The sequence below is a fragment of the Halorubrum sp. CBA1125 genome (assembly GCF_009742825.1).
GTDB lineage: Archaea > Halobacteriota > Halobacteria > Halobacteriales > Haloferacaceae > Halorubrum.
Genome location: NZ_WPCE01000001.1, coordinates 57,672 through 102,777 on the forward strand (window position 1 = coordinate 57,672; position 45,106 = coordinate 102,777).

Annotated in this window: 42 protein-coding genes and 2 pseudogenes (1 of these 44 running past the window's edge); 5 read left to right on the forward strand and 39 right to left on the reverse strand. The window is 57.4% G+C overall.

Annotated elements, in window-relative coordinates:
- The 10 genes from GJ633_RS00290 to GJ633_RS00330 all read right to left on the reverse strand — a co-directional run.
- On the reverse strand, nucleotides 1-3,809 hold the 5' portion of the coding sequence (locus GJ633_RS00290) for a DEAD/DEAH box helicase (protein ID WP_156586206.1). 268 nt of this gene lie to the left of the window's left edge; only the first 3,809 of its 4,077 coding nucleotides appear in the window; it begins with the start codon at nucleotides 3,807-3,809; the stop codon falls past the left edge of the window.
- Nucleotides 3,810-3,867: 58 nt separating this feature from the next.
- Nucleotides 3,868-4,440 carry a hypothetical protein gene (locus GJ633_RS00295; protein ID WP_156586208.1) on the reverse strand — a complete coding sequence of 191 codons (573 nt, stop codon included), beginning with the start codon at nucleotides 4,438-4,440 and terminating at the stop codon, nucleotides 3,868-3,870.
- Between the two features lie 91 nt (nucleotides 4,441-4,531).
- Entirely contained in the window at nucleotides 4,532-6,586 is a 2,055-nt protein-coding gene (locus GJ633_RS00300) for a hypothetical protein (RefSeq protein ID WP_231741162.1), read from the reverse strand.
- A gap of 5 nt (nucleotides 6,587-6,591) precedes the next feature.
- Nucleotides 6,592-7,437 carry an ATP-binding protein gene (locus GJ633_RS17470; protein WP_231741163.1) on the reverse strand — a complete coding sequence of 282 codons (846 nt, stop codon included), beginning with the start codon at nucleotides 7,435-7,437 and terminating at the stop codon, nucleotides 6,592-6,594.
- Nucleotides 7,434-8,315: a hypothetical protein gene (locus tag GJ633_RS00305; protein ID WP_231741167.1), complete on the reverse strand. Its 882-nt coding sequence runs from the start codon at nucleotides 8,313-8,315 to the stop codon at nucleotides 7,434-7,436. The genes GJ633_RS17470 and GJ633_RS00305 overlap by 4 nt, the downstream gene beginning before the upstream one ends.
- Entirely contained in the window at nucleotides 8,251-9,165 is a 915-nt protein-coding gene (locus tag GJ633_RS00310; protein WP_156586210.1) for a hypothetical protein, read from the reverse strand. The genes GJ633_RS00305 and GJ633_RS00310 overlap by 65 nt, the downstream gene beginning before the upstream one ends.
- Nucleotides 9,162-13,808 (reverse strand): DEAD/DEAH box helicase, encoded by a 4,647-nt coding sequence (locus GJ633_RS00315; protein WP_321168838.1) that lies wholly within the window; start codon nucleotides 13,806-13,808, stop codon nucleotides 9,162-9,164. Before GJ633_RS00315 ends, GJ633_RS00310 begins: the two co-directional genes overlap by 4 nt.
- A 171-nt stretch (nucleotides 13,809-13,979) precedes the next feature.
- Nucleotides 13,980-18,371, reverse strand: a complete 4,392-nt coding sequence (locus GJ633_RS00320) for an ATP-binding protein (RefSeq protein WP_156586214.1) — start codon at nucleotides 18,369-18,371, stop codon at nucleotides 13,980-13,982.
- 70 nt (nucleotides 18,372-18,441) lie between these two features.
- Nucleotides 18,442-18,738: a hypothetical protein gene (locus GJ633_RS00325; protein WP_156586216.1), complete on the reverse strand. Its 297-nt coding sequence runs from the start codon at nucleotides 18,736-18,738 to the stop codon at nucleotides 18,442-18,444.
- Nucleotides 18,739-21,351: 2,613 nt separating this feature from the next.
- Complete coding sequence (locus GJ633_RS00330; protein WP_156586218.1) at nucleotides 21,352-21,633, reverse strand: hypothetical protein; 282 nt, start codon at nucleotides 21,631-21,633, stop codon at nucleotides 21,352-21,354.
- A 305-nt stretch (nucleotides 21,634-21,938) separates the two neighbouring features.
- Between GJ633_RS00330 and GJ633_RS00335 the strand changes: the two genes are divergently transcribed.
- Nucleotides 21,939-22,742 carry a recombinase family protein gene (locus tag GJ633_RS00335; RefSeq protein ID WP_156586220.1) on the forward strand — a complete coding sequence of 268 codons (804 nt, stop codon included), beginning with the start codon at nucleotides 21,939-21,941 and terminating at the stop codon, nucleotides 22,740-22,742.
- Nucleotides 22,743-22,752: 10 nt separating this feature from the next.
- Here the strand turns inward: GJ633_RS00335 and GJ633_RS00340 are convergent, their stop codons facing one another.
- From GJ633_RS00340 to GJ633_RS00350, 3 genes are all read right to left on the reverse strand, one after another.
- Nucleotides 22,753-23,295, reverse strand: coding sequence for a hypothetical protein (locus tag GJ633_RS00340; RefSeq protein WP_156586222.1), 543 nt, complete (start codon nucleotides 23,293-23,295; stop codon nucleotides 22,753-22,755).
- Nucleotides 23,292-23,498, reverse strand: a complete 207-nt coding sequence (locus GJ633_RS00345; RefSeq protein WP_156586224.1) for a hypothetical protein — start codon at nucleotides 23,496-23,498, stop codon at nucleotides 23,292-23,294. Before GJ633_RS00345 ends, GJ633_RS00340 begins: the two co-directional genes overlap by 4 nt.
- Before the next feature lie 377 nt (nucleotides 23,499-23,875).
- Nucleotides 23,876-25,492, reverse strand: a complete 1,617-nt coding sequence (locus tag GJ633_RS00350; RefSeq protein WP_156586226.1) for a hypothetical protein — start codon at nucleotides 25,490-25,492, stop codon at nucleotides 23,876-23,878.
- 301 nt (nucleotides 25,493-25,793) lie between these two features.
- Here GJ633_RS00350 and GJ633_RS00355 point away from each other — a divergent pair, with 301 nt between their 5' ends.
- Both GJ633_RS00355 and GJ633_RS00360 read left to right on the forward strand, forming a co-directional pair.
- A complete protein-coding gene (locus GJ633_RS00355) occupies nucleotides 25,794-27,056 on the forward strand; it encodes a PD-(D/E)XK nuclease family protein (protein ID WP_156586228.1) in 1,263 nt (420 codons plus the stop codon).
- Between the two features lie 163 nt (nucleotides 27,057-27,219).
- On the forward strand, nucleotides 27,220-28,125 hold the full coding sequence (locus GJ633_RS00360) for a hypothetical protein (RefSeq protein ID WP_156586230.1): 906 nt from the start codon (nucleotides 27,220-27,222) through the stop codon (nucleotides 28,123-28,125).
- A 510-nt stretch (nucleotides 28,126-28,635) separates the two neighbouring features.
- On the opposite strand, the gene GJ633_RS00365 is transcribed toward GJ633_RS00360, so the two are convergent.
- Complete coding sequence (locus GJ633_RS00365) at nucleotides 28,636-29,136, reverse strand: ArsR family transcriptional regulator (RefSeq protein ID WP_156586232.1); 501 nt, start codon at nucleotides 29,134-29,136, stop codon at nucleotides 28,636-28,638.
- 239 nt (nucleotides 29,137-29,375) lie between these two features.
- Here GJ633_RS00365 and GJ633_RS00370 point away from each other — a divergent pair, with 239 nt between their 5' ends.
- Both GJ633_RS00370 and GJ633_RS00375 read left to right on the forward strand, forming a co-directional pair.
- The gene (locus GJ633_RS00370) at nucleotides 29,376-29,549 is read left to right on the forward strand and encodes a hypothetical protein (RefSeq protein WP_156586234.1); all 174 of its coding nucleotides are present in this window, start codon (nucleotides 29,376-29,378) and stop codon (nucleotides 29,547-29,549) included.
- A gap of 169 nt (nucleotides 29,550-29,718) precedes the next feature.
- The gene (locus tag GJ633_RS00375; RefSeq protein WP_156586235.1) at nucleotides 29,719-31,329 is read left to right on the forward strand and encodes a hypothetical protein; all 1,611 of its coding nucleotides are present in this window, start codon (nucleotides 29,719-29,721) and stop codon (nucleotides 31,327-31,329) included.
- A 164-nt stretch (nucleotides 31,330-31,493) separates the two neighbouring features.
- Here GJ633_RS00375 and GJ633_RS00380 read toward each other — a convergent pair whose 3' ends face one another.
- The 25 genes and pseudogenes from GJ633_RS00380 to rpl4lp all read right to left on the reverse strand — a co-directional run.
- The gene (locus GJ633_RS00380; protein ID WP_156586237.1) at nucleotides 31,494-32,624 is read right to left on the reverse strand and encodes a site-specific integrase; all 1,131 of its coding nucleotides are present in this window, start codon (nucleotides 32,622-32,624) and stop codon (nucleotides 31,494-31,496) included.
- On the reverse strand, nucleotides 32,621-33,211 hold the full coding sequence (locus tag GJ633_RS00385; RefSeq protein WP_156586238.1) for a hypothetical protein: 591 nt from the start codon (nucleotides 33,209-33,211) through the stop codon (nucleotides 32,621-32,623). The genes GJ633_RS00380 and GJ633_RS00385 overlap by 4 nt, the downstream gene beginning before the upstream one ends.
- A 52-nt stretch (nucleotides 33,212-33,263) precedes the next feature.
- Nucleotides 33,264-34,739 (reverse strand): preprotein translocase subunit SecY, encoded by a 1,476-nt coding sequence (secY, locus tag GJ633_RS00390; RefSeq protein WP_156586239.1) that lies wholly within the window; start codon nucleotides 34,737-34,739, stop codon nucleotides 33,264-33,266.
- Nucleotides 34,740-34,741: 2 nt separating this feature from the next.
- The gene (locus GJ633_RS00395) at nucleotides 34,742-35,236 is read right to left on the reverse strand and encodes an uL15m family ribosomal protein (protein WP_156586241.1); all 495 of its coding nucleotides are present in this window, start codon (nucleotides 35,234-35,236) and stop codon (nucleotides 34,742-34,744) included.
- Nucleotides 35,233-35,697 (reverse strand): 50S ribosomal protein L30, encoded by a 465-nt coding sequence (locus GJ633_RS00400; RefSeq protein WP_156586243.1) that lies wholly within the window; start codon nucleotides 35,695-35,697, stop codon nucleotides 35,233-35,235. The genes GJ633_RS00395 and GJ633_RS00400 overlap by 4 nt, the downstream gene beginning before the upstream one ends.
- Nucleotides 35,697-36,344 carry a 30S ribosomal protein S5 gene (locus GJ633_RS00405; protein WP_156586245.1) on the reverse strand — a complete coding sequence of 216 codons (648 nt, stop codon included), beginning with the start codon at nucleotides 36,342-36,344 and terminating at the stop codon, nucleotides 35,697-35,699. Before GJ633_RS00405 ends, GJ633_RS00400 begins: the two co-directional genes overlap by 1 nt.
- Entirely contained in the window at nucleotides 36,337-36,894 is a 558-nt protein-coding gene (locus tag GJ633_RS00410; RefSeq protein ID WP_156586247.1) for a 50S ribosomal protein L18, read from the reverse strand. Before GJ633_RS00410 ends, GJ633_RS00405 begins: the two co-directional genes overlap by 8 nt.
- A complete protein-coding gene (locus GJ633_RS00415) occupies nucleotides 36,894-37,355 on the reverse strand; it encodes a 50S ribosomal protein L19e (protein WP_156586249.1) in 462 nt (153 codons plus the stop codon). Before GJ633_RS00415 ends, GJ633_RS00410 begins: the two co-directional genes overlap by 1 nt.
- Nucleotides 37,348-38,052, reverse strand: a complete 705-nt coding sequence (locus GJ633_RS00420) for a 50S ribosomal protein L32e (RefSeq protein ID WP_156586251.1) — start codon at nucleotides 38,050-38,052, stop codon at nucleotides 37,348-37,350. Before GJ633_RS00420 ends, GJ633_RS00415 begins: the two co-directional genes overlap by 8 nt.
- 3 nt (nucleotides 38,053-38,055) lie before the next feature.
- Entirely contained in the window at nucleotides 38,056-38,589 is a 534-nt protein-coding gene (locus tag GJ633_RS00425) for a 50S ribosomal protein L6 (RefSeq protein ID WP_156586253.1), read from the reverse strand.
- Between the two features lie 2 nt (nucleotides 38,590-38,591).
- Complete coding sequence (locus GJ633_RS00430; RefSeq protein WP_128903879.1) at nucleotides 38,592-38,984, reverse strand: 30S ribosomal protein S8; 393 nt, start codon at nucleotides 38,982-38,984, stop codon at nucleotides 38,592-38,594.
- A 2-nt stretch (nucleotides 38,985-38,986) separates the two neighbouring features.
- On the reverse strand, nucleotides 38,987-39,160 hold the full coding sequence (locus GJ633_RS00435; protein WP_156586255.1) for a 30S ribosomal protein S14: 174 nt from the start codon (nucleotides 39,158-39,160) through the stop codon (nucleotides 38,987-38,989).
- The gene (locus GJ633_RS00440) at nucleotides 39,157-39,690 is read right to left on the reverse strand and encodes a 50S ribosomal protein L5 (protein ID WP_156586256.1); all 534 of its coding nucleotides are present in this window, start codon (nucleotides 39,688-39,690) and stop codon (nucleotides 39,157-39,159) included. The genes GJ633_RS00435 and GJ633_RS00440 overlap by 4 nt, the downstream gene beginning before the upstream one ends.
- Entirely contained in the window at nucleotides 39,683-40,429 is a 747-nt protein-coding gene (locus GJ633_RS00445) for a 30S ribosomal protein S4e (protein WP_156586258.1), read from the reverse strand. The genes GJ633_RS00440 and GJ633_RS00445 overlap by 8 nt, the downstream gene beginning before the upstream one ends.
- The gene (gene rplX, locus GJ633_RS00450; RefSeq protein ID WP_156586260.1) at nucleotides 40,426-40,782 is read right to left on the reverse strand and encodes a 50S ribosomal protein L24; all 357 of its coding nucleotides are present in this window, start codon (nucleotides 40,780-40,782) and stop codon (nucleotides 40,426-40,428) included. Before rplX ends, GJ633_RS00445 begins: the two co-directional genes overlap by 4 nt.
- Before the next feature lie 2 nt (nucleotides 40,783-40,784).
- Entirely contained in the window at nucleotides 40,785-41,183 is a 399-nt protein-coding gene (locus tag GJ633_RS00455; RefSeq protein ID WP_156586262.1) for a 50S ribosomal protein L14, read from the reverse strand.
- Complete coding sequence (locus GJ633_RS00460) at nucleotides 41,183-41,527, reverse strand: 30S ribosomal protein S17 (protein WP_156586264.1); 345 nt, start codon at nucleotides 41,525-41,527, stop codon at nucleotides 41,183-41,185. Before GJ633_RS00460 ends, GJ633_RS00455 begins: the two co-directional genes overlap by 1 nt.
- Nucleotides 41,518-41,976, reverse strand: coding sequence for a ribonuclease P protein component 1 (locus tag GJ633_RS00465; RefSeq protein ID WP_156586266.1), 459 nt, complete (start codon nucleotides 41,974-41,976; stop codon nucleotides 41,518-41,520). Before GJ633_RS00465 ends, GJ633_RS00460 begins: the two co-directional genes overlap by 10 nt.
- A gap of 2 nt (nucleotides 41,977-41,978) precedes the next feature.
- Nucleotides 41,979-42,191 (reverse strand): 50S ribosomal protein L29, encoded by a 213-nt coding sequence (rpmC, locus tag GJ633_RS00470; RefSeq protein ID WP_156586269.1) that lies wholly within the window; start codon nucleotides 42,189-42,191, stop codon nucleotides 41,979-41,981.
- Between the two features lie 2 nt (nucleotides 42,192-42,193).
- Nucleotides 42,194-43,131 (reverse strand): annotated as a pseudogene (locus tag GJ633_RS00475) (30S ribosomal protein S3).
- The gene (locus tag GJ633_RS00480; RefSeq protein ID WP_156586271.1) at nucleotides 43,131-43,595 is read right to left on the reverse strand and encodes a 50S ribosomal protein L22; all 465 of its coding nucleotides are present in this window, start codon (nucleotides 43,593-43,595) and stop codon (nucleotides 43,131-43,133) included. Before GJ633_RS00480 ends, GJ633_RS00475 begins: the two are co-directional and overlap by 1 nt.
- A 2-nt stretch (nucleotides 43,596-43,597) precedes the next feature.
- Complete coding sequence (locus tag GJ633_RS00485) at nucleotides 43,598-44,023, reverse strand: 30S ribosomal protein S19 (RefSeq protein WP_156586273.1); 426 nt, start codon at nucleotides 44,021-44,023, stop codon at nucleotides 43,598-43,600.
- A complete protein-coding gene (locus tag GJ633_RS00490) occupies nucleotides 44,020-44,742 on the reverse strand; it encodes a 50S ribosomal protein L2 (protein WP_156586275.1) in 723 nt (240 codons plus the stop codon). Before GJ633_RS00490 ends, GJ633_RS00485 begins: the two co-directional genes overlap by 4 nt.
- A 1-nt stretch (nucleotide 44,743) precedes the next feature.
- The gene (locus GJ633_RS00495) at nucleotides 44,744-44,998 is read right to left on the reverse strand and encodes a 50S ribosomal protein L23 (protein WP_156586277.1); all 255 of its coding nucleotides are present in this window, start codon (nucleotides 44,996-44,998) and stop codon (nucleotides 44,744-44,746) included.
- Nucleotides 44,995-45,106, reverse strand: a pseudogene (rpl4lp, locus tag GJ633_RS00500) (50S ribosomal protein L4); the annotation flags it as partial. The gene GJ633_RS00495 and the pseudogene rpl4lp, both read right to left, overlap by 4 nt.

A 45,106-nucleotide genomic window follows, 5' to 3' on the forward strand; every position in this document is an offset into this window, starting at 1 on the left:
CTGACCGCATCAGCAGGGAATTCATTGTTGCCCGCTACCTGCTCTTTTGAGACGGTCTGTTTGATTCGGTATGCCGTTTCGGTTGAGATGCCTTCCTCACTCGAAAGCTGCCTAGCTCGATCAATCGAGGAAAGTACTTCATCCACGATCAGATCGACGATATCGGGGAAGATGGGAGTTTCATCCATATCGCGGACAACTTCTCGAACGGTGTGTTCGTCTGGGTCTTCCGGTATTTGTTCCACGAAGTCCTCCGATGCCCAAAGCCTCTCGTTGATGACCTGGGGATTATAGCAGATATGGGTCAGCGCATTTAGTGCCGTACCCGGATCGGTCTGGAGGTCTTCGTAAACCAGATCAACGATGCCTTGGCCACCCTGTGACCGCTCAAACACATATACCTCGTCGGCTTCGTGATCAATCCCGTAGAAGAGCATACTTGGATTGACTCCGCCAATATCGGCGACCAACTGGGTGAAACAGTGCGCCGCTGTATGCCGAGCCACCTCGTTGAGAGATAACTCATTCAGCGACTTGTAGCGACGTACCCGTTTCTTAGTCTCTTCGTCAATATCCGACGCGTAGTCGCCTAGGTCGAAAATCAACCCTCGGGTATCGAGCGAGAAACCCAAGGACCGATCCCCGGCCGTGATCTCCTGAGAAATCCGATCCTCGCCGGTGAATATGAACTCATTTTCTTCACCAACAGGTCGTGCCGGTGTGATTTCGAGAGATACTCCCGTGAGAGTCACTTTCCCGGTAATGTCAGCGAGGGTTGCTCTCCCCCGTGTCGCTTCCTCTTGACGCCCTTCAAGTCTAGTCTCTACTTCCGGGTTAGAATGGATTTTTCCGAACGCCCTATCGTTATGACGTAAGCACCGATCCTCTTTAAGAATCTGGAAACACTCGGGACAGTACCTGACGATATTCAGAGCGCGACCGCCGCTGAGATCTTCTATATCGTCAAGAGTGATAGAGTCCGGAGTAATCATGCCGTCGCGCCGGTCACCGGGGACGTCCTCAAAGGAGAATCTGACCCCGTCATCATCAGCAATGGTTTCGGGTAGGTAGGCTTGCAAATGACCTGCCTCTTGTTGATACTCGCTACGGTACGGAGCATAGGTCTGAACGAGTTTGTCTATAGACTGTTCGTCGCCATTCTCATCGTCCTCCCCATAGAACACCGTGAAGTACTTTCCAGCATCTTGGAAGTAGTTCGGGGGAACGTACCAGACAGTGCCTTCAAGCGAACGGTCGTCAACTTTCAGGAACCGGTCATAATAATACGCCCCTCGAAGGAGATGCTTGACGTAGTACAGGCTCTTATCGTTCTGTTCAATAGAGTTGTATTCGTCGAGCTGAGTCAGCGCCTGTCGGAGATAGTAGATCTGTTTACGCTTCGTTGCCGTCTTATCGAGCTCCTCGCTTTTAATGGCGCGGCTGGCTGTATCAACGCGGTCAACCACCTGATCAACGGATGTCGGTAGTTCTGGAAGGTTAACAGACTCGTATTCTCGGTCAACGACACGCCGGAGTCTCTCGACGTCACTCGTTATCCCGTAGAGATCAGGGATCAGATCGTCTAATGCTTCGATCTGTTCAGTAGGCGGAGTTTCAGCGAGGTTTGTGACGGAGGTTCGAAGCTCTTCTAAAGTTGATTCCAAGGCATCGAGCTGTGATTTGACCTTCTCTTCGGTACTGACATCGGAATCTTCGATCTCGTCGATTAGCGCTTGTCGCTGGCTACAGAATTCCAAGAAATCAGTTCTAATCTCTGAGACTAGAGACCGGGCCAAGTCTTCTCTTTGCATGGACTGCCCAACATGATCCTCGATGAGATCCGCGATCTCGGGCTGTGTCACGTCCTCCCGGAGCTCGGACAGAACCTGATCTACAGTCTCAACCGGCTCCTCTCCATGTAATGCAGGGAGCTGACTCTCACCCACGTCAATTCCGAACTCTCGGCGCAATACAGCTGCAGGTTCCGTGATGAACTCGTAGTACTGTGTGTAGCCCAGTTCTGAACAGAGGAACCGTTCGAGGAACTCTTCCTTCCGGTCAATCGACCCAGAGAACCACTCTTTCGAGACAGCTGTTGATGTTTCGTAGAACTTCTCGAACTGGTCGTGGATCCAGGCAATCACGTGATTATCGGTCTTCAATGGCGTTCGAATCTCAGACCCGAGGAAACGGTCGGCACGATAGAACATATTCGCGTCCTGAGTGAGATCCGAGAGAAATACGACAATGTGTGAGTCGGTGTCTTCCTTCCTCGCTGCTCGTCCCGCACGCTGAATGAATGACGACAGATCCCATGGCGTCCGATACTGCGTGACGATAGTAATCTCACCGACGTCGATCCCGACCTCAAGGAAGCTCGTCGAGAGCAGGAGGTCGCTCTCGGCTGTAGCAGCAGCGTCGAACCCAGCGTCTGAGTAGACAGATTCGAAGCGGAGTGAAGATTCGATGAACTCGCAGTCCATCTCCTTAGCTACCCGATCCCAGTTAGAGAAATCGGTTCCAGTTCTGTGATACCGCCAGAGTTCGTTTGCTCGATCAGCGTCCTCCAGTTGCGCCCTCTTTTGGTTCACTTGGCTTATACTGTCGATGAATGAGAGGATTTTCCCGCGCTCACCGGTCTCGCTGTTCAAGAGGCTATGTCCAAGCAACATCAATTGCTGGATGGCCATCGATGAGACCCCAGGACCTTCCTCCGACGTTTTGAGGAAGTAGTAGTGCTCCTTGTCCTCGTGGTCCGTTCGGAAATCTGAGTCGGGCGGCGCGACTGATTCAACTCGTCCACTTGGAACGGGAAAGAGATCAGTAGCAAATCGCTGTGGATCATCGACCGTCGCGCTTGAGCCTAGCCAGAGCAGCGAATGGTCCGTTATCGCCTCGATATTTTGTGCTATATTTGCAGTATGTGCTCCTCTGAGCCCGGTGTACAGGTGTACTTCGTCGAATACAATCGTATCGGCCCGGTCAATGATGTTGTAGTTCGGTTTGAGTGAGAATAGCTCCAGAGATTCTAACGTCGTCAGAAGAATGTCCGGCCCAGGCTGATTTTTGATATCAGTCCGATTAAGCACGATCTCCCGGTCAGAGAAGGAGTGTGCATCATTGTTCTCGCAAACAAGTCGGTAAGTCGAACTTCCTCCTTGGTAGGTGAATGAGTGAGTTTCGTCGTCTCCACACCAGCAATCGGCGAGCTTGAATCGACGCGTACCATGCTGATTAGCGAAAAATGCGTCTTTCCTTTCAACCTCTGATGACGTATACGGAGTGTTGCTGGTCCATACCCCAACAGAAAGGCTGGTGTCGTGCTCTGTTCTAAGGTTGTACAGGTGTTCTAGAATCCGTCCAAGTTGGTCCTGTAGGAGAGCCCGACTCGGATAGACGACGATTGCCAAGTCCTGTTGATCTTCTGCTAACAGCTGATAGAGTGGGCCGAGGAACGCTTCTGTCTTTCCGAAGCCAGTGGGTGCCGAGAAGATCGCACCACGTGAGTTGTTGGATGACCGTCGATCCGCATCAAGGTCGCGGATCAACTGCCAGCTTTCGACCTGAAAGTCGAGTGGCTTGAAATCGAAGAGGTCGATGATATCAGCAACGAACTGGTCGTCACCAGTGTATTTACTCGTGGCTCGTCGATCCTGTGGCCTCTGTGTGTACTTAACAGCATCCGTGATATAGGGGGGATTGGCTTGGTCAGCATCAAATATCTGGGTATTTGAGAGAAACCCGCGAATCAGCGGTTGGATATCATCAGGGATTCGTGAGGCATTCGAGTTCCGATCAAAGTACTTCATGTAGTCGAGTTGTTGGAGATGGTCACGATGCCGCAATCAATCTTTCCACGAGAGGCGATTACGAGAGAGTCACTTCGAGATAGTCTGCGAGATCGGACTCATAGAGGCGATTGAGTTCCTCTTCCGAGAGCGCTGCCAATGTTAGCCGTTCGTCGTCCAGTAACCTGTCAACGAGGTCATTGAGCGGGGTATCCCGGTATGGGCCAAACAGAGCGTCCTTTGCCTCCTCTAGTGATTGACGCATAAAGTGACCGTACTCTCTGGCCTCCTCTTTCCGCTGGTCGATTTGATCCCCTTCAATCTGTGCCTCCCAGTTCCAGTTATCGAGGAGGGTATCGAGCGCATCTAACTTGTCTGGGTCTACCCGCTCAACCCGCTGGTTCAACCGAATCATGCCTCGGACAGTGTTGTGGACGTCGATTCTCGCTTGGTGAACGAAGTTGTTGACCTCCCTCCGTTGAGCTTCGACAGCTTCGCGGGTTTCGGGAAGTCGTTTTGCGAGAGCATCGTAATCGTCCTGCTCTAACAGAGATCTAGCCTCTTCGACCGCGTGTTTCGCCTCAGAGTCTATCTCAACTTTAGTCTGGAAGAAGGCTTCAGCAAGAACTCGTTCGAGAATCGTTTCCTCCATCGTTTCTGCGAGCTCGTCTAGTTCTGATTCTAGACCTTGCCGCCGGTGCTGTTCGTAAATCGTTTCAAGCTGATCCTGAAACGTACTGGAATTAGCTGACATAGTGATCGCTCACCTCCTTGAACCGCTCACCGAGACCTCCCCTGTTTTCACCGTTACTGCTCGCACCATCGATTGGGACAGATCGGAACCGCTTCACGACTGGTGTAGCTGCCAGCTTCAGTGAAATCAGTGCTGCCTGAATCTGGTCTCGGGTGTTTCCCATACGGAGGTTATCGGCAGTATCAGCCGCCTCAACAGCCATATCGACATCTGCTTGAGAGTAGTCAATGAACTTCGCCAGTTCCTGTTGGAGATCAGGATTCACGTTATCATAGGTTCTGAGATTAGACACAAGTTCGGAAACTCGGTCCATATCGAGCGTGGAGAATTCCGAGTTAATCTTCTCTATCAGTTCACGGTCGTAGCCGTGGTCCGCTACTTCTTCGAGAGCTTGGCGTACATCGTACATCGTGTCCGCAATCGACCGGACATAAGCATCCTGTCCAAATCGAACGCGGCTATCTATCTCTGCGATGTATTGCCGACCGAGCATGTTGAGAACCTCGTACGGTGGATTCCGGTTCAGCCGTGTCCTGATCTTCGGGACGTCCAAGCTCCCCCCGGAGACGCCCAATAGCTTCCCCACCATAGCTTCGATGTGATCGGCAGAGTCCATCGCTGTCTTGATGTGGTCGTACTCTTCCTGCGAGAGGATCTCAGTAATCTGTTCTTCAAGATGTGGATCAACCGAGAAAGCGTTGTCCTCACTGAAGCGTTCATTAATCGCGGTCGCATCGATGTTGCGCCACGGAGAGTCAAGCATCACCAGATGAACGTATGTAGCTAAGACGAAATCCGTGAAGTCATAATCTGCACTCCCTTTGTAGAACACCTTCTCCCCGTTAAGATATTCTTCGATCAGCATTTGACGCCACTGTAGGGCGTAGTACATCAACTGAGTCCCGCACTCTGTGAGAAGCGAATCAACGTCAGCACTCCGCGGTTCCTCTACCCGGCGGATTCCGTATTTGAGTATCTTCCGGAGGTCAGATCTTCTGAAATCACGTCTGTCAAGCAGAATCTGATCTATTTCCGGTGAGTCATCACTCTCAACGTAGACGAACGGATCCTTCTGACTGCTAAGCCGATATTCGAGTTTGGTTCCTTCGTAAAGTTTGAACCCGTCCGTGAGATGTTCGATAGCATCCCTGAGCCCCTGCCGGATGAAGCGGTTTGTCTTAGCGTACTCTTCTGGATTTTCAAGCCAAGAATCCACTAAGCCGTTGTGTTTCTCGATTAGCTTCTCGACACGACTCTTCTCCGGTGTCGTTGTTTGGTCGGTACTAGACGACTCCTCGTCTTCTTCCGTCTGTTCGCTCTGTATTTCCGGCTCAGAGGGGGAAACCCCCGCACTGGGAATGATGATACCGTCATCGGTTACATCGACAACGGCAGGGGCCCCGTCTTCTAGAAGGTGGAACGCTTCCGCAAAGCGCCGATCAACCGTGATTTGATTATCTTCAACGCTACCGTACCATTTCGCTAAGTCCGCAAACTCTTCGGCCTCTTCGTACACTTCGTCTGCCGCGGATACGGTATTCCGAAGCCGTCGGAGGGAGCTTGCGCTTGAGGGTGCTTTGGCATGACCTTCATACCACTCTTCCAGAACTTCAAAGATCTCCATTATATACTCTCGCGGTGACTGCTGACTTTCGTCTAAGCCCGTGTAGATTCGGCGAAGGAAGGCCTGGTTAAACGGGAACAGGTCACGGAACGCTTCGTCGCAGAAGCCACACTCTGCACAGAGAGATCCGTCCGGTGCGGGCAGCAGTTCGAAGTCGCCATTCTCTCTATCGTATCGAACGCTATCGTCGTGGGCTTTGATGTAGCCGAGATATGGACGGGCGAAGTCAACAGCAGACGGCTCGTCGAGGAATAGAACGTTCTTCGAGTGGCGCTTGTTCGTTTGGAAGAATTCGAATCGATCCTCGGCCGTCCGCGTATGGAGCACTTCCGTGGAGTCTCGCGTTCCCGCGACGATGAAATCCCAGTTGTCATCCGGTTTATCTCGCTCCATGTAGTTACGGAGCCGCTCGGCCTCCATCGAGGCTATTGCGAAGTCCTCGAAAACGATGACTGGCCGGGTGTCCTCGAACTGACTGCGACGTATTCGAGCACGTCGTCTAACGACGCGGTGTCGTACCTGTCGCGGATCTCGCGCCACAACTCCTTATTAAAGGATTCGACCGCCTCATCAGCAGAGACGTGATCGGGGAAGACGCGGAGTTCCTCTTGTTGTTTGTACTCGCCCTCAGTGATGAATTTGATTTCACGAGCGTACTCCCCGCGTTCAACGAGGAGCTGTAGCTTTTCCTGGATGAAATCCCGAATGGCTTCCTCGTCTTCTCTTGTATGGGTAGTCTCGTATCCCTGTCTACCCAGGTTCAGTAGTGCACCTGAAGTAGCGTTGTTAGCGACAGTCTGGGGGTTGTTCGTGATATCGTCCCTGAGCTGTTTGAATTCAGACGCTCCTGGGAGAGGTTCCTCAAAGTGCTCCTGATAGAACTCCGGAATACGTTCCGAGAGAATAGACATGAGATCGTCGTCTTTGTCGATGTGGAGGATGGGACGACCGTCGTCGTTCAATTGGTGGGAGAGATACGCACACAGTTCGGATTTACCTGTCCCTACTTCACCTTCGATGACAACAACGAAGTTTCCGAGTTCGTCCTCGGAAAAGAGTTGATAGACCCTCTCTTCACCCCACTTTTCAGTGTCTTCTGTGCTCGTCCCACGGAAGACTTCGATTCTACGGTGAGTGAAATCGAAGAGTTCTCGGTTTTCGGATCGTACTGCTGCGACCTTACTGAAGAGTTGTCTCAGGGTTCGTTCATCGATCTTTTGGAAATGTGGACACCACAGCGGCCCTCCCGGTATCTCTTCAGAAGAACTCATACTATCACCTCGATTGAGTTCGCGTCTTTCTCCATGCCGGACCGACGTGGGGAGCGATCTAACCGTACTACGCCAGCATCACCATATTCGACCAGCTTGATTTTCTCCTCCCGGATCAAGTTGTAGAGTGTACGGGCGAAGGGTGCGGGGACATCCCGCTCACCAGTAAGATCGATCAGTAGAAGGTTCTCCTGAAGCCAGTCTATGTACTCTTGGATGGCGATCCGTCTCTCATCACCAGTGGCGATTCGAAGGGATTCTAAGATCATCTCTGGGTCGGGATATACGACGTATTCGCGGCCGGTGGCTTTCTCGATTAATCCGAGGAAATCAGCTAGTCGGGTCCAGTTGACGAATTTGGGCTCGTTGAGTGTGATGGGGCCTTGTTGGGACCGAGGTCGGTATTCGCGCTGTTCGTGTTCCCATTTGTCTATAGCCTCATACAGAACTTGGTCACTTGCATGGAGGTGTTGAATGTCCTCCTGTAAGAGGTACTGGTAGTTGAGCAGAACGACCGATTGCTTCCCCCACTCACCTGGTGTCGCTTCTATCGCCAAGTTGTGGAGTGCAGTCATTCGGAAGTCAAGATCTCGATTACCTGTTTCCCAGGCAAATCCAGCGGTATAATAGTCGGGTTCCCGCCTCCCAATCATACCCAACTCCTGAAGCCCCCGAACTCCCTGGCTGCGCAGGTCCTCTGGAAGATCAGTGTCGTCAGCGATCTCTTCTTCAGTCGTATTACCCCGGTCTATTGAGTCATAGACGTCCGTAGTGGACCTGGGGTCTGAACCGTGTTGAGAATGTATCCTTCTGTCATAGTGCCTCCGTCGTGAGAAACTCCTGGTATCTGGCGTCGATAGGATTGTCTTGGGGGTCAAGTTTGCTCGTGCTATCTCTCGCCTTCTGCATCTCAGGGCTCCTCCGGGCATAGGATGGGTCGAACACACTACCGTCCCGTGAGACGGCCCGGTTCAACTCACGAGCGATTGAGGTACTCGTCTGCCGATCCCACTCGATACGCCGCCGAAGCCATCGTCCCAATCCAGGAACCTCGTCTTCCGTATTTAGTGGTACGCTTCCGTATTCATCCGGCCGTGCAAAGATGTCGCTGAAAACACTATATAGAGGCAAGTAAGGAGCATCGGGAAGGACGTCAAATAACTGTTCTGCGCGGCTAAGAGGGTCTCCTGCCACAAGCTCGTAGAGATTTGCGTTGTCCTGAATGAACACGTTCTTAGTATCTATCAGAGGCATGTCCCAATCATACCTCCGATACTGTTGTTTGAATGCCTCGTAGAACGATTCGACGTTACCAATTCGTTCCGTAAACTGCTCCTGGTACAGTGGACGCTGTCCGCCGATGGGCGTGAATTGTGGAGAATCTGCGATCACTACGAGTGTGCCCTCTCTTGAGGTGAACCTATTGACTAAATGTTCGATGGAATACGATGTCTCAGTTTCGTAGTGTTCGTTTGTGATGACACAGAGGTCTGCGCCATCCGGCAATTCCATGTTACCGGTGACGTGGTATTCGTAATCGAGGTAGTCGTACTGTGACCCTCCCTGTGCGAGCTGACGCCACGATGTGGGGAATGTGAAGTGGTCAATCCCGAGATACTGTAATGCAGGGAGAGTTCGGAGCATCCACCAGCGAGAGTTGCTGACGGGTTCGTGAGCGAACGCGACCTGATTACGAGTCAATTTGTCCAAGAGCGCTTCCGGTTTCATATGCTCTCCACCTCTGATTCGTCTTTCCCGACGGTCGCTGCGAGCATCCGGCGATCCAAGAGATCTTTTTCGAGGTAGTACGCAGGAGTGCGAGCCAGTAGGAGACACTCATCGCAGTAATCCACGCAACGGTCACAATCGGCGACCTCAACGACCCTGGCTTCCAAATCAGACAGGCTCTGTAGAACCTGCCACGTGACCCCGTTTCCTCCTTGGCGGCTATCCACGATATGGACGTCAACCGTGTCCGCCGTGCGCATCGCCTTGACCCGGAAGTCCGAGCGGTCACACTCGGCGACTATTGCAATCGCTTTTTCCAATGCTTGTTGAAGACTGACGAGCGCCTGTGGCCAAGATTTCGTTTCGTGGGTCGTCCGTTCGTAGCGCTCTTCGAATGCGTCCCGCTCAAATTGGACCGTTACACCCTGAGTGTGATACTGCTGACCGACGGGTCGATAGACTTCCTCTTCTACGTCTTCCAGCATCTCCTCCCAGCTCTGGTCCTCCGTAGAAGAACTCGATTCGCGTTCGATTAGAGCCTCAGAGCGAAGGATAGTTTTGTCAGGACTGTTCGTGTGGCGGCGCTCGAAGGCATATACGAAGTCCGTGACCTCCTGCTGACCATAGTTAACTTCTGCTGGCAGTCTGAATAGTTCGACGTCCTCAGTCTTCTGAGAAGCGTCGGTCTCCGAGACGTATGTTGACATAAGAGCACGGGTGCTATAGCCTCGCTGCCCGCCCATCGCCGTTTTGCACTCTACACTACTGATCCCGTGAACCTTCGTTTCCTCAAGTTCGGTTCCGCAGTGGGGGCATTCAGTCTCGCCCGGTGGATAACTCTGGAAGGGGCGGTCACATTCCTCGTTGTTGCATACCGAGATCTCGGTGAGGGGCGTCGAAGATCCGCGAACGTCGTTGACGAGATATTTCGTTCCATGGAGTGTGGTCACTGCACCGTGATCGTTCTCCTCACCCGGGAACAGATCGTATAACCTCCCAGATGCCTCGAACTCGATACTCTCACGTCGGCCAGTGAATTTGACGGGGAAGTCTTGACCGAAGTTCCGGTAGTTCGCTAGATAGCCCAATCGATCCAGCCAGCGATCAAGCCGTCCGTTCTGTTCCGTGATATTCTTGTTCGTATCTGACGATCCCGACGCAGCGGTAAGCCGCGAGAACGTTTGTTCCGTCCGACGATCCATCGAGAGCGGGCCATCGGAATTAAAGACCTCATCGAGAATTTCGACGCCTCGTTGTCCGAAGACATCTCGAATATAGGGGTTCAGCGTATCCCACATCTCATCACGGATGAATCTCTGAAGAATGTCGAGGTTCTTTTCGACAGCACTAACGAAACTCCCCATATTCTCGTGTTTCGGCTCCGAGAGTGCGTACATCCGCTCGAAGACACCGGACTCGTGCGGATTTCTGGCTAAATAGGCAAAGACCTCAGTCACGACATGCCCGGCAAGTAGTTCGTCGAAGTCCTCCGGATCAGGTACCCGTACGGGTTCGAAATCGTTGAGGAAGCTATCGATATTTGCGTAGTAGTGGCCATCAACGGGATGATTCCCCCGGATAACGGTCATAACGAGTGAAGAGCTACCTCGGGATCGTCCCGTCCTCCCACTTCGCTGCACGTAGTTCGTCAAAGTCGGCGGAACTCCGACCTGTGCAACCGTATCGAGTGTACCAATATCGACTCCCAGCTCCATCGTGGGCGTCGCACTCACGATGTTGACATCCGGATCGTCTTTGCGGAACCCTTCCTCGATAGCGCCGCGGAGGGTGTGGGGGATGTTACTTTTATGAATCCCGACAGTGATGAACTCCGGTTCGCCCCCGTTCGTAAGCGGGCGTGTCACGTCGTGGGCCCAGTGGTCAATAGCGTACTCCCAGCCAGACTCAACCTGTGCGTAGCCGGGATCGGCAGTTAGTTCGCCGTCGGAACCCCGGGTGAACCGTCTATAGGTTTCCAGGCTCGCACCGCAGTTGTGACATATCTCGACGCCTCTCCCATCACTCGTGGCTGGATACGCACTATAGCAGTCAGCACAGAACGCTGCCGTCTCGACAAGTTCCAGCGTAGAACTGTCTATACGCGGGATGCGGGTGAACACGCCGCTTTCTGGCGGTTCAGACATAATACCCGCTGATTCGATTTGCTCACGCGCGTTTTCAATGTACTCCTGTACCTGTTTGCGCGAACCGTCATCGAGGTTCGCGTTTCTGACCGCGGTTTTCACTTCATCAAGTGGCTGCTCGGTTATGATACCTTCTTCCAAGAAGCTGCTTAGTAGACGATTCAACCGTTCGTCGATCCAGTCCTCAGTGAATCGGGTCCGAGATTCCAGCCTGTCGATTAGCTTCTCTCGTGTCAGGCCATCGATTGACACCTTCTTGTAGGTGAAGCTGGCTCCTTGGCCGAGTGTAAATAGCTTGTATATCTCGTGTGCGAGAACTAACTCCTCCGGATCGTCGAGGTCAGCGACGACATCGGCTGTGACCAGAGCCCCATCCAACAAGCTCTCGCAGTTGTGCAACATCGCGTGGGACTCGATGTCGTCGAGCAACGAGCGGAGGAAGTTATACGCCGTTCCGTCCTCATCGATCTCGTTCTGAATGAGGGGTTCCCAGTATTCCTCTCGAAGCCGAGTTGAGACAGTATTGAAGAGCTCGTAATTGTCCTTCTTCCCACCGGCTTCGATTAACTCCTGCAAATACAGCGTTTCAGCCATCAATCCGTACTCCGTATCAATTATCCGATCACCGACGCTCTCAGCCGAGCTATGTGAGTCGGAGAACACGAGAGTCTTTTCTGATGGGGTGTGCCGGCAGACCTCCGTTAGCATATATGAGAGCAGAGATGATGTCGGAACTCCCGCATCTGTGAGATTCACCCATTTTTCGCAGCCAGGACAAGAATCAACAGGGGATCCTACACTAATGGGCGCGAACTCCTCGTCACCGTTTCCAGGATCAATCTCAACATATGGTTCATGACAACGACGGCAAAACCGCACTTCAGGGAGACGGCGGTTACATTCGGGGCAACGGCTGTCGCGGAACACTTTCTCGCATTCTCGGCACCAGTACACCTTGTAAGGAGGTTTTAGGAAGACGTGATATTTCTCGGTCACGACGCCCGCGAGACGCCCGAATGCCATAACCGTCTCAATGACCCCTTCAGGGTCTTCGACGCCTTGGTCCCGAGCGCGAGTTAGTAATTGGTCGTAGGATTTGAAGCCAACGACACCAGTAGTGTCCGTCTCGAACCACGTAGCAAACGTAGCGACTTCAGGGACGTTTGTCAGTACATATTCGTACCAGCCACTGTTGGTTCCGCTCTCGTTGATAACGGCCTCGACGAGTTCGTTCCGTCCCTTGACGGAGTTGAGTACTGACTCGACGTCATCAAACTCCGTTCTAGCCAGTGATAGGAGTCTCGTTTCGATAGCGTCAGTTGCCCACTCTCCGATATTGGCCTCGATTTCAATTTTCTCGTCTGCTACAAGGCCGACTTCACGCGCCGTTGAGAGCGCATCTTCGAGGTCGTATTCTCTAAGATGGCTCGTCGGATCATCAATGTCCCCGACTGCGAGTGCCAGTACGTGAACAAGATCGGCGATGTCACAGGGAGAAAACCGTCCGAAATCAGGTTCGCCAAGAGTTGGAAAGTCTCTTCCAGTGAACCCAATTGTGTTAATTTCGTCTTCGTCCGTCCCAGTCAACGAACTCGCCAGCTCTCGCGGGTTATCCACCGTGGCAGAGACCATCGATATCTGGGGATCCCGGTCGTCGTAGAAGTGCTTTAGACGCCGGGAGAGAAGGGAAACTGCCGCACCTTGGATCCCGCTCCAAACGTGGGCCTCGTCGAAGACGATGTGCTCAACGGGATGTTCACCGGGCGTATTTCCGAGTACATCCCGGGTTTCATCGTTGTCACTGATGAACATATAGTCGAGTGCCTCCGGGACGGTCAGCAGAATATCAACACCGCGCCGGATGCTATCGCGGGTAACCCGTATCCAGGGGTACTGGTTATCGTCCGTCCCCACGTTCGTTTCGCCCAGCACTCGGAGTTTGTCATCCGGGTTCCGTGGATCCTCAAGCCCACGGATATAGGATCCCGGTTCGACTTCGTGGTCTCGTGTACCGACGCGGGTAGGCGTGTCGCCGTCCCAGATACCGATTGTGATCCGTTCGTCGGAGTTTCGATAGCGATTGATTTGGTCGAGATAGGCGATGAATCGATTTAACTGATCCACGCCCAGGGTCTTCATCGGATAGAGAATGATCGACTTCAGCCCATCCTCCTGGGTCGAGAGACAGTGATTTAGAATAGGGAAGAAGAAGGCTTCCGTTTTCCCGGTAGCCGTCGGTACGGCGAGGACGTTGTCGCGGTCCGTCGTCTCGATCTGCTCGATCATTTCGGCCTGATGCTGATACAGTGACCCCTCTTTGCCACCGAAGAGTTCCTCGTTGACAGCATCGATTATCTCGTCACGGTAGCCGAGGCCGTTAAGAAACTCCGACGCCGGCTGATCGTGGAACTCTGGAGCATCGACGAACTCGACGTATGGACCCTTCTGTTCGATCAGGTCGTTCTCGACGAACGACTGGGCATTCGTGATTCCGTTCACCTGGTTTAATTTCGTCATCCGGCGGTTCCACCAGGTAATTTCTGCGGCTCGGTCTTTCGCGCTCGCAAGCGTATCTTGAGGTGTTTGCATTTGTGAGGCGTTGGTTGGTTGTCTGGTTGGTTTATGGGCGGGACATAAAACTGCTATCCGATGACGGACGCAGTCGATTCTTTAGTCACTGAAGCCCGTGTACACCTCCAGATTCACCTTACGTCCGGCGGCCAGTTCCGGCACCTCGGACTGCGTGAGCGTGGCCTTGCCGTCCGGCTGACGGTCAGCCACACCCAGAAGTTGATACAGTTTCTTCCAGGCCTTCTGACGCTCGTAGTCCTTGACGTCGGGACTGATTGCGCGGAATATTGACTTCGAGGCGATGATGAACACTTTTCGCTTCATCCGCGAGATACCGACGTTGAATCGGTTCTCGTCGAGCAGGAAATCGGCGCGGGAGTTAACGTAGCCCTGGTTACCTGCCGTCATTGATAGCACCATCACGTCCTTCTCGTCTCCCTGGAAGCGCTCGACCGTGTCTGCCGTAACCCCCTGAGGGATACTGTCCTGCATCCTCCGGCGCTGAAGTCGGAAGGGGACGACAACTCCAGCGGTCACATCATCTGATCCGGCGCTCTGGTCCGAGGCGATGGGAAGTGCTTCTAATAGCGTGTTCGTTATCGCTTCTTCGACAGGGCTGTCTTTGGTGAACTGGTCGTCGTCGTGGAGGAGCAGTGTTACCCGCGGTTCGGGATTAAGTGCAGCCTGGGCCCAGTTGGGGAGGCCTGAAGCACGGGTCACATCCGGAATCAAGGGCCTATTGACCCCAGACGAGAGCGACAGGTTGTCCTTTTGATAGAACAATTCTGTCTCCAGATCCGCCATCGGGGTCGTGAATCGATACGTCGTGTCGAACTGCACGAGAGGGAGGACGTTACCGGGGTTCGACCACTGAGGGGGCTCACGCTCTAAGTACTCCAGCGTCTCGTCGTCGTCAGTCTGTCCCCGGAGGAAACGCATCAAGTTCAGCACTGAGAGCGACGGCGTGTGTTCCTCTATCGTCTTGCGATCTTCTGACTCCCAGTCGTGGCTCTGAATGGGGCGCATCTGCCGATGATCGCCGATCAACATCAGCTGACGACTCTCTCGCAGGAATGCACCGAGCAGGAACAGCAGCGGCAAATCCATCATACTCGCCTCGTCGATCAGCGCATAGTCGAACACCCGGGCATCGCCGGATCGAATTAGCGCGTCAACGTTGTCCTCGTTGTCGAGAGTGATGTCGTCCACGTCCTCATCAATGATCGAGGCAACTGCATTAGTCAGATTTCGGAGCGTCACGGGTGTCGTGAAAAATATGACCTGTTCAGCCTCGTCACTGGCCATCGTCTCCTCCCAGAGTTCCCGCAGCCTTGACCGGTCTTCGTAGTACTGCAGATCCTCGAAGTTAGGGTTCGAGTGACTGAGCCGCTCACCGGCTGAACGGACGCGAACTAACCGGAGATCGGTCAGCATACCCTTTCGATCCATAAGCCGTTCGTGGGCATCAGCGACCGCCTCAGCGGCTTCATCGACAGCCGTGTTCGAGTGCGCCGAGACTACGCCTCCGAACGACTCCTCCTTCTGTTCGAACGCGTAGGCCCGACCGAGGGCCGCCGGCGCCTGGCCGTACGATGTCTTACCAGTCCCAGGAGGCCCCTGTGCCACGACCACAGAGTGATTCACCTGGTTCACGAACTTCTTCTGCTTCTTATTCGTTGACTCGTCCATGACGTCGTCGAACTCGGTCAAGAACGACTGCAGGGCCGACTGAGAACAGAACGGCGTCGAGTACTGTAGCGCCGTCTGTTGGTTGTGGTCATAGAGGTCGAGGAGGCGGTTATGAATATCGTTCTGCCGCGCGTACCGGATGGCCTGACGGGCGCGAGAGCCGGAGAAGTCATCGACGGCCGGGTCGAGCACCCATGCCGTACCGTCCTGAACGAGTTCGACATTGTCTTCTAATTCGTCGGGATCGTTCGTCCAGCCCTTGTGCCACACCATACAGGGTTCACCACGTCGCCGATACCGCCACGGGGCACTGATGCTGACTGTTCCCGCAGTGGTGTTTACGTGATTAACGAACCCGAGTACGGAGTTCGCATAGTTCGTAGGCTTCTCGACCGTTTCCTCGTAGGATCCATCAGATTGCTCTCGAAGCGGAGTCATCACGACCATATCACCCGCTTCGATTGCGAGCGGTGTCTCCGCCTGTAGCCCGCTATCAGGCCCGTCACCGATATCTCGGATAATCCGGCCGTTGATCTGCCGGTCGTCGTCTTCCGGCGTTCGAGTACATTCGAAGGGAATAGCACGACCAGCAGCGACACGTTCCGCCAGGGATTTCCGGTAGTGGTTTTCCCGGTCTCGCTGTCGGGTCCCAAATTCGAGATTCTGGTACTCAACGACGGTGGACTGGAGAGTACTGTTACCCAGAGAGAGATTGGCGAGATTCCCGATGTCGATTGCCTCCTTGGGAGTGAACGCGTCTTTACCGTCGATAGACCGTTCGATGTGCTGGTATGCACCACAGACGGCTTCGACCATCTCCTCAATGTCGTCGAGAGAGATTCGCTTCGACTGCCCGTCAGTGTGGTGGCGGAATCGGATGATCCGGTCGCGGGTCTCCTGGTCGTCCGCCCAGTCGGGCTTCATCCGGTCCAATTCGTCGCAACCCCATATGTACTCCAGCGGAAGCCCGTCTTGATGGCGGCCTAGTATCGGATAATGGTTTTTGAAGTAATCCTTGCCGTTCGCGTCCGGAACCTGATACCCTTGGTCGAATCGCGGGACGATGCGGTCTCCTTGCTTCTTGAAAGGAACCCCGACTTCGAAGAACCCCTCAGCGAAGGTAGTCTTCAGAGGAGTTCCGCTACTACGCGTGTCCTCCCACGAGAAGTCGTTCCCGCCGAAGAACTGAGTCGCCGTCTGGACGACCCCGAGGCCAGGATAACGTAGCGCGTGGCGCTGGCGGAAGTCATCCTGAAGGATGCTAACGGCCTCCTGATCGATGTCCGCGCGAAATCCGAGCATCGTCTGGATGGCCTCGGAGCCGTACAGCTTGTCGTGCCGTTTGACCGCATCCATCAGCGCGTCACGCTGGCTGTTAGAATACGGGTAAAGGTGGATGTAGCCATCATCAGAGCCGTGGCCCGTATTACCACTGAGATCAGGGGCTACCTGATCTACAGCGTTGGCCAGCTTCTCGAAGAAGTCTTCGAGGAGACGCTTTTCTTCGTCAGCGGCGTCGTCGTGATCGTCAGGGAGGCCGGACGGACGAGCGATGACGAACACGCCGTCGTCTCCTGTTTCTTCCTCGTACCGAGTGGATGTTACCTTGGCTGCGAGGAGAACAACCCTGTCACGAACGTGGTCTACCTGGACATAGGGGTAGATCCGAATCAGCGACTTCCGGGGATACTCGTCCCAGCCCTTCATACTCGGGTCGTCATCGGGAAGGTTGCTTCCGGTACCGATCAGGTACTCGCTCCAGGGACCTACGCCCCCCGCTGTTCGCTCCCATTGTGAGTTGAACTCGGGATCGATCTCGCGGAGGAACCGATGGGCGACTTGCGCCAGATCTGCAAGGTTTGAGATTTCCGTCTCTCGCTGGATGTCACGAACCTTATCAGGGTCTCTCGGTTCGATGTGGTCGTACCGATACGGCTTTCGCGCCCATCCGTCAGTAGGGAGTTCGTAGAGATCGACGATGTCGTCGATCTCCGTAATTCCGAATTCACGGAGCGACTCCTGGACACCCTCGGAAAGACCAAATGTACCCAGAAGTTCCAGTCCGTGGTTCGTTACGCCCCGAGCGAAACACTTCGCCTGCTTCGAACAACCCTCACACCGCGCGTCGATACGGTTGTTCGGGGGGTCGTTGGGGTCCGCATCGTATAGCAGCTCGTCTAAGGTTCCATTCTCTTCGAGTAGTAGACCGATGTCGTTTTTCCGTGTTTCCAGTTCGAACGTCCCTAAGCGGTCGAGTCGTAGGCCGGACGGAGTCACGACTGCTGAGAGTGGAGAGTCCTGTGCGACGATACTCGCAGCTATCTCTACCTCGATGTCCAACAGGTTCTCGAACTGCAGAACGTACACCGCGGCCTGCATTTGATGATGCGTCTTGGCAGTCGTCGCGGATTTGACCTCGATGACGCGGATACCTACCCCTGATTCAGTCGGATAGAGGATGACGACATCGACTTCGCTCCGGACAGGCCAAACACCGACGTCCACCTCTAGGGGAGTCTGATAGAGAACGACCGGTCGATTGACCGTCCCGTCTTCGACGTGCTCTACCAGCTCTTGGATCCGCTGCATATCCCTTTTCGTGTTCCCCTGCCATGTTTCGTCGAAGTTCAGCGAACTAGATGATTGGTCTGTCCCTACACTATAGACGTCTTTTTCGAGCAGCGCCTCTAATTGCGACTGCTCGAACTGCATTCCAGTCTCCGCGTACAGCGGACTGAGAGGCACATCGTCAACGTCGGCGTTGTCGAAGAACCCGTCCACATACTCGTGAAACAGGTACATCGAACACTGCCCTAATTTGCAGAACTGAGCGATACGCGACGGATGAAGTGTCTGGCGTTTCGAGCGTGTCTTACTCATCGAAAACCACCTCCAGAGCGGCGCTCCACGACGCGCGGTTATCCCGGCACCACTGGCACTCCCTGTCGTCCGGTAGCCGGTCGTAACGGTAGCCACACCGGTCACACACGCAGAGGTGGTCGTCGTTGAGCCGTTCATCGCCCGTATAGACGACAGTAACGATAACCCCATCACGGGCGATGAGAACGGTTCCGCTCGGCTCATGTAGGCGTCCCTTGGTTCCTACGTAATCCGGAACGCCGACACTCGGTGATCGATACCATGCCTCTCGGATATCGAACTCCGTCACGCCTGCACGTTGGAACCACCGCATACGTGCATGGTTAGACGGGTGCGGGACGTTTTCCGGGGAGTCGCTTGTTACTCGTTCCCCGACTTGGGACTGAGCCTCGGCACTCATTCCGTACGCACCCCCTTAGTGCGTGTGCGCCCACGCGTGTGAGCTAGTCCGCGAAGTGCGACCACACGAACCCCGGTCGCAAACTGCTGATCAGTCGTCTGTACGTCCGTCGTGTTGTTGAATTTCCCAATGGTCATAGTATTGAGGTGACGTCAGCATTGCTCACGGCCTGCAGCCGAGTCGAAGTGCTGACAGCCTTCGACTAATTGGAAGACGATACTCTGGCGAGTGGCCAAACTCGCCGTCCCAGACGGATTACCACGAGGAAGGGGGTCCACCGGCTGGGGCCCGGCCAGCAACTTTGTGCGGCCGTCCTAACGGTCAGTACCAAAACGGGGCTTGTTCACCCCGCGGACGTGACAGACCACGATTTTGTGGCTGCTGCGGGTCGCCATCAAGCACTAGTAGGTCTCTAGAAGTTCCCTACCAGAACTGATGGCGGTTCGTGACGGTGAATCTCGCCGAGCTAATGGACTCGCAGAGGTACCCCTGTTCGATTGCGCAGAGGTGTCCCTCACGATCCCGGGCCTACCGAGCAGATGTCAGCTGCTCGCAGCGAGCTATCGCCACGGGAAGGGGCGTACCAGAGTCCTGTGGGCTGGGACGAGCGAGCGTGTTCATTCACGCGGCACACGGTTCGAGCGGGAACCGATTCAACACGCGATGCGGTGCGAACGCAGGCCCCCTAACACAGGACCGAAATTTTTGGTCATGCCACCGCAGTCACATTTATTCCAAGAAGCAGCGGATGGCGAAGGCTATTTACCAGTAGAACGCCTTGCTTAAACCACAGCAAGGCACTACGGTGGTGCCATCGTGCTGTCTTGTCAGCCCGTCCATCCTTCCTGCCAGGGCCGGTATGGACGGGCAGGTCACAACTTTTCGAGTAGTGTCAACCTCCTTCGTATGTCCTACAACAGACCGAGGGATTATAAAACTTCGCCCGAATTCTGCCTTCTTAGGGCCCGAAGGGCCTGAAAACGGCAGAATCAATATCTGTGCAGGTATATATACTACCCGGTGGTTTTGTCAGGTTCCTAGACTGCAGATGACAGACTTAGATCATATACTAGAGTATGACAATAGGCGCGAAGTCGATGTATAGGAAACTTCAGAAATGTCACGGAAACATCTCTTCTAAAAATTCTCAGACATTATTTCTCTGTTTCCGCACCGGAATTATCGAAGTCACTTCGACTATTAGAGGAACCAGGTTAATCACCGCTACGAACTGAGTTTTATCTGAACAGGGAAATTCCGGTGATAGGCGGACTTGTGCCCGAAATTCGGTGTTGCTGGATAGAGCATCCCATTAGAAACTTCCTGAGGGAAAATTTCTCGCTTTCCCCAAGCCGCATCAGATGGGGAAACCCCATTGAGAACAACCTAGAACCTTACACTTCCCTTGAGATATCAATACGATCTGCTCAAGTTAGCTGGATAACAACAGGTATTACCTCGTTGTACTGTCCATTCCAGAACATCAGTAGCGGGAGAGGAATCAGCCCCCATCTCGTCTCTGTCTTGCGATTATTGGATTGGGCTGAAGAGAATCCACTCCAGCGGTCTACCTACAGAGGTCATGGCCACTACTAACGAACAAAGCAAGATCTTCACAATGATGGTCACTACCAGCCTGAATTGGGGACTTCAGGGTTCTTGACCACTTACCTGGTTGTGTACATAGGCACGTACCTGCGTACATACACCAAAACGAAGATGCGAATGTGCACAGACCGATATTTAATTGACACCATCAGCCATCGCTATTTCCGTCTCCAGTCTATTAATCACGTGTAGCTACCAGCGCCTGATTACGATCTAACGATCCAACAGAGTCGGTGGTCTCAAACGATCCTGATCGCTCTAATCTTTACCTTGATCGAGACTGTATCGGGATAAGGTACACCAAGCGAAGTCAGAGACAGCGGGTATCCACCCCCGCTTCGAGATAGTTACACACCAGGTGTCGAGTGTAAGTGCGTATTTTTCGCCATGTCAAGGGATGAAGCGGTTGAATCCAGTCTAGCAGTAGAAGCGCCCGTAATTGTTGATTGTATGTACGTACTCACGTACATACTCACGTACATCGTTAGGTGCTTGGATCAGCTTGCACGCAGACGCGTACAGTAGAGCGTGCGTGATCGTGTCGACACAGCAGTGCGGAGCCCCATACCAATAGTACCTGATACCTTCATCGGTAAGTAGATATACAACCCTCACTGCAGGTTGCTCGGTTTGGGTTGAGACGGGGGGTGTCCAGAACTATTGTCGTTTTCTAAACCCAAGTGAATAACGGGACTGAAGGTAGAACAGACTGGGTAGTCCTTAACACTCAGCTGAAATTATTCATCACAGTGCCCACCCCAGGACTCGAACCTGGGCCCGTGTTTTCTCCCCCGGCTATTGACGGCCTGAGCCGTACCGACCGCCGCCGGTGGTGGGTAGGGATACTCAACGCGCGCACCGTACAGTGGGCTCAATGAGTATGCCGAGGCAGGATCAGCGGCGGCAGGAGCCGTCTCGATTCAACCACCTTTCGACCTCCGCACGGGCCTCATCAACGGCATCATCCAGATCATCTCTCAGCGCACGCGCATCAGCAGGCGAGAGTGTGACCGAGATCATGCTGTCCTGATCACCAATTCGCACGCAGACTTTCGCCTGATAGTATCCCTCGGAGAGGAGAGATTCTCCGTCTACCTGGATGGGAGTAGTAGTTGTGGGCTGTCCGAAATTCACGCTGACGTGCTCGGCTGCGGGTCGTTCATCGTCATCACTCATATTGCTACCTCGTACCCAAGCAATGTGAGAGTGCGTCGGAGGAACTGCATTCTCCGTTCGATTCACTTTCTGTACCGTTGCCTTCTTGCCCGTCCCTGGGAGATCTGTCGTTGCTGGTCATGGTTCGGCCAGCACCGCGGTCGAGGCCCTAACCTCGGCCGCCCTTCCTACGGAGGAAGAACGGCGAGCGGTGCGTATCTTGAATTGTGGGTGCTCACAACATAAATGTGTGCAAAAGGAAGTCCATCTGCACATTATGTGCGATAGACCCCTATTTTATATATTCGGGTGTAGTGCGCAATAGTATGGAACGCGGGGCAATCTACGCGCGCGTCAGTACGTCGGAGGAGGAGGGCCTCCAGGATCCATCACGGCAGCTTCACGCATGCCAAGAGCGACTGGAGGAAGCAGGCGTCGAGGAGATCAACATCTACAGCGAGCGCGGCTCTGGGGCCGACAGTAGCCGTGAGAACCTCCAAGCTCTACTGGAGGCCGTGAAAGACGGTGAGTACGACTGTGTCTGTATGAGTGAAGTTTCTCGCCTCGCCCGGCGGACGTCGGTTGCTGCTGAGTTCATCGATGTTTGTGTGGAAGACCGGAAGATCCCCATCTTCCTCACCGACGACATGATAGAGGCCATCGAACCCGAGAATCCAATGTCGTCGTTCTTCGCTAAGCAGCTGGCGCTATGGTACGAGGAGGAGCGGAAGCAGACGATTCGACGGGTGAAGGACGGGATGAAGCAGGCTCAGCGAAAGGGTAAGTGGACGACGAAACCGCCGAAAGGATTCACGACCGACGACGACGGTTATCTCATCCCTGATTTGGAGGAGTTCCTCCGGGTTCAGGCCGCTGTAGAGCGCGTCTTGGATGGCGAGACGAAGTATCGAGTAGAGAAAGACACCGGCGTCAGCCGCCGCACGTTAAAGCGCATCCTTGACGACCCCGACCGCCTCCGGCTGTACATTGACGTTGAGACCGACGACGACCAGCTGGCCGACGCACTGGCCGAAACCGACGTTGAATCCGCCGATCTCCCTGATGGGTTCGAAAAGCGCATCCGTGAGGTCGTCCGTGAGGAACTCCAGGAAGCGAGCGACCATGAGTGAAGACGACCGTTTACTCGGTGTGGGAATCAGATGTTCTGTTTATCCACCACTCCGCCAGTCGTGGTACACTGAATGAAAACACGTATGCTGCGAAACCGATCAAGAAGAGACCGCTTCCTAGTACCCCGGTGAGGCCGGCCGTTATCGCGCTCTGTGCGCTCGACATTGGCAATCCGATATCAGCGACTGCTGAAAAAACGTGGTTCGAGGTAATGATCCCCACAGCGGCCAAGATAGCGATTCCAAATAGGGTCGTCCAATTCCCAACGAACTTTGCTTTATTCCCCCATCGCTTCGCTTTCCCCAATCGTGGGTCGTACACGGGCTCTGCCGGCTCTGTTTTTGCAAGCCGCCAGTGATTCGGCTTTCCCTCATGCTCCAATACAAGTCGATTCTCACCTTCAAGATCCTGCACGTATCCCTGAACAGTTCGTTGCTGGACGGGAAGCTCCTCTGTTAGTTCATCGGTGGTGAGAGTATCTTCGTGCGGTTCATCCAACTCTCGGAAGACGTTCAGAACGTCCTCGTCTGTTGGGCTTTGGGACATAGTCATGAAAAGATGCTCACGAGGGCAGCGTATACCGTTCCTGCTGCTAACAGGATTGCTACGAGGAGATAAATAATTCCCCAGAAGCGGAGATCAATCATCGGTTCCAGAGCAGAGGAGGACGCGAATATCCCGCCAACGACGATGAACAGGAAGCCGCCAAACGCCAAAGCGCCGGCGGCACGGAATGCATCCGCGAACCCACTCATTATTGACCGCCCCCCTTGCAGGTGCCATCACACGGTCGGTGAAGGTCGTACATCACACCAGAATAGTATATTACGGAGTACCTTAACTCATATCGACTTTTTCACCGATTTCAGGCGATAGAGCCATTCTCTTTAGCGAATTCGCTTTAACGAACGGAGTGATTACCCTGTTGAACTCGCAATTGAGATAGAGTTCTCACGCTGTGTTGAAATTATTGCGCGAGTGCAGTTCGGTACGCAAACAAGATCGGGACGTGATGGATCCGGCCTTCCGGTCACGCTCGGTGATCTAGACTAAGAGGACAACGTCCCCGTCACGAAGCATATGTTCTACAGCAGGCAGGTTCAACAGGAGAACTGGTCAGATAGCAGTCTGACTACGTCCAGCTTTCCGTGCGCTGCTCTAGTTCCGCCAACCGCTGCACCAAGAGCTGGACGAGTTCGTCGTATACCTCACGGTAGTCGTCCGGCTCCCCGTGGAACCCCAGTTCATTCAATGCCCGCTCTTTCTTGTCCTCCGCTCCCCTGTGCCCCTCGTATGTCCGGAAATCGTAGATGGCGTTGAAGGGTTCGAGAATCGTGCCAGCCACTCCCTCGTCCTCGAAGCACCGAATCAACTCGTAGAGCGCCTGTTTCGAACCCTGGATGCCGCCCTTCCCTTCGATCTCGGTCCACTCCCCCTGATCGAGCCGCGTCCGTAGCAACGACTCCACCTCGCCCGCGGAGATTGTCTCGATGAAGGCCTTGTGGTACTCGTTGACGACGTCGAGGAAGGCATCCTCTCCGGGGATCGCCGGCCGCTGGAGGTCCTCCAGGGAGACCGACGCATCCTCGACGATGTACTCGCCGTCGAACACCTCGTTCAACTGGTCACGAATCTCTCCGAAGCCCTCGACCACCGCCCTGTGAGGTGCCTCTGAATCGACCCACTCCGCTTCGAAGTAGTTCTTCCACGCCTCCTCCGGCATCCCGCCCTCGGGAACGATGTTGTGGTCCGCCCAGGTCCCGAGCTCCGACGGAGGGATCTTCCGGAGATCCTTCGCAGCGATATACAGCTCGTTGTGGTCGTTTCGGTAGAACCTGACCCCGTGGTAGTGCTTCCACCGTATATACCCGCCCTGAGCTGACCACTGCTCGACGGTGATGTCGTTCCGTCGCCGGTACCGGTCCAGAAGCACCTCGTCGAAGAAGATGCTTTTGAGCGCATTCTCGTCACGGCCCGCATCATCAACGGTGAACTGTGAGCCGTCGATGTCCGCGACCGTTGTGGACGAGCGGATTCGTTCCTCTTCCTGCTCCTTTCCCAGATCATAGTCGTCAGGATCAAGGACGCCCACCCACCAGTAGTGCCCATCCCAGAACTGGTGCTTGCCACCCTCATCACGACAGAACCACGAGAGCCTGAATGTACCATCCCGCTCGGTACCTTCGCGTTCAGCATCCGCCAGCGACATGTGTGGCGGGTTCTTGATCTGTCGTCCCTGGAAATATCCGACAAGGAGGCAGAAGCCGCGATCACGCAAGAAATCGAACAGGTACCGGCCATCGATGTAGACGGTCTCGCCACTATCATCGACTGTCTTCTTCACCACAGGATCACCGGTGACGTCATCGACTAGGTTATCACCGTCATCGCTGAGCCAGAAATGGTTGATGAACTCCGAGATCACGCGCGGTGGGATCTGATCGTGGGCCGTCACCAGTGGCTTCCGTTCCGGTAATGACCACCCACTGGCCCACCCCTCGCTCCCAACACCCTGCTCCCACTGCCTGCTCGGCTGGTCGATATCGATCTGATCCACATCATCCCGCCGGACTAGCGCAGAGAGCACGCGGATCGTCTGCCGCACCGATGTATTGCCATCCTCGGTCTCGAAGGACGTCGAACGATAGATCGGGAAATCACGCCGCCGTCGTAGCGTCCAATCCCTCCGGTCTTCGAACCGTATGAATGGTTCCTTCGCCTCCGGAACCGGCTCGAAGTGATCGTGCATGTGTAGTGTCTGGCGAGACACCGTTTAATGAATTCCCCCTGAAGGCTGGCATGGCAGGTCCGAACGTTCAAATCACAAGGTCGCCCCCGACAGTCAGCTTCGGCTCCGCTGACGATTTCAACCGGTGGGGGGGTTTCGGAGGACGTGCTGAATACAGGTCGCGTATCTTGCCAATGTGTCTCTACTGATTCCGATCTTCGACTAGCATAGTAATCCCAAACCAGTCTACGAGAGGCTAGCCCGAATTAGTCAGAAGCGTCTGTGGCATCACCTTTTTGCTAATACCCTTATACCAAGATGTATGCAACAGGATAGTGGTCGGGACTTATCCGAGATGTTTTCGCTACTACAGGAAGTCCAGGGGACAGGGACAAATATTTTCGAGATTCTTGACATCGAAGACCACGAAAAGCGACTGACGTGCTTCCTTGCCTGGTTACTGAACACAAACGGTTCGCATAATGCAGGTCCGGCTTTTCTTGATGCTTTCTTGGATTGTTTCGATCTCCAAGCCAGTGCCCCAGTCGATGTGAGGTACCTCGAAGTGTTGAATAGTACGGAACACGGGCAGGTTGAGATCGATCTCGTCATCGAAACCGACAGTCGGGTAATTGGAGTCGAAATCAAGACCACCCATACTGAATCACAGACGAAATTCAAGAAGGAAGCGGCGGTACTTAGAGAGTACGCGCAAGAACACCAGCAAAAAGCGGCTGAGATGCTGTATCTCCCCCACCTCGGTTCTGAGGTAGAGAGTGCCCATTATGCCGAGCACATAGCCACTTGGCACCAAGTAGTTGAGGCCCTCCAGACATGCCGTGGTGAGTTGGAATCGGGACACGATATTGCGCTTTTTGATGATTTCATCACAGACATCGATAAGCACGTTATTCGGCAAGAAGTGTCGTTCTCGAAAGAATCGGAGCTTTACCTCAAGTACCGAGATTACCTCGAAGACTTCGAGATCGACATCAATGCGGACAGCTACCAGAATGACCGAAAAGACATATACAATCATCTCTGGCAGTGGTTTGAGGAGAACTACGAAACCGACCGATGGAATGGGCAGTTTGACCGATCTAGAAAGTTCGGCAAGAATACCAGGTACATTCGTCTCTATAAAAATGGTTGGCATCTAACCGAGGGGAGTAGTGGCCGACCAGCATTCACATTGGAAATTCAAGGGACGGAGAAGCGTTTGAGTTGGTACAGTGATAATGAGGGCGCTGACGCATACCGCTTACCCGAACCACATTTCGAAATGACGGTAGCGCTCAATGACAATACAGAATCGCAAAAGCGGCGAGAGGCATACAGGGAGTATCTTGGCGAGGCCGAGCGGGAGGCCCTCTGCGATGGTGGGTTCCAGTCCGTACGTGAACGTCTGAATGAAGTAGATTCCGCGGCACCGTACAATAAGTACCACATGTACTCGAAAATCATCCCTATCGACTTTACCGACCCAGATAACGTGGTGGAAGAGTTGAAGACTGGCCTGCAAACGTTTGTTGCTTTGGAAGAATCAATTGATGAATTCACCAGAGACTTGCCGAGTTCTCACTAGCCAGCTAGCTCCACTCTCCCTCTCTTTTCGGAAACCGTTCTCGTCACCGGGATACGCTGTCCACCGACATTGCCCTATTTGATCGTACAGAATTGAGGGTCTCAAACGTTCGGGGCCGTCCACCTTTTGCGTAGATTTAAAAGATCAATGCAGAAACATCCGTATGGCGAAACGAGACCCGTTTGACAAAGCACAGACGTACAACCTCAGCCGGGCCGAGGTAATCATCCTCTTCAAGGTCGCCGCCTGGTTCAACGGGATGACGTTCGAGGTCCACGACCATCAGTGCTCGATCTCCACCGATTACGAACCCACGCTCCGCCAGCTTTGCGGCGAGCACTGGGAGCCCGGTTTCGACGAGGCGCACGACCGACTCATTCAACGCGAGCTCTTCAAATCCGAGAATCGGGGAGAGAATGTTTATATCGCCGGACGCCGCTGCCGCTGGGCCCCAACCGAGAACTGCATGCAGATCATCGAGCACATCTTCAGCGACCAAGAGAAAATCTACCCTGACTGGGTACTCGACGAACACACTCGGCCGCCGACGTTCAGGGATGGGAGCGAGTTGCTCCAGCATCGAAAAGGCGTTCTCGCGTCGAAACACCTCTTCGGCGGTCTCGAACGCGTGAGCGGGGTCGATGTCTACCCGCGGATCAATCTCCCCCAGCGCCCCGATCTCCGACTCTTCGGCCACGGTGAGCAGCTGGCGCGCGTCGAGGTCCTTAGCAACCACCGGAACACCGACACGTGGGAGAACAAGTTCACCAAGTGGCGCAGCGAAAAGGCGGGGCCGACGGTTTGGATCTTCGAAAATCGGGAAAATATGGTCCGGTTCTGGAACCACCTCATCAGTTGCGGACTGATCGACCTTGACGGCGGCCGCTTCGGCGGGCGCGTGAAGAACTGGTCTCCCCGACGGGTGAACGACCGACTCCGCCGGAGCCGAGAAGGTACACCAAACTACGACTCACACGATGTCGTCTGGACCATCCCGGGGGTCGTCGGCGGCGGCCGCATTGACGCATTTGAACTCTTCAAAGACAATCGTATCACTTTCCGATCATAAATGGATGGCAGCCCCTGAATGGGGTGCCGTCACCCACTCTACCCCCATATAATCTGGAGCGTACACACCCCTGAGATAGTCAGCGCACTACTCATGTTGACGAAGGTGTACGGGTGTGTGTACGGGTGTACGATGGATTCTTGACCCCCGTGTACAGAACGGCAGAACTTCAATATGACTCGTACACCCTTTTCTATAAGATTTCACTCAAATCCGATATCGCAATATGTTCGTGCTGTCAGGCTAAATCACCTATTCTCAGCATGGCCATTCTCGGTCATCGGGTTTCTTTGTTGGATCGATGACCGCCGGTCCATACACCATGTTCGTGATCGAACCGTTCGGAGGTGTCGGTGAAAGACTATTCCTTTTTCCCTAAATGAATCAAGTACGACAATAGAGCATAACCGATACAGAGGATGCATCTATCGACCAAAGGAGAATAACACACTGCTGGCTACTGAGGGGATGGTGTCTCTCATTTCACGGTACAACTGTCGTCGCCCATCTTCACGCGAGGGAATCGTAGATGGAGATAGCTTCTTTAACGATGTCCAGACGATACCGCGTAAGTGCCCAGTCGTTCGCGTCCCGCCTAATCTCACAGGCGGATTCCGAGTCGGCTGAGCCGTTAATTCGTTCACGCAGTAATTCCGGGGATTCCACGTTGTACTCGGAGTGCCACGCCTCGATCTTGTCTTCAAGTTCAGCCCTCAGCTCACGGAGAGTGCCATGGTCGTTTTCATTCAGCAACTCACGAAGTGATTGCATACGAGTGTAGAGAGGGTCGGGTTCGTAGGTGGTTGGGTTCTCTCTGTCATGTTTCAGCAAGACACCAATCTTGACGAGGCAGTCAAGATGAGCACGGGTGGTATTTTCGGAGACGCCGGCTTCGGCAGAAATGTCGGCGGCACTGGTCGGCCGGGGAACCGTGGTAGCGACAGTGTAGATTCGGTCAAACGAATTCGTTTGTTCACTCCAAGCCCCACCTCCCGGTGCGTTGTCAGCCATACCAAAACCATGTCACGAAGATACAATAAAGTCAACTACGATACGCTATTTCATGCCGAATCACCTATACTGCTTATAAAGGGTCCTCGCTATGAAAGTTTCGTAACCGCAAGATGTCGTACCATCTATCTGGACGTTTGAGGCCTGATTACGGTTTTAAAATGAAGTACCCAAGAGAAAGACGGAGTAAGACTATACCTTACTAAATCTATTTAGGCCACCAGCCATTATGTCTAATTATGAAACACGGCCCTTCAGAATCGACGAGCGTTACCATCGAGATCTCCCCACCAAAGTATCAAGTTACCATAGGTAAGCAGGCGAGGAAGGCACTCGGTGTCGAAGGGGAGAGATCTGTCCTCCAGGCGGATCTCTCCGTTAAAAGAATCGTCAGTGAAGGGGGTGAAAAGTAGACCTGCCACTGACTGCGACGAGGAACCGGGGGCGGGCCAACGCCCCCAGAACACGGACTCACCTGCGCCACGGGGTGGTCCTCAACTGGTTCTTCGTCACCGAGCGCATTAGAATTTGCGTTCGAAGCGACTCGGAGGCCTGTAGCGGTGTTCAGAGAGGTGAAGAGCGGTGAGTGTCGATAATTTCGATGGCGACAGGACCGCAGACCAGCCGTCAATTATCTACGCCTTTGATGACGGCGATGAAATCCGCGAACTCTGCCGTTCAGGACATGGAAAACCGGGGCCGTCGCCAGGAGATGTTATTGAACGAGATTCTACCCGCTCGAATCCAACCGAACGACTTCCCGAACTCGAACTCCCAGGTGAGCGGGGACTCAAAGAGGATGATTGTGGTGAGGAAATCCCGGTGTTTGCCTGTAGTCAATGCGGGAAGCCGAAGTATCTGGGTCGATGCTGTGGTTCTCCGACCTGCGAGAGAGACTGGCCAGCAGCAGTCAAGCGGAAAAGCATCCGCTTAGCCGGCAAACTCGATTCCCTTAGGCGTAACATCTACGCCCAGTACGATGGGAAGAGGGACGTCGATTTTCAGCACGTAGTTGCCTCACTACCAGACTTCCAAGTTGATTCGAAAAACTCCGTTGATCGTGCACTCCTCGTCCTGAAGACTCTACTTGAAGAGAACTGGCAGATTGACGGCTTTGCGGCGATCTACCATCCCTTCCGAATCAAAAAAGAATACAGGAAGGATCAGTATGAACACGACGGTAAGGAAGGAGAGGGGGATATGACTTGGTCCGATGTACTCGCCAGTGACGATCCCGAGGAGTATCTGAAGTACTCTCCTCATTTCCACCTATTCTTCCCTGCTGTGAGGAAGTCGTTTGATTACTTAGTCGCTGAAGCCGTCGCAGATCAATCTGGTTGGGTCTTTCATCGGATCACCAAAGAAGGCGACAGCAACATCTCGGTACTCGATCTGGAAGATCTCGTTTACCAGGTTACTTATGCATTCTCACACGCTGGAGTCAACGAATGGTCCGCTGACAGAGCTGAGCTTACGAGCCGGATGAAAGGCGGATTACATAATATGTCCGTCTCCGATGAGATCAAAGCTGAGTGTACATCTTACTTCTGCCAGGCAGCACCCAAATTGCTCGGCACAGAGTTCGCTGATCTTAACGAAGCCTCCTGTGATGCTGAGGTGCCAAGCAGCACTGACGAACGTTCAACCTCAACAAAGAGTAGTGAGGAGTGTGATGAAGACAGTTCTGAGTCTGTGTCGACACGGCACAACGGAGACGATTGCCACTCTGAGCAATCGGAAACCGACAGTCAGCAGGTAAAAAACAACGAGTCGGAGACTTCACCAGAGGAGGAATCATCTGCGACTCCCGAGTCAACACAGACGGAAACGATGTCTCCAGCGGACAGTACCTCTAATAGTTCACCTGACGATGGAGAATCACCCAGTTCGTTATCGAACACAACCAAAAGGACTCAATCTAACTCTGGCACTGAAGGTGATACGCCCAACGACGCTGACCCACTGGATCCACCTGCTGTGGATCGGAGATCGCAGTGCGGAGGCGAACTCATCCCGATACACGAAGCCGAAGAGTTGCTCGAAGATCGGGAGTGGTGTGTGAGGGCCAGACACGTCTCAGGTCTCCGGACGGCGATAAAGGAATGGCACCGTCGGAAGGATGGAGAAAAACGTCTAATTTGGCGGAGCGATGGGGTGGGTGGATATTCTCCTACAGTGGTTCAGCTCCACTGAATTGTCCCTGATGAGAGGCATCTCTATCCAGCGCCGCTGAGATACCCCGATTTTAGAACTGTTACCGACACTTGCCGGAACGAACCAAAAATTTCGACCTCGCTCAAACGACCAATGGTCCCTCAAAGCTGTGCAAATAGGGGGTTGTCGCAATAGTAGTAATGCTATTTATTGCCCATTGCCCGTTGATAATCCTCTGCGAGCTGGTCGTCATCGTCTTCGACGTACTCCATCGTCTGTTGAATTTTCGCATGCCCTGCCAATCGCCTCGCTTGGTGAAGGTCAATTTCCTCGCAGTCATTGACCCAGTGGCTAATGGCACTCCGCCTGATTCGATGAGTCGTCACGAACCATTCGTCCACGGTTTCATTAGGCCCAGGGTCAACCGGTCGAAGGGGTCGCTGTATCCCGGCATTTCGGGCCGACTCCTTTACGATATCATTGATGCGTTGCTTGTCCATCTGATCACTGTGCGTTGTGCAGAGGATCTTCCCTTCTTCTGGTTCTACAGATGAGGAGAACGAGTGTCTGACCCGAAAGCACCATCGTCTGAGTTGGAACTTGAACCGTTCCGGGAAATGGACGTTTCTCCGTATTAGATCGGGATGTTCCTCCGGCTTAAGCTTCGCCGACCGAACGTTGATTCGACACTGTTCCCAGTCGATGTTCTCGATCTCCATCCGCTCAATCTCGATACTTCTGCATCCGGTGTACCAATTCAGTCTAACCGCTATTTCATTTCGGAGTCTCGTTTCCTCTTCTTTTCCCGGAATGTGATTAAACAGCTCTTGAACCTTTTCAGGCTTTAGTGCAAGAACCTTATCGGACCGTTCTCGCACACCGTCAATTTCGCTCGGAGAAAGGCTATGCTGCCGCTGATACTCTGAAGTGTTCGCGTGGACACCGTAGTCGTCTTTCAGATTAATACCGCTGTCACCATCACACGGATGGCCATTGGCCAACTCAAGTCGGTCACTAGCTTGGTCGTTGCGGACAATCGAGTAAAAGGACTGGACGGATCGGTAGTAGCTGTCAATAGTCGTATCAGCTAGATCAGTGATGGACTGTAGATATCCTCGTACATCTGGAGTTTCAGCGGCTAATGGATCGATGCTGTTTGCTTCACAGAACGATAGCCAATACCGGACTTCTCGCTGCCGCGTATCGATGGTCGAATCTGACGTTCCTGACTTCTGTTCTCTCAATGAATGTAGATAGAGACCGAGTAGTTCTTCCATTTCACTCCCGATTTGCTTGTCCTCGGGACTGGTGTATTTCCCGTCTTCGTCCCTCATAGTCGGACCCAGTGCCTATCTCCGTCCTCAACTACGCTATGGACGGGCTCGGTAGTGTTCGTCTCTACATAGATGAGCGCCTGCCTGGTCAAGGCGGGGGGCTCATCAAGTTTGTCGGCGATAGTCTCAGCGCGTCCATCAATCTCACCCATTGCCGCGCGGCGACGTGCTAACTCCAATTTCTCGCTGATGCTAGGATTCCCACCATACTCCTCCTGCATCCGTTCAGGAATAGGTAGTGTTGGAATGTGTTCAACCGAGTTCATTGCTACCCTGCTCACCTCGCCCTCATCGAATGTCCCAGGGGCCTCGTCATCGTCGAGTCTTTCATGGATAGCACTAACAGCATCCTGTAAGGTGTCGAGCTGGGTTGTGATTTCACCGAGGTCGATGTCTGCGGTAACGTCCCTGTTGAGCTCCTCAATACTGTCCCGGTGAATGTATTCGTCTCTAATTTCCCTATCGACAGCACGTCGTACTAGAGAAGTGAGGCTCTCTCCGTCATCAAGTGCGTCCCGCCACTCCTCCTTCTTTTGTGGAGGGACTCTGACGTTGAGCTTGACTTTACTGTGATTACCGTCGGCCATACCGACGGCTACGCAGAACTAAAAAATAAACACTGGGGACACAGCGTGTCCCCTAATCGCCAAACATCTGGCGCATCATCGGGTGCATCTCCATGAGCTGCTCTTCGGCGATCTCCTCGTACAGCTTGTACGTGATAGAGACCGCGAGCAGCAGCCCGGTGCCGGAGACCTGACCGATGGTACCGAGGAGGTTCGCCATCACGGCGAGCAGCCCGACGAGGGCGCCGCCGATGACGGTCACCTGCGGGATGTACCGCTCCATGACCTTCTCGACGACCTGCGGGTTCCGCCGGAACCCGGGGATCTGCATCCCGGAGTTCTGGATCTGTTCGGCCGTCGCCTCCGGTCCCATCCCGGTCGTCTCGACCCAGAAGATCGCGAAGATCGCGCCGCCGACGATCATGAACGTCAGGTCGACGGTGAGCCGGACGGCGATCATCCAGGGTTCGATGGACGCCGGGATCTCGCCGAGGAACCACATCCACTCCGTGCGCGCCTGGATGGGGTTCAGGTAGTAAAACAGCCCGGAGATGGGCTGTCCCTGCTCGCTGTACGTCCCGAGCCACGCCGGCATCCCCGCCCACTGCGAGGAGAGGATCTGTCCGAAGAACTGGATGTTCGCCTGCAGCGCGCGGACGAGGATCATCGGCAGGACGGACGCGTAGATGAGCTTCACCGGGAAGCGACCCCGAGCGCCCTTCACGCGCGCGTGTGACAGCGGGATCTCGACGCGGACCGACTCCGCGTACACGACGATCCCGAAGATGAAGAGCGTGGTGAACAGCGCGAGGATGTTCCCCGGGTCGAAGAGCAGGTTCTGGAGCCCCTCGGACGTGAACGGCGAGAGCGTGACGGGGATGTCGCCGACAATCAGCCCGTACCAGCTCGCAAAGAAGCCGGACGCGCCGAGCGCCGAGAAGCTGAAGAACCCGCCGACGATCTGCTGGCTCACCGACGCGATGATGAACAGTCCGACCCCGGAGCCGACCCCCCACTTGCTCACGATCTCGTCCATGAACAGAATGAGGATACCGCCGATGAAGATCTGCACGAATATCAGCATCTGCACGCCGAACGTGCCGATCCCGAGCGCCTGACCGACCGCCGCGTCGGCCGGCAGGAACGACCCGGTGAACACCATCGGCGCGGCCGTGATCGCGGTGACGATGATCACCAGCAGCTTCTGGAGACCCTGGTACAGGATCTGATCGCGGGGGTCGTCCGTGTCGAGCCCGAGGAGGTTCGCACCGCCCAACAGCTGGAGGACGATGGACGCCGTGACGATCGGTCCGATACCGACCTGTAGCAGCGAGCCGGACGAGCCGGCGAGTACCGACCGGAACTGCCCGAAGAAGTCGGATCCCTGACCGATGGCCAACCCGAACGGGTTGATGTTCGTCAGGAAGAAGTAGACGATCAGGATACCGGCGGTCCACGTGAGCTTCCGCTTGAACGGGACGTGACCCGCGGGCCGCTCGACGACGGGCATCCGCGAGAGCACCGGTTCGGCGACCTCCTTCCAGCTCATAATTACGCCTCGTCGGCCTCGTCGTCGGAAGTGTCTTCTGATTCGGCAGCGGTCTCGGCGCGCTCGGAGAGCGTCGCCTCGCCGCCGGCCTCCTCGATGAGTTCGACCGCGCCGGCGGTGAAGGCGTCGGCGGTGACGCGCAGCTCGTTACGGACCTGGCCGCCGCCGAGCACCTTCACGACGTCGGCGTCGTAGCCGTCGTCGACGACGTCGCGCGCGTCGATCACGTACGCGTCGCCGTCCGCCGCCGCGACGTCCTCGGCGGCGTACAGCGCCGCGTCCTCGTCGAGCTTCTGGACCTTCACCTCGAGGACCTCCGTCTGGGAGTCCTCGGGCCGCTTGAAGCCGTGCTTCCCGAGCGGACCGTAGTTGTGGTACTCGTGTTTGGAGCGACCGGCCGCGCCGCGGCCGCCGCGGTGACCGGCGCCGCGCCGGTTCTTGTGCGTACCGCCGCCGTGGGTCCGTGACCCGCGCTGTCTGCGTTTCTTGTCGGTCATCGCATGGCCTCCAGGAGGCGGTCGATCTCCTCCGTGGTGTGTCGACCGAGCTCGCCCCCCTCGGTCACGGGGTGTTTGATGCCGTCGTGGCCGCCGCGCGGCGCGTGGAGCCGCAGCGTCGGGGAGACGCCCTGCTCGCGCAGCGTCGTCTCCTCGGCGACGAGCGCCTCGGCCAGCGCCTCGAGGTCGGCGTAATCGGTGTGTTCGTCGATCCACGCGTCGTCGAGGTCGGCCGAGCCCTCCAGGGGCTCGCCGCGTCGCGCGATCGTCCGCGCGACGGCGTCGACGCTCGGCTCGCCGAAGGCGACGACGTCGTTGACCTTCGTGATCATCCCGCGGTAGGAGTCCGTATCGGGGACGAACGTCGCGTGGTTGACGCGCCCGACGTTCAGCATGTCGAGCGTGTCCGCGACGCCGGACCCGACGTTGACGTCGCCGCGGATCTGCACGACCGCCTGCATCACTCGCTCACCTCGTCGTAGTGGACCTCACGCGCGTGTTGGGGCGTGCGGGACTGCGCCGCGTTCTCCAAGGCGTTGAACGTCGCCTTCGCGAGGTTCACCGTCGTGCGCGTGTTGCCGTCGGAGCTGGTCCAGGCGTCCTCGACGCCGGCGAGCTCCAAGATGTTCCGGACCGTCTCCGCCGCGGCCAAGCCGAGCCCCTGCGGGGCGGGCTTGATCTCGACGGTGACCGAGCCGGCCTTCCCCTCCGCCTTGCGGGTGAGGGAGTTGGTGCCGCCGGGCTGGTCCTCCCAGGACCCGGAGCCGCGGTCGACCTTGATCACGTTCAGCTTCGCGACGTCGATCGCCTTCTGGATCGCGCCGCCGACCTGGTCGTCGCGGGCCTGCGCGTAGCCCAGGTAGCCGTCGCGGTTGCCCACCGCCACGACACACCGAAACTTCACGCGGCGGCCGGAGTCGGTCATGCGCTGGACCATGTTGATGTCCAGCACCTCGTCTTCGAGCCCCGGGAGGAGCTGGTCGACGATCTCCGCCTCCTTCAGCGGGAGCCCGGAGTCGAGCGCCTGTTCCATCGACGTGATGTCGCCGTCCTGTACCTTGCGGCCGAGCCGCGTCCGCGGTTCCCAGCCGTCGTCGTGTCTACTCATGGTCCTCCTGGATTGTCGCGAGCACGGAATCGAAGTGCTCGGGTAAGTCGGCGGCGTCGAACTCCCCGCTGTACAGCGGCTCGTCGAGCTGCTCGGCGTACGCGGCGATGTGCTCGCCACGCGTGCGCGACCAGTCGGCCAGCACGTCGTCGTTGTGGGGGATCTCGAGGCCGGCGTCGATCGCTCCTTCCTGTACCGCGAACGTCTTGTTGCCGGGCGTCGCCGTGTTGAGCCCGATGTCGAGGACGGCCTCGGAGAGGCCGGCGTCGACGGCGCGGGCGCCCGCGAGGAACCCGGTGAGGTACGCGCTGGGGAGGTTGCCCGTGGGGGCGTCCCAGCCGTACGCCGCGAGTTCCTCGCTGGAGGCGGCCGCGTGGGTCTCGTCGCCGTCGGGTCCGGGAGTTACCAGCTGCGCCCTGACGTGAGCGTTGCTCACCCGGGCGACCAGGCGAGGCTTGCCCGATTTCAGCAGGCGCAACCTCTGGTGGTAATCCGTCCGGACCTCGCGGCGGCGCCGCATCGGCACCTTGTATCGTGGTCCTGTCGCCATTAGTCCGTCACCTCGTAACCGTACTGCGTCTCGATGTACGCCTCGAGCCGGGCGACGTCTTCGAAGTCGCCACCGCTCGCCTTGTTGTACAGCGTGCGGTACTCGGAGGCGTCTAAGACGTCCTCCTCGTCTCGAAGCTCCTTCAGGCGGGCCCGCTGTGCGCGGATCCGCGCCTTCCAGTCGTCTTTCGTGCTCTGTCGCGCGCCCGACTGCCCCTTGCGGGAGCCGGCGCCCGACTGGTGGCCGTACGAGCGCTTTTCGGCGCGCTCGCGGGCGCGACCGCGGGAGTTGGTCTTCGCGTCCTTCGCGCGGATCGTGCCCTGGTCGATCAGCTCGCGGATGTCCTCGCGGGTGATCGCGTCGGCGATCTCCTCTTGGGCGTCGGGATCGAGCCAGACGCGGCCCTTGCCGACGTCCAGCTCGTCCGCGGCGAGCCGCTTCTGTGCCTTCAGGTCACTCATCGTCCACCTCCACCTCGACGTACGTCGGGTTCAGCACGCGAATGCCGCGCTCTTCGGCCTCGTCTTCGATCAGCTCGCGCTTGCGCGCGCCGACCTTGGAGGCGATCCGCACCGCCTGCGTGTCGCCGTCGACGCCCTCGAGGTCGTCCGTGTTGTGCACGCGGACCTCCTCGAAGCCGCTCGGGTGCAGGCCGCGGGCCGCCTCCGGCGAGCGGAAGCCCGCCTCGACGACGGGGCCCTTCGCTTTCATGCGGCGGCGCTGCTTGGAGAGCCCGCCGCGCGGCTTGCGCCACGACGTCGGGATCCGCTTTTTCTTGTGGTAGTCCTGCCGGTTGAACTGGGGTTTCCCCTCGCGGTGCTTCTGTGCGAGCGCGCGAGCGGTCTCGGCGTCCAGTGCCGGCGTCTTGTCGGCGTGGCCGCGGGGGCGAAGCTCCGTCTCGACGTCCTCGGCTTCGTCGGCCGCCTCCGACTCCGCGGGCGTCTCGTCTTCGATCTCCGCTTCGGCCTCCTCGTCGACCTCCAGGCCGCCGACGTCGGCTTTGATACGCGCGGCGAGCGCGTTGCCGACGCCGTCGACCTCGGCGAGCTCCGACTGGGAGGCGGCCTTCACGTCCTCGACCGTCTCGTAGCCGGCCTCGCGAAGCGCGTCCGCCTTCGAGGGACCGACACCGCTGATGTCTTCGAGTTCATCTGCCATCGGTTAGGCACCTCCGGTGGGCTTCTCGACGATGTACACGCCGTCCTGAAAGACGCGCGTGTCCTTGTCGGTCACCTTCGTCAGCTGTTCGATGTCGGCGGCGGTCTGCCCCACGGCCTCCTTGTCGGGGCCGGAGAGCGTGACCGTCTCGCCGTCGACCTGTACGTCCGTGTCCCCGCGGATGGGGGTGCGTCGCTCCGCCCGCTCGCCGAGGAAGTTCTCGATGACGACCTCGTCGCCCTCCACGGTCACCTGCATCGGGAAGTGGGCGTAGTACACTTCCATCGTGTACTCCCACCCGTCGGTGACGCCGTGGATCATGTTGGCGACGTGGCTCTCGAACGTGCCGACCGTGGCGTTGGTCTTCGCGTCCTCGTTCTCGGCGACGATAGCGACGACACCGTCCTCGACCGTGACCTCCACGTCGGGGTACCAGAGGCGTCGCGTGACGCTCCCGTTGGGCCCCTCGACGGTGAGATCGAGGTGGTCGATCTCGGCGGCGACGTCGTCCGGAATCTCGATTTCGACTCTGTTCATAGTTAGTAGACGTATGCGATCACCTGGCCACCGATGCCCTGTTCGCGGGCCTCGTAGTGGCTCATGACGCCGTGGCTCGTCGTGACGATGAGCGTCCCGTAGTCGCGGGCGGGGAGGTACCGCTTCTCCCACTTCTCGAACTCGTCTGCGCCCGCGGAGTAGCGGGGCTTGACGGCGCCACACTCGTTGATCGCGCCTTTCAGTTCGACCTCGAACTTCCCGGCTTTCCCGTCGTCGACGTACTCGAAGCCGTCGACGTACCCGCGGTCGTAGAGGACCTCGAGGACGGAGCCGATGATGTTGGAGGCGGGCTCAACCGTGTACGACAGGTGGCCAACGCTCTCGGCGTTGTCCATGCCGGCGAGCGCGTTGGTGAATGGATCGTTTCCTGTCATGATTAGCTGTACTTCTCGAATCCCATGTCTCGGGCGACCTCGCGGAAGCACTGCCGGCAGAGGTTGATGTCGTACTTGCCGACGAGCCCCTGCTCGCGGTCGCACCGCCGGCACGTGTGCCGGGAGTCGGTGCGCTTCGTGGCGTGTTCGCCCGTGTCGTTGTTCGCTTCGCTCATTCGGTTACCTCGACGTCGAAGTTCGTCTCGAGGAACGCGGCGGCGTCCTCGGCGGTCATCCGGTGGCTGGACGGGATCGACGCCGTCGCCTTGTCGCGTTTCGAGACCCGGTAGCCCGGCCGGACGATCGTCGTCGTCACGTCGAGCCCGTAGATGCCGATGTTCGGGTCGTACTCCTGGCTCGGGAAGTCGGTGTGGTCTTCGATCCCGAAGCTCAGGTTCCCCGTGTCGTCGAACTGGCTCGCCGAGAGGTCGACGAGGTCCAGCGCGGTCTCGAGGAACGCGTGAGCGTCCTCCCCGCGCAGCGTCACCTTGACGCCGATCGGGTCGCCCTTGCGGATGCCGAACTCGGCGATCGTGCTCGTCGCGGTGGTCCGGACCGACTGCTGGCCCGTGATCGCCTCGATGATCGCCTCGGCGTCGGCGAGCGGCTCACCGCCCTGGCCGACGCCCATGTGGACGACGACCTTCTCCAAGGTCGGCTCGCGCATGTCGTGGAAGCCGGCGTCGGAGTCGGTGGATTCACTCATCAGAATCACCCGCCTCGTCGGCGTCTGCCGCGTCCGCGTCGGCGCCGTCGTCGGTGAAGTTCTCGTCGATCACGACGACGTACTCCTCGACCGTCTCGTAGCCGTCGGCGCCGTCGTCGACGGCGACCGTGTTCGAGCCGGAGCCGAGCGTCACGTCGATCACGTCGACCTCGCCGATCTGGCCGGCGTGCTGGCCGGCGACGGCGGTGACGAGCGCGCCCTCCTCGTACTCGAAGTGGGCGACGATCTCCTTCGACTCGTTGTCGACGATGATCGAGTCTTTCGTGTCGTACTCGCTGTCCGCGTCGACGCGGACGTTCGTCCCGTCGTGGAGCGTCAACTGGACGTCGCCGCCGGGGACGACGGTCTTGTTCGTGATCTTCCCGAGCCGGCTCCCCGCGGCCGCCTCGTCGATCGCGGTCAGCGCGAGCCGACCGCCCTCGTCGGGGAACACGCGGAAGAACTCGTCGCGGTCGGGGAACGCCAGGATGTCGAACATCCCGATCGGACGCTGCTCGTCCGAGATCGCGTCCCCGTTGACGAGGACCGCGTCGTTGTTCAGCGCGTAGCGCGCCTCCTTCGTCGAGTCGACGTAGCCGAGCACGTCCCGTAACAGGACGACGAGCGGCACGCCCGCCTCGCCGTGGGGGCCCGCGCCCGCCTTGACGGTGAACGTGTCGGTCTTGCGCTCGACCGGCCAGGAGTTCGGTACTGACAGTCGCTTCTGGTGTCGCGTCATTCGTTGTCCTCCCGGAGACGCGCCTCACGGCGGTCGTCTTCGAGGTCCAGTTCGGTCACCCGGACGTTGCTCGCCGGGAGCGGGCGAGGAACCTCCTCCCCGTCCGCCTTCTCGACGGTGACGTCCTCGACGGCGATCCGCTCTGCGGACAGGTCGACGGAGACGACCTCCGCCTCCGTGCCGGCCGCGTCGCCGCGAAGCACCTCGACGGTGTCGCCGGCGTTGACGCGGACGTTCCGCTGGCCGTACTCCTCGCGGAGCTCCGCCGTGAGGGTGGCCCGGACCTGGTTTTGCCGCTCGTGCAGCGGCGCGGTCTCCGACCGTTTTCGTTGTTTGCGTGGCTGTTTCGTCATAGTTAGACGATCATCGTCGCGGTCGAGGCGATACTCCCGAATCGTTCGGCGACCTCGCGGGCGACGGGGCCTTTAATCTCCGTGCCCCGCGGCTCCTCGAGGTCGTCGATGATGACGGCCGCGTTGTCCTCGAACTTCACGCGGGTTCCGCTCGGACGGCGGATCGGCTTGCGCTGGCGGACGACGACCGCCTCCAGCACCTGCCGCCGCATCTCCGGGGTCCCCTTGGTGACCGAGACGGTCACCTTGTCGCCGATACCCGCCTTCGGGTGGCGGTTCTTCGTGCCGGAGTAGCCCGACACGGAGATCACCTTCAGCTCACGGGCGCCGGTGTTGTCGGCGCACGCGATGAGCGAGCCCTTCGAGAGGCCCTGGGTGACGTCGGCCTTGAGGGCCTCCATCACCGATCACCCGAGCGGTTCTCGACGACGACGTGGGACTTCGTCTTCGAGAGCGGTCGCGTCTCCGCGATCGTCACTTCGTCACCGACTTCGAGCGGCTCGAGCACGCCCGGCACGTGTGCCGGGATGCGCGAGCGACGCTTCATGTACCGGTCGTATTTCGGTACGAACACGTCGTACTCCCGCTCGACGATGACGGTCTTTTCCATATCCGTCGACACGACCGTTCCCTCGCGGGTCTGGCCGCGGACGGAGAGCTGCCCGTAGAACGGGCACTTCTCGTAGTCGTAATCCTCCGGGTTGTCTGGCTCCGGAGGCGTGGGTACGTCGATTCCTATCGCCATTGTGTGACACCTCGTTCGGTGCGTTCGGCGGGTCGATGCCGCAGCCGATCGCCATCCACCGTTACGTAGACCACGTCTTTGCACTCGCCGCGTCGGCTCGCCGAGCCCGCGCCGTCACCGTCGACGGCGCTCGTGGACTCGGACGGGCCAGACTGACGGGGGCGGACCCCCGTAGTATCCGACCCGAGTTGGGACGTAGACCCCGACGACTGGCCGTCGTCGGCGGCTTCATCTGTGCGGGCTGTCGGTCGATCGACGACCGCGAACTCGAACGTCGTGCCCGCCTTGGGCACGCGTTTGTCCCCCGACCCCGTCCGGACCACGAGGGTCCCGAACGTCTCGGACAGCACGCGACCGGCGACGCCGGCGTGGGCGTCGCTGTCGGCGTCGGCCACCCGAACCGGGAGGCCGACGAGTTCGTGCCGGACGAGCGTCTCGGGGGAGATCATCGTTACTCGTCCTCGAAGTCGCCTTCTTCCTGCTGGATCGTCTTGATCCGCGCGATCGTCTTTTTCAGCTCCTTGACGCGCCCCGGGCTCTCCGGCATGCCGCCGGCCGCCCGCTGCGCCTTCGAGTTGAGCAGTTCCGTCTCGAGCTCCTCGAGTTCGACCTGCCGCTCGGCGGCGGTCATGTCGCGGATCTCGTCGGTGTAGAGTATCGCCATCGTTACTCGTCCTCCTCGGCGTCGTCGTCGGCCGCCTCCATCTCGGCGACGAGGTCGGCGGCCTCGGACTCGATCTCCTCGTCGAGCTCGTCGAGCTCGTCGGCGTCCGCGTCGCCGACCGGCTCCTCGGCGGCGACGTCGGTCGCCTCCGTGGCCGTGCCCTGCGTCTCCTCGACGACCTCCTCGACGACCTCCTCGTCGATGACGTCGGCGGGGTCCTCGTCGGGCACCGCGACGTCCTCGTCGCGCCGACGTCCGGCACCTCCTCGGGCTCCTCTTCGAGGAGCGCCTCGACGCCCTCGTCGTCGCCGGCGGCGGCCGCCTGCTCGACCTCCGGGACCTCGGCGTCCTCGCGGACGTCGAAGTCGTCCGGGAGCGTCGCGCCCGGCGGGATGATCTTCACGTTGACGCCGATCGTCCCGAGCTTCATGACCGCGACGCCCTGGCCGTGGTCGACGACCTCCTCGGCGGGCTCGCCGTTGTGTTTGATGTAGCCGCGGTTGAACTTCTCGACGCGCGAGCGGGCGCCGGTGACCTTGCCGGAGAGGACGATCTCGGCGCCGAGCGCGCCCGCGTCCATGATCCGGTCGATCGTGGTGTGGCCCGCCTTCCGGAAGTACCAGCCCCGTTCGAGGGCGTTCGCGAGCCGGTCCGCGACGATCTGGGCGTTCAGGTCGGGTTCGTCGACCTCCTGTACGTCGATCTGCGGGTCGTCCATGTCGAACCGTTCCTCGAGCTCGGTGGTGATCTTGCGGATGTTCTTCCCGCCCTTCCCGATCACCATGCCGGGCTTTTCGGCCTTCAAGACGATCTGCGTGCCCATCGGCGTCTGGGCGACGTCCATGCCGCCGTAGCCGGCACGGCCGAGCTCGTCCGCGAAGAACTCGTCGATCTGCGACCGACGAAGGCCGTCTTCGATGAATTGGTGTTCGTCTGCCATTAGTTTTCAGCCTCCGGCTCCTCGATGATGAGTTCGACGTCCGCGAGCGTGGTGTTCCACTGGGTCGCCCCCGCGGCCCGCGGGTTCCGCCCGGGGCGTTCGCCGACCTTGTGGGGGGCGACGTGTTTGATCACCATCTCGTCGCCGTCGAACCCCTGTTCGTCCGCGTTGTTCTTCACGTTCTCCAAGAGCTTGAGGAAGTCCTTCGCGGCCTTCTCGGGGTAGCGGCCGGCGTCCCAGCCGTCGATGTCCGAGCGGTGGCCCGCGCCGGCGCTGTGCTGGCGCATCGGCACCGACGTCTCCTCGTCGATGACCGCCTGGAGGTACTCCTCGGCGTCGGCGACCGTCTCGCCTTTGATCTCTCGGGATATCTCCTTGCTGTCCTTCACGCTGATGGGCCGGTCGCGGAGCATCCCCTTGGCGGTGGTCTCCGGGTCGGCCTCGACGCTGTAGCTGATTCCCATGGTTACTTGAGGGGCACGAACTTCGAGGACCGGGTCGCGCCGATGCCGGCCTGACCGTGTTCGACGGTGCTTCGGGTGAGGTGGAACTCGCCGAGGTAGTGTCCGATCATCTCGGGGTCGACCTGCACGCGTTCGAAGCTGTGTCCGTTGTACACGGCGAACGTGACGCCGACGAACTCCGGCAGGATCGGCATGTCACGCAGGTGCGTCCGGATCGGGTCGTCGGCCGTCGTCTCCGGGTCACGGCTCCGGACCGTCTCCAGCAGCTTCTGCTGTTCGGTCCCCAGTCCGCGAACGATGGTTCGCCGCTGGCGTGCGGGGAGCAGTTCCGCGACTTCGTCTACGTCCATCTCCTGCAGCTCGTCGAGCGAGTGACCGCGGTAGGCGAACTCCTCGCCCTCGCGGCCGGTGCGGTAGTCTGAACTCATTTGTCGCCACCTCGTCCGGTGCGCTTGGATGCGATGTCACCGACCTTCCGTCCCGGCGGGGCGTCCCGCGAGACCGACTTCGGCTGGCCGGGGTGTTGGCGACCGCCCCCGCCGAAGGGGTGGTCGACGGCGTTCATCGCGACGCCGCGCACGCGCGGGTACTTGGTCCCGCGCGCTTTCATCTTGTGGTGCTTGTTGCCGGCCTTCACGAACGGCTTCTCCGTCCGACCGCCGCCGGCGACCACGCCGATCGTGGCGCGGCACTGCGGGTCGAGCCGCTTGACCTGGCCGCTCGGCAGCTGGACGACCGCGACGTCGCGGTCGTGGGTGAGAAGCGTCGCCGACACGCCGGAGGCGCGCGCGAACTTCCCGCCGTCGCCGCGGTTGCTCTCGACGTTACACACGGGCACGCCCTCGGGGATCTCCGCCAGCGGGAGCGTGTTGCCGGGCTTGATCTCCGCCGAGACGCCGACCTGGATCGTCTCGCCCACGCGCACGCCCTCGGGGGCGAGCACGAGGCGCCGGTCGTCGTCCTCGAACGCGACCTCCGCGAGCGGCGCCGAGCGCGCCGGGTCGTGTTCGATCCCGACGATCTCGCCGGTGACCGTGTCCGCGTCTTCGAGCGTCTTGTGCGACAGTTCCGCCTTGTAGCGGTGGGAGGGGGCCCGGAACGTCGGGCCGCCGCGTCCACGCCGCTGTCCCTGAATTCGTCGTCCCATCTTAGAACACCCCGATACGCGAGGCGACGTCGGTCGCGTCGTCGTCCTCGGAGAGCGTGACCGTCGCCTTCTTTGTCCCCTTCGAGGTCACCTGCGTGTTCACGTCGACGACGCGCACGTCGTACCGCTCGGAGACCTCGTCGCGGATCTCCGGCTTGGTGGCGTCGACGTCGACGACGAACAGCAGCTTGTTCTTGAAGTCCATCTCGTTCATCGCCTGCTCGGTGACGAGCGGGTGCTCGATGATCGAGTTCATCGGTCGGCCACCTCCGCGACGGCGCTTTCGGTCCACAGCGTGAGTCGGCCCGGGTGCGCGCCGGGCGCGAGGTCTTCCGCGTTGACCTCGGCGGCGGTCGCGACGTCG

Excerpts from the sequence above, each read along its gene's own strand:
- GJ633_RS00335 (WP_156586220.1), top strand. The coding sequence starts at position 21,939 with ATGGAACGCGGGGCAATCTACGCGCGCGTCAGTACGTCGGAGGAGGAG.
- GJ633_RS00345 (WP_156586224.1), bottom strand. The coding sequence starts at position 23,498 with ATGAGTGGGTTCGCGGATGCATTCCGTGCCGCCGGCGCTTTGGCGTTT.
- GJ633_RS00485 (WP_156586273.1), bottom strand. The coding sequence starts at position 44,023 with ATGAGTTCAGACTACCGCACCGGCCGCGAGGGCGAGGAGTTCGCCTAC.
- GJ633_RS00410 (WP_156586247.1), bottom strand. The coding sequence starts at position 36,894 with ATGGCGACAGGACCACGATACAAGGTGCCGATGCGGCGCCGCCGCGAG.
- GJ633_RS00465 (WP_156586266.1), bottom strand. The coding sequence starts at position 41,976 with ATGATCTCCCCCGAGACGCTCGTCCGGCACGAACTCGTCGGCCTCCCG.
- GJ633_RS00415 (WP_156586249.1), bottom strand. The coding sequence starts at position 37,355 with ATGAGTGACCTGAAGGCACAGAAGCGGCTCGCCGCGGACGAGCTGGAC.
- GJ633_RS00380 (WP_156586237.1), bottom strand. The coding sequence starts at position 32,624 with ATGAGGGACGAAGACGGGAAATACACCAGTCCCGAGGACAAGCAAATC.
- GJ633_RS17470 (WP_231741163.1), bottom strand. The coding sequence starts at position 7,437 with ATGAGTTCTTCTGAAGAGATACCGGGAGGGCCGCTGTGGTGTCCACAT.
- GJ633_RS00355 (WP_156586228.1), top strand. The coding sequence starts at position 25,794 with ATGCAACAGGATAGTGGTCGGGACTTATCCGAGATGTTTTCGCTACTA.
- GJ633_RS00490 (WP_156586275.1), bottom strand. The coding sequence starts at position 44,742 with ATGGGACGACGAATTCAGGGACAGCGGCGTGGACGCGGCGGCCCGACG.
- GJ633_RS00370 (WP_156586234.1), top strand. The coding sequence starts at position 29,376 with ATGAAACACGGCCCTTCAGAATCGACGAGCGTTACCATCGAGATCTCC.
- rplX (WP_156586260.1), bottom strand. The coding sequence starts at position 40,782 with ATGACGAAACAGCCACGCAAACAACGAAAACGGTCGGAGACCGCGCCG.
- rpmC (WP_156586269.1), bottom strand. The coding sequence starts at position 42,191 with ATGGCGATACTCTACACCGACGAGATCCGCGACATGACCGCCGCCGAG.
- GJ633_RS00460 (WP_156586264.1), bottom strand. The coding sequence starts at position 41,527 with ATGGCGATAGGAATCGACGTACCCACGCCTCCGGAGCCAGACAACCCG.
- GJ633_RS00405 (WP_156586245.1), bottom strand. The coding sequence starts at position 36,344 with ATGAGTAGACACGACGACGGCTGGGAACCGCGGACGCGGCTCGGCCGC.
- GJ633_RS00420 (WP_156586251.1), bottom strand. The coding sequence starts at position 38,052 with ATGGCAGATGAACTCGAAGACATCAGCGGTGTCGGTCCCTCGAAGGCG.
- GJ633_RS00440 (WP_156586256.1), bottom strand. The coding sequence starts at position 39,690 with ATGAGTGAATCCACCGACTCCGACGCCGGCTTCCACGACATGCGCGAG.
- GJ633_RS00480 (WP_156586271.1), bottom strand. The coding sequence starts at position 43,595 with ATGGGAATCAGCTACAGCGTCGAGGCCGACCCGGAGACCACCGCCAAG.
- GJ633_RS00360 (WP_156586230.1), top strand. The coding sequence starts at position 27,220 with ATGGCGAAACGAGACCCGTTTGACAAAGCACAGACGTACAACCTCAGC.
- GJ633_RS00435 (WP_156586255.1), bottom strand. The coding sequence starts at position 39,160 with ATGAGCGAAGCGAACAACGACACGGGCGAACACGCCACGAAGCGCACC.
- GJ633_RS00400 (WP_156586243.1), bottom strand. The coding sequence starts at position 35,697 with ATGCAGGCGGTCGTGCAGATCCGCGGCGACGTCAACGTCGGGTCCGGC.
- GJ633_RS00295 (WP_156586208.1), bottom strand. The coding sequence starts at position 4,440 with ATGGAGGAAACGATTCTCGAACGAGTTCTTGCTGAAGCCTTCTTCCAG.
- GJ633_RS00310 (WP_156586210.1), bottom strand. The coding sequence starts at position 9,165 with ATGAAACCGGAAGCGCTCTTGGACAAATTGACTCGTAATCAGGTCGCG.
- GJ633_RS00495 (WP_156586277.1), bottom strand. The coding sequence starts at position 44,998 with ATGAACTCGATCATCGAGCACCCGCTCGTCACCGAGCAGGCGATGAAC.
- GJ633_RS00300 (WP_231741162.1), bottom strand. The coding sequence starts at position 6,586 with ATGGAGGCCGAGCGGCTCCGTAACTACATGGAGCGAGATAAACCGGAT.
- GJ633_RS00430 (WP_128903879.1), bottom strand. The coding sequence starts at position 38,984 with ATGACAGGAAACGATCCATTCACCAACGCGCTCGCCGGCATGGACAAC.
- GJ633_RS00395 (WP_156586241.1), bottom strand. The coding sequence starts at position 35,236 with ATGACCGACAAGAAACGCAGACAGCGCGGGTCACGGACCCACGGCGGC.
- GJ633_RS00330 (WP_156586218.1), bottom strand. The coding sequence starts at position 21,633 with ATGAGTGATGACGATGAACGACCCGCAGCCGAGCACGTCAGCGTGAAT.
- GJ633_RS00425 (WP_156586253.1), bottom strand. The coding sequence starts at position 38,589 with ATGAACAGAGTCGAAATCGAGATTCCGGACGACGTCGCCGCCGAGATC.
- GJ633_RS00350 (WP_156586226.1), bottom strand. The coding sequence starts at position 25,492 with ATGCACGATCACTTCGAGCCGGTTCCGGAGGCGAAGGAACCATTCATA.
- GJ633_RS00320 (WP_156586214.1), bottom strand. The coding sequence starts at position 18,371 with ATGTACCTGTTTCACGAGTATGTGGACGGGTTCTTCGACAACGCCGAC.
- secY (WP_156586239.1), bottom strand. The coding sequence starts at position 34,739 with ATGAGCTGGAAGGAGGTCGCCGAACCGGTGCTCTCGCGGATGCCCGTC.
- GJ633_RS00340 (WP_156586222.1), bottom strand. The coding sequence starts at position 23,295 with ATGACTATGTCCCAAAGCCCAACAGACGAGGACGTTCTGAACGTCTTC.
- GJ633_RS00365 (WP_156586232.1), bottom strand. The coding sequence starts at position 29,136 with ATGGCTGACAACGCACCGGGAGGTGGGGCTTGGAGTGAACAAACGAAT.
- GJ633_RS00385 (WP_156586238.1), bottom strand. The coding sequence starts at position 33,211 with ATGGCCGACGGTAATCACAGTAAAGTCAAGCTCAACGTCAGAGTCCCT.
- GJ633_RS00445 (WP_156586258.1), bottom strand. The coding sequence starts at position 40,429 with ATGACGCGACACCAGAAGCGACTGTCAGTACCGAACTCCTGGCCGGTC.
- GJ633_RS00455 (WP_156586262.1), bottom strand. The coding sequence starts at position 41,183 with ATGGAGGCCCTCAAGGCCGACGTCACCCAGGGCCTCTCGAAGGGCTCG.